Annotated in this window: 49 protein-coding genes, 1 tRNA gene, 2 rRNA genes and 5 pseudogenes (2 of these 57 only partly in view); 30 read left to right on the top strand and 27 right to left on the bottom strand. The window is 63.5% G+C overall.

What is annotated here, in order from left to right; translation table 11 throughout:
- The 9 genes and pseudogenes from ACVDG8_RS24610 to phnE (ACVDG8_RS24570) all read left to right on the top strand — a co-directional run.
- Positions 1–625: the 3' portion of an alpha-D-ribose 1-methylphosphonate 5-phosphate C-P-lyase PhnJ gene (locus ACVDG8_RS24610; protein ID WP_447257036.1), read on the top strand. Its footprint begins 344 nt before the window's first position; 625 of the gene's 969 nt are visible here — the last part of the coding sequence; the start codon falls outside the window, past its left edge; its stop codon occupies positions 623–625.
- Complete coding sequence (gene phnK, locus ACVDG8_RS24605; protein ID WP_447257035.1) at positions 622–1,398, top strand: phosphonate C-P lyase system protein PhnK; 777 nt, start codon at positions 622–624, stop codon at positions 1,396–1,398. Before ACVDG8_RS24610 ends, phnK begins: the two co-directional genes overlap by 4 nt.
- Positions 1,399–1,602: 204 nt before the next feature.
- Positions 1,603–2,310 carry a phosphonate C-P lyase system protein PhnL gene (gene phnL / locus ACVDG8_RS24600; protein ID WP_447257034.1) on the top strand — a complete coding sequence of 236 codons (708 nt, stop codon included), beginning with the start codon at positions 1,603–1,605 and terminating at the stop codon, positions 2,308–2,310.
- Positions 2,307–2,924: a DapH/DapD/GlmU-related protein gene (locus ACVDG8_RS24595; protein WP_447257033.1), complete on the top strand. Its 618-nt coding sequence runs from the start codon at positions 2,307–2,309 to the stop codon at positions 2,922–2,924. The genes phnL and ACVDG8_RS24595 overlap by 4 nt, the downstream gene beginning before the upstream one ends.
- 65 nt (positions 2,925–2,989) lie before the next feature.
- A pseudogene (locus tag ACVDG8_RS24590) lies at positions 2,990–3,699 on the top strand (DUF1868 domain-containing protein).
- A 133-nt stretch (positions 3,700–3,832) separates the two neighbouring features.
- Positions 3,833–4,689: pseudogene (gene phnC / locus ACVDG8_RS24585) on the top strand (phosphonate ABC transporter ATP-binding protein).
- Positions 4,690–4,835: 146 nt separating this feature from the next.
- Positions 4,836–5,744, top strand: a complete 909-nt coding sequence (gene phnD / locus ACVDG8_RS24580; protein ID WP_447257032.1) for a phosphonate ABC transporter substrate-binding protein — start codon at positions 4,836–4,838, stop codon at positions 5,742–5,744.
- 56 nt (positions 5,745–5,800) lie between these two features.
- A complete protein-coding gene (gene phnE / locus ACVDG8_RS24575) occupies positions 5,801–6,760 on the top strand; it encodes a phosphonate ABC transporter, permease protein PhnE (RefSeq protein WP_447257031.1) in 960 nt (319 codons plus the stop codon).
- Between the two features lie 70 nt (positions 6,761–6,830).
- Positions 6,831–8,189, top strand: a complete 1,359-nt coding sequence (gene phnE, locus ACVDG8_RS24570) for a phosphonate ABC transporter, permease protein PhnE (protein ID WP_455707249.1) — start codon at positions 6,831–6,833, stop codon at positions 8,187–8,189.
- A gap of 360 nt (positions 8,190–8,549) precedes the next feature.
- Here the strand turns inward: phnE (ACVDG8_RS24570) and ACVDG8_RS24565 are convergent.
- The 3 genes and pseudogenes from ACVDG8_RS24565 to ACVDG8_RS24555 all read right to left on the bottom strand — a co-directional run bounded on the left by ACVDG8_RS24565 (position 8,550) and on the right by ACVDG8_RS24555 (position 12,006).
- Positions 8,550–9,400: pseudogene (locus ACVDG8_RS24565) on the bottom strand (sugar phosphate isomerase/epimerase family protein).
- 216 nt (positions 9,401–9,616) lie between these two features.
- A complete protein-coding gene (locus ACVDG8_RS24560) occupies positions 9,617–10,804 on the bottom strand; it encodes a Gfo/Idh/MocA family protein (RefSeq protein ID WP_447257028.1) in 1,188 nt (395 codons plus the stop codon).
- 147 nt (positions 10,805–10,951) lie between these two features.
- Positions 10,952–12,006, bottom strand: a pseudogene (locus ACVDG8_RS24555) (sugar phosphate isomerase/epimerase family protein).
- 400 nt (positions 12,007–12,406) lie between these two features.
- Here ACVDG8_RS24555 and ACVDG8_RS24550 point away from each other — a divergent pair.
- The 5 genes from ACVDG8_RS24550 to ACVDG8_RS24530 are packed head-to-tail and all read left to right on the top strand — an operon-like array spanning position 12,407 to position 16,658.
- The gene (locus ACVDG8_RS24550) at positions 12,407–13,294 is read left to right on the top strand and encodes a sugar phosphate isomerase/epimerase family protein (protein ID WP_447257026.1); all 888 of its coding nucleotides are present in this window, start codon (positions 12,407–12,409) and stop codon (positions 13,292–13,294) included.
- 56 nt (positions 13,295–13,350) lie between these two features.
- Positions 13,351–14,520, top strand: coding sequence for a mandelate racemase/muconate lactonizing enzyme family protein (locus tag ACVDG8_RS24545; RefSeq protein ID WP_447257025.1), 1,170 nt, complete (start codon positions 13,351–13,353; stop codon positions 14,518–14,520).
- A 2-nt stretch (positions 14,521–14,522) separates the two neighbouring features.
- Positions 14,523–15,239, top strand: coding sequence for a FadR/GntR family transcriptional regulator (locus tag ACVDG8_RS24540; RefSeq protein ID WP_447257024.1), 717 nt, complete (start codon positions 14,523–14,525; stop codon positions 15,237–15,239).
- Between the two features lie 5 nt (positions 15,240–15,244).
- Entirely contained in the window at positions 15,245–16,222 is a 978-nt protein-coding gene (locus ACVDG8_RS24535; protein ID WP_447257023.1) for a hydroxyacid dehydrogenase, read from the top strand.
- A 46-nt stretch (positions 16,223–16,268) separates the two neighbouring features.
- Positions 16,269–16,658, top strand: coding sequence for a hypothetical protein (locus ACVDG8_RS24530; protein WP_447257022.1), 390 nt, complete (start codon positions 16,269–16,271; stop codon positions 16,656–16,658).
- Positions 16,659–16,690: 32 nt separating this feature from the next.
- On the opposite strand, the gene ACVDG8_RS24525 is transcribed toward ACVDG8_RS24530, so the two are convergent.
- Positions 16,691–17,986 (bottom strand): amidase, encoded by a 1,296-nt coding sequence (locus tag ACVDG8_RS24525; protein ID WP_447257021.1) that lies wholly within the window; start codon positions 17,984–17,986, stop codon positions 16,691–16,693.
- Positions 17,987–18,157: 171 nt separating this feature from the next.
- Here ACVDG8_RS24525 and ACVDG8_RS24520 point away from each other — a divergent pair, with 171 nt between their 5' ends.
- Positions 18,158–18,505, top strand: coding sequence for a GFA family protein (locus ACVDG8_RS24520; RefSeq protein WP_447257020.1), 348 nt, complete (start codon positions 18,158–18,160; stop codon positions 18,503–18,505).
- A gap of 86 nt (positions 18,506–18,591) precedes the next feature.
- On the opposite strand, the gene ACVDG8_RS24515 is transcribed toward ACVDG8_RS24520, so the two are convergent.
- A complete protein-coding gene (locus ACVDG8_RS24515; RefSeq protein ID WP_447257019.1) occupies positions 18,592–19,806 on the bottom strand; it encodes an MFS transporter in 1,215 nt (404 codons plus the stop codon).
- A 169-nt stretch (positions 19,807–19,975) separates the two neighbouring features.
- Here ACVDG8_RS24515 and ACVDG8_RS24510 point away from each other — a divergent pair, with 169 nt between their 5' ends.
- Both ACVDG8_RS24510 and ACVDG8_RS24505 read left to right on the top strand, forming a co-directional pair.
- Entirely contained in the window at positions 19,976–20,953 is a 978-nt protein-coding gene (locus ACVDG8_RS24510; RefSeq protein WP_447257018.1) for an AraC family transcriptional regulator, read from the top strand.
- Between the two features lie 101 nt (positions 20,954–21,054).
- Positions 21,055–21,486 carry a DUF4437 domain-containing protein gene (locus ACVDG8_RS24505; RefSeq protein WP_447257017.1) on the top strand — a complete coding sequence of 144 codons (432 nt, stop codon included), beginning with the start codon at positions 21,055–21,057 and terminating at the stop codon, positions 21,484–21,486.
- A gap of 67 nt (positions 21,487–21,553) precedes the next feature.
- Here ACVDG8_RS24505 and ACVDG8_RS24500 read toward each other — a convergent pair whose 3' ends face one another.
- Positions 21,554–22,522, bottom strand: a complete 969-nt coding sequence (locus ACVDG8_RS24500; RefSeq protein WP_447257016.1) for a DMT family transporter — start codon at positions 22,520–22,522, stop codon at positions 21,554–21,556.
- 141 nt (positions 22,523–22,663) lie between these two features.
- On the opposite strand from ACVDG8_RS24500, the gene ACVDG8_RS24495 reads away from it, so the two are divergent.
- Positions 22,664–23,548 carry a LysR family transcriptional regulator gene (locus ACVDG8_RS24495; RefSeq protein ID WP_447257015.1) on the top strand — a complete coding sequence of 295 codons (885 nt, stop codon included), beginning with the start codon at positions 22,664–22,666 and terminating at the stop codon, positions 23,546–23,548.
- 51 nt (positions 23,549–23,599) lie between these two features.
- Here ACVDG8_RS24495 and ACVDG8_RS24490 read toward each other — a convergent pair whose 3' ends face one another.
- The 7 genes and pseudogenes from ACVDG8_RS24490 to ACVDG8_RS24460 form a co-directional block, all read right to left on the bottom strand.
- Positions 23,600–24,703 carry an ABC transporter ATP-binding protein gene (locus ACVDG8_RS24490; protein WP_447257014.1) on the bottom strand — a complete coding sequence of 368 codons (1,104 nt, stop codon included), beginning with the start codon at positions 24,701–24,703 and terminating at the stop codon, positions 23,600–23,602.
- Positions 24,703–25,809 carry an ABC transporter ATP-binding protein gene (locus ACVDG8_RS24485; RefSeq protein ID WP_447257013.1) on the bottom strand — a complete coding sequence of 369 codons (1,107 nt, stop codon included), beginning with the start codon at positions 25,807–25,809 and terminating at the stop codon, positions 24,703–24,705. The genes ACVDG8_RS24490 and ACVDG8_RS24485 overlap by 1 nt, the downstream gene beginning before the upstream one ends.
- Positions 25,806–26,027: a hypothetical protein gene (locus ACVDG8_RS24480; protein WP_447257012.1), complete on the bottom strand. Its 222-nt coding sequence runs from the start codon at positions 26,025–26,027 to the stop codon at positions 25,806–25,808. Before ACVDG8_RS24480 ends, ACVDG8_RS24485 begins: the two co-directional genes overlap by 4 nt.
- Positions 26,024–26,980, bottom strand: a complete 957-nt coding sequence (locus ACVDG8_RS24475) for a carbohydrate ABC transporter permease (RefSeq protein WP_447257011.1) — start codon at positions 26,978–26,980, stop codon at positions 26,024–26,026. The genes ACVDG8_RS24480 and ACVDG8_RS24475 overlap by 4 nt, the downstream gene beginning before the upstream one ends.
- 1 nt (position 26,981) lies before the next feature.
- Positions 26,982–27,887: a carbohydrate ABC transporter permease gene (locus tag ACVDG8_RS24470; protein ID WP_447257010.1), complete on the bottom strand. Its 906-nt coding sequence runs from the start codon at positions 27,885–27,887 to the stop codon at positions 26,982–26,984.
- Between the two features lie 64 nt (positions 27,888–27,951).
- Positions 27,952–29,267: pseudogene (locus ACVDG8_RS24465) on the bottom strand (ABC transporter substrate-binding protein).
- Positions 29,268–29,659: 392 nt separating this feature from the next.
- On the bottom strand, positions 29,660–30,223 hold the full coding sequence (locus tag ACVDG8_RS24460; protein WP_455707248.1) for a TetR/AcrR family transcriptional regulator: 564 nt from the start codon (positions 30,221–30,223) through the stop codon (positions 29,660–29,662).
- A 201-nt stretch (positions 30,224–30,424) separates the two neighbouring features.
- Between ACVDG8_RS24460 and ACVDG8_RS24455 the strand changes: the two genes are divergently transcribed.
- Genes ACVDG8_RS24455 through ACVDG8_RS24445 form a run of 3 tightly spaced genes read left to right on the top strand, consistent with a single transcriptional unit; the run spans position 30,425 to position 32,914 of the window.
- Positions 30,425–31,621, top strand: coding sequence for a Tm-1-like ATP-binding domain-containing protein (locus ACVDG8_RS24455; RefSeq protein ID WP_447257007.1), 1,197 nt, complete (start codon positions 30,425–30,427; stop codon positions 31,619–31,621).
- A gap of 6 nt (positions 31,622–31,627) precedes the next feature.
- The gene (locus tag ACVDG8_RS24450) at positions 31,628–32,494 is read left to right on the top strand and encodes a phosphoenolpyruvate hydrolase family protein (protein WP_447257006.1); all 867 of its coding nucleotides are present in this window, start codon (positions 31,628–31,630) and stop codon (positions 32,492–32,494) included.
- Between the two features lie 3 nt (positions 32,495–32,497).
- Positions 32,498–32,914: a cupin domain-containing protein gene (locus ACVDG8_RS24445; RefSeq protein WP_447257005.1), complete on the top strand. Its 417-nt coding sequence runs from the start codon at positions 32,498–32,500 to the stop codon at positions 32,912–32,914.
- Positions 32,915–32,988: 74 nt separating this feature from the next.
- On the opposite strand, the gene ACVDG8_RS24440 is transcribed toward ACVDG8_RS24445, so the two are convergent.
- Positions 32,989–34,179 (bottom strand): M24 family metallopeptidase, encoded by a 1,191-nt coding sequence (locus ACVDG8_RS24440; protein ID WP_447257004.1) that lies wholly within the window; start codon positions 34,177–34,179, stop codon positions 32,989–32,991.
- Positions 34,180–34,523: 344 nt separating this feature from the next.
- Here ACVDG8_RS24440 and ACVDG8_RS24435 point away from each other — a divergent pair, with 344 nt between their 5' ends.
- The 6 genes from ACVDG8_RS24435 (at position 34,524) to ACVDG8_RS24410 (ending at position 40,315) form a co-directional block, all read left to right on the top strand.
- Positions 34,524–36,134 carry an ABC transporter substrate-binding protein gene (locus ACVDG8_RS24435; RefSeq protein ID WP_447257003.1) on the top strand — a complete coding sequence of 537 codons (1,611 nt, stop codon included), beginning with the start codon at positions 34,524–34,526 and terminating at the stop codon, positions 36,132–36,134.
- 255 nt (positions 36,135–36,389) lie between these two features.
- A complete protein-coding gene (locus ACVDG8_RS24430; RefSeq protein ID WP_447257002.1) occupies positions 36,390–37,376 on the top strand; it encodes an ABC transporter permease in 987 nt (328 codons plus the stop codon).
- A complete protein-coding gene (locus ACVDG8_RS24425; protein ID WP_447257001.1) occupies positions 37,373–38,203 on the top strand; it encodes an ABC transporter permease in 831 nt (276 codons plus the stop codon). Before ACVDG8_RS24430 ends, ACVDG8_RS24425 begins: the two co-directional genes overlap by 4 nt.
- Positions 38,200–39,033: an ABC transporter ATP-binding protein gene (locus tag ACVDG8_RS24420; protein ID WP_447257000.1), complete on the top strand. Its 834-nt coding sequence runs from the start codon at positions 38,200–38,202 to the stop codon at positions 39,031–39,033. Before ACVDG8_RS24425 ends, ACVDG8_RS24420 begins: the two co-directional genes overlap by 4 nt.
- Positions 39,030–39,809 (top strand): ATP-binding cassette domain-containing protein, encoded by a 780-nt coding sequence (locus tag ACVDG8_RS24415; RefSeq protein WP_447256999.1) that lies wholly within the window; start codon positions 39,030–39,032, stop codon positions 39,807–39,809. The genes ACVDG8_RS24420 and ACVDG8_RS24415 overlap by 4 nt, the downstream gene beginning before the upstream one ends.
- Entirely contained in the window at positions 39,806–40,315 is a 510-nt protein-coding gene (locus ACVDG8_RS24410) for an L-2-amino-thiazoline-4-carboxylic acid hydrolase (RefSeq protein ID WP_447256998.1), read from the top strand. Before ACVDG8_RS24415 ends, ACVDG8_RS24410 begins: the two co-directional genes overlap by 4 nt.
- Positions 40,316–40,332: 17 nt before the next feature.
- Here ACVDG8_RS24410 and ACVDG8_RS24405 read toward each other — a convergent pair whose 3' ends face one another.
- The 9 genes from ACVDG8_RS24405 to ACVDG8_RS24365 all read right to left on the bottom strand — a co-directional run bounded on the left by ACVDG8_RS24405 (position 40,333) and on the right by ACVDG8_RS24365 (position 49,160).
- A complete protein-coding gene (locus tag ACVDG8_RS24405) occupies positions 40,333–41,115 on the bottom strand; it encodes a DeoR/GlpR family DNA-binding transcription regulator (protein WP_447256997.1) in 783 nt (260 codons plus the stop codon).
- A gap of 88 nt (positions 41,116–41,203) precedes the next feature.
- Positions 41,204–42,505 (bottom strand): NAD(P)/FAD-dependent oxidoreductase, encoded by a 1,302-nt coding sequence (locus ACVDG8_RS24400; protein ID WP_447256996.1) that lies wholly within the window; start codon positions 42,503–42,505, stop codon positions 41,204–41,206.
- A 2-nt stretch (positions 42,506–42,507) separates the two neighbouring features.
- Positions 42,508–43,881: a glutamine synthetase family protein gene (locus ACVDG8_RS24395; RefSeq protein ID WP_447256995.1), complete on the bottom strand. Its 1,374-nt coding sequence runs from the start codon at positions 43,879–43,881 to the stop codon at positions 42,508–42,510.
- 225 nt (positions 43,882–44,106) lie between these two features.
- Entirely contained in the window at positions 44,107–44,259 is a 153-nt protein-coding gene (locus ACVDG8_RS24390) for a hypothetical protein (protein WP_447256994.1), read from the bottom strand.
- A gap of 94 nt (positions 44,260–44,353) precedes the next feature.
- Positions 44,354–45,115 carry an SDR family NAD(P)-dependent oxidoreductase gene (locus ACVDG8_RS24385; protein WP_447256993.1) on the bottom strand — a complete coding sequence of 254 codons (762 nt, stop codon included), beginning with the start codon at positions 45,113–45,115 and terminating at the stop codon, positions 44,354–44,356.
- An 11-nt stretch (positions 45,116–45,126) separates the two neighbouring features.
- Positions 45,127–45,939 (bottom strand): ABC transporter permease, encoded by an 813-nt coding sequence (locus ACVDG8_RS24380; protein WP_447256992.1) that lies wholly within the window; start codon positions 45,937–45,939, stop codon positions 45,127–45,129.
- The gene (locus ACVDG8_RS24375; RefSeq protein ID WP_447256991.1) at positions 45,939–46,802 is read right to left on the bottom strand and encodes an ABC transporter permease; all 864 of its coding nucleotides are present in this window, start codon (positions 46,800–46,802) and stop codon (positions 45,939–45,941) included. Before ACVDG8_RS24375 ends, ACVDG8_RS24380 begins: the two co-directional genes overlap by 1 nt.
- 77 nt (positions 46,803–46,879) lie before the next feature.
- Positions 46,880–48,043 carry an ABC transporter substrate-binding protein gene (locus tag ACVDG8_RS24370; protein ID WP_447256990.1) on the bottom strand — a complete coding sequence of 388 codons (1,164 nt, stop codon included), beginning with the start codon at positions 48,041–48,043 and terminating at the stop codon, positions 46,880–46,882.
- On the bottom strand, positions 48,024–49,160 hold the full coding sequence (locus tag ACVDG8_RS24365; RefSeq protein WP_447256989.1) for an ABC transporter ATP-binding protein: 1,137 nt from the start codon (positions 49,158–49,160) through the stop codon (positions 48,024–48,026). Before ACVDG8_RS24365 ends, ACVDG8_RS24370 begins: the two co-directional genes overlap by 20 nt.
- 119 nt (positions 49,161–49,279) lie before the next feature.
- Here ACVDG8_RS24365 and ACVDG8_RS24360 point away from each other — a divergent pair, with 119 nt between their 5' ends.
- Positions 49,280–50,092 carry a LuxR C-terminal-related transcriptional regulator gene (locus ACVDG8_RS24360; RefSeq protein ID WP_447256988.1) on the top strand — a complete coding sequence of 271 codons (813 nt, stop codon included), beginning with the start codon at positions 49,280–49,282 and terminating at the stop codon, positions 50,090–50,092.
- 6 nt (positions 50,093–50,098) lie between these two features.
- Here ACVDG8_RS24360 and uxuA read toward each other — a convergent pair whose 3' ends face one another.
- Positions 50,099–51,283, bottom strand: a complete 1,185-nt coding sequence (gene uxuA / locus ACVDG8_RS24355; protein WP_447256987.1) for a mannonate dehydratase — start codon at positions 51,281–51,283, stop codon at positions 50,099–50,101.
- A 229-nt stretch (positions 51,284–51,512) separates the two neighbouring features.
- On the opposite strand from uxuA, the gene ACVDG8_RS24350 reads away from it, so the two are divergent.
- Positions 51,513–52,211, top strand: a complete 699-nt coding sequence (locus ACVDG8_RS24350) for a GntR family transcriptional regulator (protein WP_447256986.1) — start codon at positions 51,513–51,515, stop codon at positions 52,209–52,211.
- A gap of 255 nt (positions 52,212–52,466) precedes the next feature.
- Positions 52,467–53,822, top strand: a complete 1,356-nt coding sequence (locus ACVDG8_RS24345) for a glutamine synthetase family protein (protein WP_447256985.1) — start codon at positions 52,467–52,469, stop codon at positions 53,820–53,822.
- Between the two features lie 77 nt (positions 53,823–53,899).
- Here ACVDG8_RS24345 and ACVDG8_RS24340 read toward each other — a convergent pair.
- From ACVDG8_RS24340 to ACVDG8_RS24330, 3 genes are all read right to left on the bottom strand, one after another.
- Positions 53,900–53,976 (bottom strand) — tRNA-Met (locus ACVDG8_RS24340).
- Between the two features lie 224 nt (positions 53,977–54,200).
- Positions 54,201–54,315: ribosomal RNA gene (rrf, locus tag ACVDG8_RS24335) — 5S ribosomal RNA — on the bottom strand.
- A 278-nt stretch (positions 54,316–54,593) separates the two neighbouring features.
- A 23S ribosomal RNA gene (locus ACVDG8_RS24330) occupies positions 54,594–55,937 on the bottom strand; it runs 1,512 nt beyond the window's last position.

Raw genomic sequence — 55,937 nt, 5'->3', positions numbered from 1 at the left:
GACCGCCGGCCAGGTGCTGGTCTTCCAGGTGCCGATCCCCGAGCCGCTGCGCTTCCTCGAACCGCGCGAGACGGAAACGCGCAAAATGCATGCGCTGGAGGAATACGGCCTCATGCATGTCAAGCTCTACGAAGACATCGCCAGGCACGGCCGCATCGCCACCACCTACGCCTATCCGGTCAAGGTCGAGAGCCGCTATGTCATGGACCCCTCGCCGACGCCGAAATTCGACAATCCGAAAATGCATCGTTCGCCGGCTTTGCAATTGTTCGGCGCCGGCCGCGAGAAGCGCATCTATGCCGTGCCGCCCTTCACCGACGTGGTGAGCCTGGACTTCGAGGACCACCCTTTCGAGGTGCAGACCTTCGACCAGCCCTGCGCACTGTGCGGCGCCGAGAATGTCTATCTCGACGAGGTCATTCTCGACGACCATGGCGGCCACATGTTCGTCTGCTCGGACACCGATCACTGCGAGAAGCGTCGCAGCGACCCTACCTCCCCCTCGTGGGGAGGTCGCGCCGAAGGCGCGGGTGGGGGTCTTGAACAATCAACGCCTCACTCAACCCCCACCCCGGCGCTGCGCGCCGACCCTCCCCGCAAGGGGGAGGGTAAGGAGGCAGAATGACCGACGAACCGCTGCTGCGCGTTTCCGCGCTCTCCAAATTCTACGGCTCGCGCGTCGGCTGCGAGGACATCACCTTCGATCTCTGGCCGGGTGAAGTGCTGGCCGTCGTCGGCGAATCCGGCTCCGGCAAGACGACGCTGCTCAACTGTCTGTCGACCCGGCTGCTGCCGTCGTCCGGCACCGCCAGCTACCGCATGCGCGACGGCCAGTTCCGCGAGCTTTATCGCATGAGCGAGGCCGAACGCCGCTTCCTGATGCGCACCGACTGGGGGTTTGTCCATCAGAACCCCGCCGACGGCTTGCGCATGACGGTGTCGGCGGGCGCCAATGTCGGTGAGCGGCTGATGGCGGTCGGCGACCGCCACTACGGCAAGATCCGCGCGACTGCCGTCGATTGGCTGTCGCGCGTCGAGATCGACGAGGACCGCATCGACGACGAGCCGCGCGCTTTTTCCGGCGGCATGCGCCAGCGCCTGCAGATCGCCCGCAACCTGGTCACCGGACCGCGCCTGGTGTTCATGGACGAGCCGACCGGCGGCCTCGACGTCTCGGTGCAGGCGCGCCTGCTCGACCTGTTGCGCGGACTGGTCACCGATCTCGGCCTGGCTGCGATCGTCGTCACCCACGATCTCGCCGTGGCGCGGCTGTTGTCGCAGCGCATGATGGTGATGAAGGACGGCCGTGTCGTCGAAAGCGGCCTCACCGACCGCGTCCTCGACGATCCACGTGCACCCTACACTCAGTTGCTCGTTTCTTCGATCTTGCAGGTTTGACGATGGCGCCAAGTCACCCCCTCTGGCCTGCCGGCCATCTCCCCCTCAAGGGGGAGATTGGCTGTCGCATCGGCCTTCGCCAGTCTCCGACTTTCGAGAAAGTGCGGGGCGCAGAAGCTTCAATCTCCCCCTTGAGGGGGAGATGCCCGGCAGGGCAGAGGGGGGTGCTGTCCCGCCAACGAACGACAATTGGAGACCCTTCTAATGGCCACCCCTCTCGTCGTTTCCGATGTCGCCAAAAGCTTCACCATGCATTTGCGCGACGGCGTCACGCTGCCGGTGGTGGCGGGCGTCTCCTTCTCGATCCGTGCCGGCGAGTGCGCCGTGCTTGGCGGCCCTTCGGGCGCCGGCAAAAGCTCGATCCTGAAGATGCTCTACGGCAACTACGCCGTCGACGGAGGCCAGATCATCGTCCAGCACGGTGGCGGTCTGATCGACCTTGCCACTGCCAGTCCGCGCACCGTGCTTTCCGTGCGCCGCCACACCATCGGCTATGTCAGCCAGTTCCTGCGCACCGTGCCGCGCGTCTCCGCACTCGATGTCGTCGCCGAGCCGCTGGTCGAGCGCGGCGAGGCCAGGGAAATCGCGCGGACGAAGGCTCGCACCTTGCTTGCGCAGCTCAACCTGCCGGAAAAACTCTGGGCGCTGCCGCCGGCAACCTTTTCCGGCGGCGAGCAGCAGCGCGTCAACATCGCGCGCGGCTTCATCACCGAGCATCCGATCCTGCTGCTCGATGAGCCGACTGCGTCGCTTGACGCCAGGAACCGCGATGTCGTGGTTGATCTGATCGCCGCCAAAAAGGCGGCGGGCGTCGCCTTGCTCGGCATCTTCCACGATCTCGACGTGCGCGACGCGGTCGCCGACCGTATCATCGACGTCACCAGCTTCGCCGCGGGCAGGATCGCAGCATGACGATGAAGCTTTCGGAAACGCCGCTTATCCACCCGACGGCGCAGGTCGAGAATTCGACGCTCGGCCGCTGGACCGAGATCGCCGAGCGCAGCCGCGTGGCCGAATGCGAACTCGGCGACTATTCCTACATGATGCAGGACTGCGCGGTCTGGTGCACGACCATAGGCAAGTTTTCCAACATCGCCGCCGCCGTGCGCATCAACGCCACCAACCACCCGACCTGGCGGCCGACGCTGCACCATTTCACCTATCGCGCCTCCGACTATTGGGACGATGCCGAGCATGAGAGCGAGTTCTTCGCTCAGCGCCGCGCCAAGCGCGTCACCATCGGCCACGACACCTGGCTCGGCCACGGCTCGACCATCCTGCCCGGTGTTACCGTCGGCGATGGCGCTGCGGTCGGCGCGGGTGCGGTGGTGTCGAAGGATGTCGCGCCCTACACCATCGTCGGCGGTGTGCCGGCAAAGCCGATCCGCGAGCGCTTCGACCGTCACACCGCCGAACGCTACCAGACGCTCGCCTGGTGGGACTGGGACCATGCAAGGCTGCGCGCCGCGCTCGACGATTTTCGCGAGCTGTCGGCCGAGGCTTTTCTCGAAAAACACTGCTGTTGAACCGCCACCTTTCACACCTTTGACACAAGACTCCGACAGGAGCCAATCTCCCCAAGGAGATTGCCATGCTCGACACCGTCAGACCCTCGCTCACCGGATTTTTCGAAGGCACCAACCCGGCGCAGCCGACGCATCTCGGAACCCGCTACGACGTAGCGGGCAATTTCCTGCTCGAGCCCGGCAACACGGTCGTCTCCCACCTCGTCGAGGGATCGCCTTCCGAGGCCGCAATCCTTGAAGTCCGCGAGCGCATGCGCGCCATGCCCGACGCTGATCGCCTCACCTTCACGCCGATCTCCAGCCTGCACATGACGCTCTTCCAGGGCATCATCGAATATCGCCGCCGGCTTCCTTACTGGCCCTCGGACGTGCCGCTCGACACCAGCATCGACAACATGACCAGCCTCTATCTGGAACGCCTCAAGGGCTTCGAGGGCCGCGGCGCATTCAATGTCGAAGTCATCGAAGCCTTGCCGACCGGGCTGACCGTTGCCGGTGCTTCGGAGAAAGACCGGCGCATCATGAGTGTGTGGCGCGATGCGCTGTCGGTGCCGTTCGGTTATCGCCACCCCGATCACGACAGCTACACCTTCCACATCACCTTCGCCTACCAGATCAAGCGTCTTGCCGACGACAGGGCCGCCGCATGGCAAGAGCTGTTCGATGACAGTCTGGCGAGTTTCGCCGTCAGGCGCCAGTGATCGAACTCAAGCCGCCAGCCTTCTGCAGCTTCAAGGACATGAAGCATTTCGAGGAATTGCTGGTCCTCGGCTGACCATTCCGTGCCGGCCGCCGCCCCACGCCTGTGGGCGGTAACAAAACTGACATCAATCCGACACCCCAGCTTCACGCGCCTGCGCTAGCGAAGGTTAACAGACCTGCTAACGGCGACGGACTGGAGTTTTGGTATGTCAGCATCATCGGCCACGCTCGAAATCCGCGGCGTCTCCCGACGATTTGGCAAGAACACGGCCGTCAGCGACATCAACATCTCGATCCCGCGCGGCCAGATGGTCGGCATCATCGGTCGTTCGGGCGCCGGCAAGTCGACCCTTCTGCGCATGGTCAACCGTCTCATCGATCCGAGCCAAGGGTCGATTTTTTTGACGGCGCCGAGGTATCCAGCCTGCAGGGTTCGCCGCTGCGCCGCTGGCAGCGCGACTGCGCCATGATCTTCCAGCAGTTCAACCTGGTGCCGCGCCTCGACGTGTTGACCAACGTGCTGCTTGGGCGCCTCAACCACCGTTCCACATTCTCCAACCTGCTCGGCATGTTCACGCGCACCGAATGCGCCGAGGCGGTTGCGGCACTCGAGCGCCTCGACATCGCCCGCACCGCGCTGCAACCCGCCGGCACGCTTTCCGGCGGCCAGCAGCAGCGCGTCGCGATCGCCCGCGCCATGATGCAGCAGCCGAAGGTGCTTTTAGCCGACGAACCGATTGCTTCGCTCGACCCGCTCAATGCCAGGGTGGTGATGGATTCTCTGCGCGACATCAATCTGCGCGAAGGCATCACCGTCGTCACCAATTTGCACACGCTGGACACCGCGCGCGCCTATTGCACGCGCATCATTGGCATGGCCGCCGGCAAGGTCGTCTTCGACGGTGGCCCGGAGGACCTCGACCGCGATGCGGTGCGCACCGTCTATGGCGCCGATGCCAGCGGCGCCGAGATCTCCGAGGCGATCACGTCGACCAGCGTCACCATCAAGCCGAAGATCATCGCATCCGCCGGACCGCTCGAACCAGCTTTTCCTGGCTACTGAAGTCCTGGGCTCGGACCCTTTTGATTGGTCCGGGCGCGTCATTGGGCATCGAAAACGAGCAACCCGGATCGCCCGCCAGCGTCAAAGGCGAGACTTAAAAATCAAGACGCCACCGGCGCGTGGCCGGAAAACAGGAGAGAGTCAAAATGTTCAGGAAGATGGTTTTTGGAGCCGTTTCGTTGCTCGCCATGGCGGCAAGCGCTGCTCACGCCGCCGACATCAAGGAATTCCGCGTCGGTATTCTCGGCGGCGAGAACGAGACCGACCGTCTGCGCAATTACCAGTGCCTCGCCGACCACCTGAAGACCGAATTCGGCTTCGAGAAGGTGTCGCTGTTCCCGGCCGCCGACTATGACGGTGTCATCCAGGGCCTGCTCGGCGGCACGCTCGACTTCGCCGAACTCGGCGCTTCCGGCTATGCCAGCGTCTATCTCAAGGACCCGAAGGCGGTTACCCCGATCCTCACCACCCAGCAGACCGACGGCTCCACCGGCTATTATTCGATCGGCCTGGCATTGAAGACTTCCGGCATCACCGACATCAAGGCGGCCAAGGGCAAGAAGCTCGGCTATGCCGATCCGGATTCGACCTCGGGCTATCTGATCCCGCTGACCCAGATTCCGAAGGACACCGGGGCCTCCAACGAAACCTACTTCGCCTCGACCCAGTTCAACGGCGGCCACGAGAACAACGTGCTGGCCGTGCGCGACGGCAAGGTCGACGTTGCGGTGGATGATTCTTCCGGCGTCGGCGACTTCAAGAACGGCTACACCTCCGGCACCTTCCACAAGGAAGTCGCCAAGGGCGCCGTCGACCCGAACGACTTCGTCGAGGTCTGGCGCTCGGGCCTGATCCCGAACGGCCCGCTGGTCGTGCGCAGCGCGCTCGGCGGCGACATGACCGCCAAGCTGACCGCGTTCTTCACCGCTCTGCCGGGCAAGGACAAGGCCTGCTTCGAAGGCGTCGAAGGCGGCGATTTCACCGGCTACGTCCCGGTGAAGCCGGAATTCTACAACGTCATCGTCGAAGCCCGTAAGGCAGCCATCGGCGGCTGACGGCGAAATCGGAAAGGGCGGTGTTTTAAAACGCCGCCCTTTTTGCATCTCCGATCATGACAGTCTCAGCGACAATCCATTCCGACGCGGCAAGGCAACAGGCGGATGCCTGGCGACGCCAGACGTGGCTGCGGCGTTTCTATACGGTGCTTGGCGTCGCCCTGCTGCTTGCCGCCATGCTGTCGAGCATGTGGTTCGCCGACGAAGCCAATGCCGGCCACTTCTTCGACCGGTTGCCGCACCTGCTCGATTTCCTGAGCTGGTTGGTTCCGAAGGATTGGAACGATGTCTGGCGGGCGCTGTTCGACATTGCTTCGCCCAACGACAAGGGCACGCAGGAATTCAATTTCCCGCTCGGCCGCGTCTACATCTGGGGTGGTTTCTACATTCCCGAATATTTCGAGTTGATGCTGACCACGGTGAATGTCGCGCTGGTTTCGACCTTCATCGGCTTTGTCTTTGCCGTGCCGTTTTCCTTCATCGCCGCCCGCAATCTGACGCCGCATCCGGCGTTGCGGCTCTTCGTCAAGCGCTTCATGGAATTGCTGCGCGCCTTCCCTGAGATCGTTATTGCCGGCCTCTTCGCCGCGATCGTCTCGACCGGTCCCATCGCCGCCATCATCGCCATCGGCCTGCATTCGACCGGCGCGCTCGGCAAGCTGTTCTACGAGATCAACGAGAATATCGATATGCGGTCGGAAGAGGGCCTGCGCGCGGTCGGCGCCAACTGGTTCGAGCGGGTGCGTTTCGCCGACCTGCCGCAAGTGCTGCCCAATTTCATGTCCTACACGCTGCTCCGGATCGAGATCAACGTGCGCGCCTCGACCATCATCGGCGCGGTCGGCGGCGGCGGCATCGGCGAAGAGTTGAAGCTTTCGATCTCGCGCGGCTTCGGCGCCAAGACGCTGGCGCTGGTGCTGCTCCTGTTCATCACCATCTTCATCATCGACCAGTTCTCAGCCTGGCTGCGCCGCAAGCTTGTCGGCGAACAGGCCTTTCTGATGGGCGCCGCCTGACCATGATCCCAAAAGGTGGCAGCCGGTTTTTGGAAAAGATCATGGTCAACCCAAAAGGTGGCCTATGGCCATGACCGTAGACGACATCAAGGCGATCGAGGAACGCCATCCGCACGTGTTCCGGCGCCCGACGTACAAGCGCTTTGGTCCGTTGCTGCTGTTCGTCGGCACTCTCCTCTATCTCGTCTATGCCTTGTGGTTCTTCAACCTGCCGCAGGTGCTGCGCGAGTCGCATTGGGAACGTCTGCCGCTCTTCCTATCGCAATGGATCAGCTACGATTTGCAACCGGAATTCCGCCTCGACCAGCCGGAGATCACGCCGAAATATCCGCGCTTCTCGGCACTTGGCGACAACCCTAATCCGGATTGGGTGATCAGGAATGCCGACGGCTCGTTCACCGTGCAGATCGACGGCCAGGCAAAATCGGTCACCTTCGACAAGACTTATGCGACGATCGTTGCCTATGGGCAGACGGTGCCAGTGGCGCTGACCAGCGGCAAACCGGTGGTCTCCGGGCCGGTGCCAGACTGGGTGACCGTTCATGACGACGAGGTCGTCGCCAAGATGGGCTTTGTCGGAGAGGTGCGCGTCACCGTCGACCGCGTCAAGGTGCGCAAGCGCTTTCTCGGCTGGGCGAATTTCGTCTTCGACACGCGCTCGCCCTTCTTCGGCAAATCGGCCGGCGAAGTGATCTCGCTGATCGTCTCCGGCCCGGAATTGAAGCCGGGCACCTCGAATCTCGCACTGGCGGGCGACAATATCTGGAACAATGCCCAATGGCAGCACGGCGACGTCTGGACGAAGCTGTTGCAGACCATCGTCATGGCCTTCCTCGGCACGTTGCTCGGCGGCATCGTCGCCTTCCCGCTCGCCTTCTTCGCGGCCCGCAACATCAGGCCGAGCGGACTGCTCAGCCAGGTGCTGAAACGCTTCTTCGACTTCATGCGCTCGGTCGACATGCTGATCTGGGCGCTGTTCTTCACCCGCGCCTTCGGACCGGGGCCTCTGGCCGGCAGTGCAGCCATCTTCTTCACCGAGATCGGCACACTCGGCAAAGTCTATTCCGAGGCGCTGGAGAACATCGACGACAAGCCGCGCGAAGGCGTGGCCTCGACCGGCGCCAACGGCTTGCTGGTGCAGCGCTACGGCGTGATGCCGGAAGTCATTCCCATCTTCATCAGCCAGACGCTCTACCAGTGGAGATCGAACACCCGCGGCGCCACCATCATCGGCGCCGTCGGCGCCGGCGGCATCGGCCTGAAGCTATGGGAAGCGATGCGCACCAATTCCAACTGGGCCAACGTCTTCTACATGGTGCTGTTGACGCTGCTCGTCGTCTTCATCTTCGACAACATCTCGAACTTCCTGCGCCGCAGGCTCAGCCGCACGCTGCATGATTACAATCGGCTGCAGGCTGCGCAGGGGTAGCCTGGTGACCCATAAGCGCGGGCATCGTATAGTGCCGCGCCAAAGGGTCGACCCCACTCCGTCGAGCTGCGCTCGACACCTCTCCCCGATCGACGGGGTAGAGGAAAGGCGCCAGGCAGTCCGAGCCGGCATGTCCTCTAAGGCCGAGGCATTCTTCTTCTCCCCACGCCACCAAGCTCCCTTTCCTCTCCCTCCGGAGGGGGAGAGGTGGCTCGGCGAAGCCGAGACGGAGTGGGGGAACCACCTGGCAACCGTTGCGAACGCAAATCGGAAATGGACCAGACGCAAGCATCGTCTCGACTCGCGCCTAGCGTCGCCGACGCAGATCTTCTTGTCGTCACTATCGCCCGATCAAGGCCCCTACGCCGCCTTCTTCCACCCATCCCTGATATGCCTGTACCCCTCCCGGTAAACCGCCTCCGGGCTCTCCGAAAAATCGCGCCACACCTTCGTCGCCGCCGCCAGATCCTTCAGCGAACGCCCGAACGCCTCGATGGTCAGCCAGTCGTCATAGCCACTCTTGCGGATGGCGGAAAAAGTTTCCTTCCACGGGATGTTGCCGCGCCCGGGCACGCCGCGATCGTTCTCCGAAATGTGGATGTGAACGACATTCCTGCGGTTGCGCGTATAGGCGCCGATCGGGTCGGCTTCCTCGATGTTGGCATGGAACGTGTCGTACATCGCCTTGATGTGCGGCCGGTCGATAGCGTCGACGTGCTCGGACAGGTCAGCCATCGTGTTGAGCAAATAACATTCGAAACGGTTGAGCGCCTCGAGCCCGATGGTGACGCTCCTCTTGCCGGCATAGTCGCCGATGGCGCACTGCGAAGCCACCGAGCGTTTTTCTCGGCCGCCGTCGGCCCGTTTCCTGAGAAAGCGCCGAGCGTCGAGTGCAGCGGACCGCTCAGCGTCCTTGCGCCGAGCGCGGCGCTGCAGTCGATCGCCCATTTCATGTAGTCGATGCCGGCCTTGCGCGTCCCGGCATCCGGGGCGATCAGGTTCATCGCCGGATCGCCCATGGCCGTGACCGCCGTGCGCTCCAGCCCAATGCGGTCAAGCAACTCGCCGAGCTTCCTGTAATCGTCCGGCGAGCCGACGAAGATCGGGATTTCGACCCCGTCGAAGCCGGTCGCCTTGATGTCTTTCAACAGTGCCTCGTGTTTCTTCGAGACGCTCGTCGTCCATAAGAACATGCACATGCCGATTTTCATCGACATTCCTCCCCCTTACGCGGCTAGCCGCTTGCGCTGGCGGGCCACACTCCCCCTCATCCGGCCGCTTCGCGGCCACCTTCTCCCCGTGGGAGAGAAGAGATAGGCGTCACGCCGACCGCCGCCTCTCCCCTCGGGGAGAGGTCGGATTGCCCCGAATTGCGTTTGCAATTCGGCTGGCAATCCGGGTGAGGGGCCGGCCGCCCCTGCGCGCAGTTACAGCTTCGTCCACGCCCCGTTTTTCTTCGACGACTTCACGCAAGCCTCGATGAAGGCCATGCCTTCGACGCCGTCCGCGATCGTCGGGAACACCACGTCCTTACCCGGCTTGCCGCCTTTCCGGCGCGCCGCGCGGATCGCCCGCGCCGCCTCCTGGTAGATGTTGGCGAAGCCTTCGAGATAGCCTTCCGGATGGCCGGACGGCACACGGCTGACGCGGCCGGCGACAGGCAGCGCGCCGGCGCCGTTGCGGGTCAGCAACTGCTTGGGTTGGCCGAACGGCGTGTACCAAAGATAGTTCGGATCGGCCTGCACCCATTCCAGCCCGCCCTTCGAGCCATAGATGCGTAGCTTGAGACCGTTCTCGTGGCCGGGCGCGACCTGGCTTGCCCAGATCATGCCCTTGGCCGGATGCGCCTTGTCGACCGCCTTGAAGCGCAGCATGACATTGACGTTGTCGTCGAGCTGGCGGCCCGGCACGAAGGCATCGAGATCAGCCGACAGCGAGTCCAGCTCCAGCCCCGAGACGAAACGGGCAAGGTTGTAGGCATGCGTGCCGATGTCGCCGAGCGCGCCACCAGCGCCCGCCTGCTTGGGGTCGGAGCGCCACGACGCCTGCTTCTGGCCGGTGGCGGCGAGGTCTTCCGTCAGCCAGTCCTGCGGGTATTCCGATTGCACGATGCGGATGTCGCCAAGCTGGCCCTTGGCGACCATCTCGCGCGCCTGACGGATCATCGGATAGGCGGTGTAGTTGTGCGTCAGCACAAACACCTTGCCGGTCTTCGCGACCACCGCGGCGAGTTTTTTTGCCTCGGCCAGCGAGGTCGCCAGCGGCTTGTCGCAGATGACGTGGATGCCGGCTTCGAGGAAGGCCTTGGCCGCCGGCACATGCACGTTGTTGGGCGTGACGATCGCCACCGCTTCGATGCCGTCGGGGCGCTTGGCTTCGGCCTTGGCCATCTCGGCATAGGAACCATAGCTGCGTTCAGGATCGAGCCCGAGTTCGGCTGCCGACGCCTTGGCGCGCTCGGGATTGGCCGACAGGGCACCCGCAACCAGCACGAAGTCATTGTCCATCCGCGCCGCGATCCGGTGCACGGCGCCGATGAAGGCGCCCTGCCCACCGCCGACCATGCCATAGCGGATTGGACCGCCTCCCGTTTCCGACTTCGATGCGCCGACCATTCTTCGTCTCCTCGATGTTCACCTCCCCTCGAGGGGAGGTCGATCCGCGCAGCGGATCGGGTGGGGTCGCCGGGCGTAAGGCTCGGCATGAACCGATCCCACCCGGCCCTTCGGGCCACCCTCCCTTCAAGGGGGAGGGTAAAAGTGTCAGAGTCCCATCATTGCGCGCAACAGCTTCTTGTCGCTGGTGCCGCTGGCAAAATCGTCGAAGGCTTTTTCCGTCACCCGGATGATGTGATGCTGGATGAAGGGCGCGCCCTCGGCGGCGCCATCTTCGGGATGCTTCAGGCAGCACTCCCATTCAAGCACCGCCCAGGAATCGTAATTGTACTGGGCGAGCTTGGAGAAGATGCCGCCGAAATCGACCTGGCCGTCGCCAAGCGAGCGGAAGCGGCCGGCGCGGTTCACCCAGCCCTGGTAGCCGGAATAGACGCCCTGACGTCCAGTTGGATTGAACTCGGCGTCCTTGACGTGGAAGGCCTTGATCCGCTCGTGATAGATGTCGATGAAGTCGAGATAGTCGAGCTGCTGCAACAGGAAGTGCGACGGATCGTAGTTGATGTTGCAGCGCTTGTGGCCGCCGACCGCGTCGAGAAACATCTCGAAGGTCGCGCCGTCGAACACGTCTTCCGAGGGTGAATCTCGTAGCCGACATCGACACCGTTGTCCTCGTAGACATCGAGGATCGGTTTCCAGCGTTTGCCGAGTTCGCCAAAGGCTTCCTCGATCAGTCCGGCGGGCCGCTGCGGGAAGGGATAAAGATAAGGGAAAGCCAGCGAACCGGTGAACGACACCGATGCATTCAGCCCGAGATTGCGCGACGCCTTGGCCCCGAATTTCATCTGTTCGACAGCCCATTTCTGCCGCGCCTTGGAATTGTTGTGCACCGAAGGCGGCGCGAAGCCATCCATTTGCGCATCATAGGCGGGATGCACCGCCACCAGCTGGCCCTGCAGATGGGTCGATAATTCGGTGATCTCGACGCCGGCCTCGGCGCAGATGCCTTTCACCTCGTCGCAATAGGCCTTCGATGACGCCGCTTTCTCGAGATCGAACAGCCGCGCGTCCCAGGTCGGAATCTGCACGCCCTTGTAGCCGAGGCCGGCCGCCCATTTGGTGATCGAAGCCAGCGAATTGAATGGGGCGGCATCGCCCGCGAACTGCGCCAGAAACAGACCAGGACCCTTCATCGTCGTCGGCATCGGCATCTCCCTCTCTCGTTTTTCCGCAACCAAGCATAGCGCCGATTGCAGTGACGGCCAGCCTGTTTGGTTTGTTTGATAGCTGTGCCAGCACAGCGCCATTCTGGTATTACCAAATCCAGCCATCCGGTCAAGCCAGTGAAAAGCCTAAGCAACTACACAATTCGGTTACGGCATATCCACTTTACCGTTTTAAATCATGAATATAGGCCAAAATCCAGGCTTTCATCCCGTGCTTCTTGCCGTTCGGCTGAATTTACGCTAGAGGTCACGATAGACCCAATTGGTCGAACCAGTTTCGCAAAAAATGCTGGGAACGCCTTGGGGAGGAATCGTGCGGCCGCCTCGCAGGCGGCGGCGTGGGTGAACGTGACAAGGCGAATTCTGGGAAGGATAGACCATGCATCTTTCGACGCACAACTGGATGCGGGCGGAGCCACTGGAGGTGACGCTCAAGCGCATCAAGAAATTCGGCTACGAATCGATCGAGATTTCCGGCGAACCCGAGCAGTACAAGACCAAGGAAACGCGCGCGCTGTTGAAGGAGCACGGTATCCGCTGCTGGGGTTCGGTGACGCTGATGCTGGGCGAGCGCAACCTTGCCGCCAAGGACCAGGGCCAGCGCGAGCGCTCGGTCCAATATGTCAAGGACGTGCTGACCATGGTGAGCGAGCTCGACGGCGAGATCATCACGCTTGTGCCCGCGACCGTCGGCAAGGTGGTGCCGGACGGCACCGAGGCCGAGGAATGGGGCTGGGTGGTCGATGCCACCCGCGAATGCTTCGCCCATGCCAAGAAGGTTGGCGTCAAGATCGCGGTCGAGCCGCTCAACCGCTTCGAGACCTACCTGTTCAACCGCGGCGCCCAGGCGCTGGCGCTTGCCGACGCGGTGAGCCCGGAATGCGGCGTCTGCCTCGACGCCTACCACATCCATATGGAGGAATTTAACGTCTATGACGCGATCCGCCAGGTCGGCAAGCGGCTCTATGACTTCCATGTCGCCGACAACAACCGCTTCGCCGCCGGCCTTGGCCAGATCGACTGGCCCAAGATCGTGCGCACCTTGAAGGAGGTCGGCTATGACGGCGCGTTGACCAACGAGTTCGTCGCCCCTGTCGACCGCACGCCAGCAGCACCTTATCCCGAGATGGTCGAGCGCAATCCGGTCGACATCTCGCCCGAGCAGCTCAAATTCATCCAGGATCATGGCTCCAGCGTGCTGACGGAGAAATTCTACACCGACCAGATGCGCATCACCGCCGAAACGCTGCTGCCGCTGATCAAGTAGACCTCATTGAAACTTAGCCCTTCCGTCCTGACCGGGCGGCGGGGCCGGGGACAAAGATGCGTATCAAAAGCGTCCAGGCCTGGTGGGTGCGCGTACCGATCGAAGCGGCAAAACAGCACCGCTCCGATTTCGGTCAGGTGACGACGTTCGATGCCGCCATTTTGCGCATCGAGACCGATGACGGCCTGGTCGGCTGGGGCGAAGGCAAGAACGCCGCCGGCAGCGCCGGCAGCTATGGCGCGCTCGTCCATATGCTCAACCACGAGGTCGGCCCGCAGCTCATCGGCCGCGACCCGGCCGATATCGGCGTCATCTGGGAAATGCTCTACAACGGCGTGCGGCACGAGACGGCGGCCCATAGCGGCCATGCCATGCCGCAATTGGCGCGGCGCGGCATCAGCGTGGCGGCGATCAGCGCCGTCGACATCGCGCTGTGGGACATCCTCGGCAAGTCGCTCGGGCAGCCTGTCTGGCGGCTCATCGGCGGCCGCAAGGTCGAGCGCATGCAGGCCTATGCCTCGGGCGGCTGGGCGTCCACTGAGGCCATCGGCGAGCAATTGAAGTCCTACATCGCCAAAGGCGGCTTCAAGGCATTGAAGATGCGCGTCGGCTCCATGGACGGCGCGCCGCATGTCTCGGCCGCGCGCGTGCGCGCCGCAAGGCAGGCTGTCGGCCCCGATGTCGATCTCATGGTCGATGCGCACGGCACCTATACGGTCGCCGAGGCAAAGCGCTTCATCGGTCTCACCGCCGATCTCGACCTTGCCTGGTTCGAGGAACCGGTGATCGCCGACGACAAGTCGGGCATGGCCGAGGTGCGCGCCTCGGGTTCGACGCCGATCGCGACCGGCGAAAGCGAGGCGACGCGCTATGCCTTCCGCGACCTGGCCGTGCTGAAATCGGCCGACATCTTCCAGCCCGACCCGGCTTTTTGCGGCGGCATCAGCGAGGCGATCAAGATCGGCACCATCGCCAGCGCCTTCAATCTGCGCCTGGCGCCGCATCTGTGGGCCGGCGCGCCCTGCTTCTTTGCCGGGCTGCATGTCTGCGCCGCTTCGCCCGCAAGCTTCATCGTCGAATATTCGCTCGGCGCCAACCCGATGATTCACGATCTCGTGCAAGAGACTGTCGAAGCAAAGGACGGTATGATAGCGATCCCCGAAAAACCCGGGCTGGGATTCACCATATCCGAGCGGTTTCTGGAGGCGCACGCGCAACGCATTTGACGATGAAAGAAAAGAACCTTCTCGCCGAACTCGCCGCCTATCTGTTCTCCCATTCGGACAAGGAGACCGGCCGCACGCCGTCGGAACGCGAGCTGGCGGAGCATTTCGGCGTCAGCCGCGGCCAGATCCGCGAAGCGCTGGCGATCCTCGAAGCCATGCGCATCGTCGAGCGCCGCGCCAAATCCGGCATCTATGTCGACACCAGGCAGGCGAGCGTGGAAGCGTTGGCGCTGTTCGCCCGCGCCGGCCTGCCGCTCGATCCGGTGCAGATCTACGAGACCGTCGAGCTGCGCAAGATCCATGAGATCAAGGCGGCCGAACTCGCCTGCTCGCGCGCCACGGAGGAGAATTTCGAGCGGCTGCGCGAGATCCTCAAGGCTTCCGAGCAGCGCATCGCCGCCGGCGAAGGCCTCGCCAAGGAGGATCGCGAGTTCCATCTCGAGATCGTGCGGGCAACCAAGAACGGCGTCTTCCACAACATCTGCAGCGTCTATTACCTGATGGGCGAGCAGCGCCTGCCGATCTATTTCAACGACCCGGAGCGCTCGGTGCGCTCGCATGCCGAGCACATCCAGATCTACGAGGCGCTGCTGCGCCGCGACGGCAACCTCGCCCAGGCGCTGATGAGCGCTCATCTGCAAGGCGCCGAGAGCTACTGGAAGGGGATCATCGAGGGCCGCGGCATGGAGCCGAAAAGCGCGGCGTTCGAAAAGGCCTGAGCCTGATGCGCAAGATACTTTCCACGCACCCGCTGCACCCACGCGCCACGGCCATGCTGGCAGGCGCGGCAAGGCTGGCTGTCGCCTCCGCGCTCGATGCCAGGACACTGACCGCGGAAGCGAGCGACGCCGACATCGTCATCGTGCGCGCGCCGCTGCCGCCGGAGCTGTTTTCCGGCGCGACCAATCTGCGCGCCGCGATCCGACATGGCGCCGGGCTGGACATGATCCCGCTTGAGGCAGCAACGGCGGCAGGCGTGCTGGTGGCGAATGTGCCGGCCGTCAACGCCCGCTCGGTCGCCGAACATGTGATGTTCGCCGCGCTTGCGCTGCTGCGGCAATTCCGCAAGGTCGACCGTGACCTGCGCGCCAAGGGCTGGCTCGCCGGCCGCGAGCATGCCAATTCCAACACCGAGCTTGCCGGCAAGACCATCGGCATCGTCGGCCTTGGCGCGGTTGGCCAGGCCGTCGGCCACATCGCGGCGCATGGCTTCGACCTCAAAGTGGTGGCCACCACACGCAGCATGCAGCCGGCGCCGGACAAGATCGGCTTCCTGTCGATCGACGCGCTGGTCGAGCAGAGCGACATCATCGTGCTGTGCTGCCCGCTGACGCCGGAGACGCGCGGCCTGATCAGCCGCGAACGCATCGCCCGCATGAAACCCAACGCGCTGCTGATCAACGTCTCGCGCGGGCCGGTGGTCGATGACGACGCATTGATCGAAGCCCTGCGAAAAGGCCGCATCGGCGGCGCGGCACTGGATGTCTTTGCGACGCAGCCATTGCCGCCGAGCCACCCCTATTTCAGCTTCGACAACGTCATCGTCACCCCGCATATGGCCGGCATCACCGAGGAATCGATGATGCGCATGGGCGTCGGCGCCGCAGGCGAGGCGTTGCTGGTGCTCGCCAACGAACTGCCCGTCAATTTGCGCAACCCGGACGTGATCGGCCACTACCGGCGGCGCTTTCCCGCCGGCTGAAGTCCACGCCTCAATTTTCGCCGATTTGGCGGCGACGCTGACCGCCATGGCCAAACATGTCGCAAAAATCCTTATCCTGATCGCCGGCGCTTGCATGGCGACGGCTGGCGCCCGGGCGGAAGGACAGGGCAGCTATGTGCCCTGCGACAACGGCCTGCGCTGCGTCATGGCGCCCTGCCCTTCCAACAGCGCGCTCGATCTCGCCACCGGCAAGATCGTCAAAGGCGTGTGGATCGACATCGACGGCTTGCCGCAGCAGGACAAGGTGCTCGATCTGCCGGACAAGCTCTATGCCGGCAAGGTCGTCATCACGGGCACGATCGAGAACCGGTCGCACGACTTCAATGGCAAGCACTACAGTCTGCCGACGCTGATCGCTACCGGCATCGAGCGCGCGGCGAAGGACGGTGAGCGCGGCCACTGCTCGGCGCACTGAGGGCTGGTGACCCTCAAGAACGGCCGCGCCGTCTAACGCCCGAGCAAGGCCTCCACCGCCGCCGCGATGCCGAGAAGATGCCGGTCATGCCCGTGCTTGCCCATCAGCATCAGGCCAACCGGCAGAGTCATGTCCGGCATCGGCAGTGAGATCGCGCAGAGATCGAATTGATTGCCGACCTGGGTGTTGCGCAACAAAAGGCCTTCCGTCTTGTCGCGCAGCGCCTCATCGGCAGCCATGGCGGCGATCGTCGGCGCGACCATCGGCACGGTCGGCAGCGCCACCACGTCGATCGCTTCCAGGCGTTGCGCCATCGCGGCGACCAGTTCGCCACGGCGGCGCATCGTCTTGATATAGGCTGAAGCGGGCACCGCCAGCGCGCGCGACAATGGCACGGTGACATGCGGATCGACCGGCACGGGCGCGCCGGCCGCCAGCCAGTCGGCATGCACCTCGGCGCCCTCCATCGACGCGATCGTGCCACGCTTGGTTGCCAGACGCATCTCCGCGATGAGGTCGTCGATCGGCAGGTCGACGACGCGGGCGCCTGCCTGCTCGATCCTGCCGATACAGGCCTCGAAGGCAGCAGCCACGTCCGCTTGCGTCTCGCTGAACAAGACACCACGCGCAATGCCGACGCGCAGGCCGGCAAGCGAGAGCGGCTGGAGCGGCAAAGGCTCCTCGCCCGCCATGACGGCGTCGGCCAGCGCGCATACGGCGACGTTGCGGGCAAGCGGGCCGATCGAATCCAGCGTCGCCGACAAGGGATAGGCGCCGCTCAGCGGCACGCGCCGCGCTGTCGGCTTGAAGCCGACGACACCATTGAGAGAGGCCGGGATGCGCACCGAGCCGCCGGTGTCGGAGCCGATGGAGATCTCGCTTGTGCCTTCACCCACGGCAACGCCGGCGCCGGCGGACGATCCGCCCGGAATCAGGCTGGCATCTTTGGCATTGCCCGGCGTGCCGTAATGCGGATTGTCGCCGATCGCGGTGAAGGCGAACTCGGTCATGTTGGTCTTGCCGATAATCACCACGCCCGCTTGCCTGAGCCTTGCCACGATCACCGCGTCCCGCGTCGCGGCGGGCGCCGTGGCAAGCATCAGCGAGCCGGCGGTGGTCGGCTCGCCTGCGACGTCGAATAAATCCTTGATCGACAGGATCGTGCCGTCGAGCGGTCCAAGGTTCACACCGGCCTTGCGCCGCGCATCGGACGCACCGGCGGCCGCCCGCGCGGCTTCAATGTAGAGCTTCGTAAAGACCTTTTCGTCGGCTGCGCGATTGGCAAGATTTGACAGGATGATTTCGAGACGGTCGCGGACGGATTGCATGTCTATGTCGGACTCCGCAAGGATGAGACGTCTTTAAAAGCAATTCCAGGAAAAGTGTGCAGCGGTTTTCCGCCCGGAATTGCGAGAAACAAAGGCAGCAGCGATTGCGCTGACGAAACGAATAAACCGGCAAGCGTGGCTTTGCACCCTGCCAGGAACAGGAAGATGCTGATGCTGTACAAAGGCAGCTGCCACTGCGGCAAGGTGGCGTTCGAAGTCGAGGGCGCGCTCGCCATGGCCGTGCGCTGCAACTGCTCGATCTGCAGGCGCAAGGGCGCGCTGCTGTGGGCGGTGCCGCATGACCAATTGAACCTCGTCGCCTGGGGCGACGATCTGGGCAGATACACCTTCGGCAAGGCTCAGATGGCGCATCGGTTTTGCCGGACCTGCGGCATCCACCCTTTCGCCGAGGATGTCAGCCAGGGCGCCGAACGCTCGGCCTATATCAACATCAACTGCCTCGACGATGTCGACCTCGCTGCCATCGAGGTGTTCGAGTTCGATGGCCGCTCGGCCTGAGGCGCTCGTATGGCCAGCATGACGAAATCGGCTCGGAGCCCCTGAGGGATCCAAGCCGATGTCCTTTGGCAACCAGGTCCGCTTGGCTACTGCGCCTGCCGAGGCCCCATCAGGAAAGCCACCAGCGCCGCAAGCAGCGTGGCAACCGCGCTGTAGGCAAAGGCGCTGGCAACGCCGGCATGGTCGACCAGCAAACCGCCGAACACGGCGCCAAGCGCGATCGCCGCCTGGAACGTCGCGACCATCAGGCCGCCGGCGCTCTCAGCCTGGTCGGGCGCGGCGCGCACCAGCCAGGTCTGCAGCCCGACCGGCACCGCGCCGAAGGCAAAGCCCCAGGCCGCGACGGCGGCCGCCGCCAGCGCCGGCGAAGCGCCAAGCGTGAGCATGGCAAGGGCTGCCAGCGCGATCAGCAGCGGCGCCAGTCCGACGGCGAGCTTGAGATTGCGCTCGGCCAGGAACGCGCCGGCGAAATTGCCGAAGAAGCCGCCGATACCGTAAGCAAGCAGGACCAGCGAAATGGTCTCGATCGGCATGACCGGCACCGTCTCCAGGAACGGCCGCACATAGGTGAAGCCGGCAAACTGGCCGGAAGCGACGAGCAGCACGACCAGAAGCGCGACGCGGATCGTGCGCCGCTTCAACACGTCGAGCAAGGTGCGGAAACCAGCCACGCCGGCCGGCGGCAGCCGCGGCAGCGTGGCGAGTTGCACCAGCAACGCCAGCGCGCCGACGACCGCCGCGATCATGAAGGCGGTGCGCCAGCCCCAGACATCGCCGACATAAGCGCCGACCGGCGCCGCGGTGACGGTCGCGATCGACACGCCGGTCAGGATGATCGACATGGCGCGCGGCATCAGCCGCATCGGCACCAGCCGCAGCGCCATGGCGGCAGACATTGCCCAGAAGCCGCCCAACGCGACGCCGAGCAGGACGCGGGCCAGAAGCAGCATGGTGAGCGAGGAGGCGAAGGCGGCGAGCAGGTTGGAGGCGATCAGCAGGACCGACAGGATCCACATCACCAGCCGGCGATCGAGCCGCCTGGTGACGATGGCCATGGTCGGCGCCGCGATCGCGCCGACGATCGCTGTCGCCGTCACCGCCTGGCCGGCAGCGCCTTCGCTGACGCCAAGATCCTGCGCCAGCCGCGTCAGCAGGCTGGCAGGCAGGAATTCGGCGGTGACGAGACCGAACACGCCAAGCGCCAGCGAGACCACGGCGCCCCATGCGGGTTCGGATCGTTCTTCTGTTTCGGGATTGTCGACAACGGCGGCATCGAGGACGCCCGTGGCGGGTTCGGTCATGACAAAATCTCCGATCTGATTTGCAGCGCCACTTAGCAAACGACCGGCCCCGGCCCCACCCGTTACAGGCTTTGACGGGAATATCAGTCCGGGTGGTTGCGGCGCAACATTTGGCTGCAGTGCAACATAGGGAGTGACGACCTGGAGTTTCCATGCTATAAACACCGAAATGAATTACAATTCGTCCAAATCGACACTGCCAGCATCCGGCGACCCTCTGACTGACATGCTGCGCGGGTTGCGTCTCGATGGGGTCGACTACGGCCGCTGCGTGCTCGGCGAACCGTGGGCGGTCTCCTTCCCCAAGCAGAAAGCGGCGCGCTTCCATTTCATTGGGCAGCGGGGCTGCTGGCTGTTCTCGCCGGCGAAGGAATGGATCGAACTGTCGGTGGGCGACGCGCTGCTCATCCCGCGCGGCGACGAACACATTCTGGCCAGCGCGCCGGGCGTGCCGCCTGTGCCGATCGGCCGCTACACCATCGAACCGGTCTGCGAGAATATCTACGATGTCTCCAACGGCTGCGACGGCCGCAAGACCCTGCTGTTTTGCGGCAGCATGCACTTCAATCTCGACGGCTCGCATCCGCTGCTCGACATGATGCCTGACCTGATGCAGGCGCATAAGTTGATGGCGAATGCGCCGAGCATCCAGCATCTGCTCGACGCGATGGCCGGCGAGGTGACGATGGATCGTGTCGGCTCCGGGGGCATCCTTGCCCGCCTTGCCGATGTGCTTGCCGCCACCATCATCCGCTGCTGGGTGGAGAATGGCTGCGGCGATGCCTCGGGCTGGATCGCCGCCGTCCGCAATCCCGATGTCGGCAAGGTGCTCGCCGCCATCCATCTGCAGCCCGAACGCGACTGGACGGTTGAAGCGCTGGCCGAGAAGATGGGCGCCTCGCGCTCCGCCTTTGCCCAGCGTTTCGCCACCGTGGTCGGCGAAACGCCGGCTAAATATGTGCTGCAGGTGCGCATGCACCAGGCCAGGCAGTGGCTGGCCCGCGACGGTATGCGGGTCTCGGTGGCGGCGGCAAGGCTGGGCTATGATTCCGAAGCTTCCTTCAGCCGCGCCTTCAAGCGGGTGATGGGCGAAGCGCCGAGCCATTTCCGCAACACGGCCGGCAGCGCGGACAGTACGACCGCCTGAGCCGTTCAAATCGCCGTCTGGAGAAATCGCCAAGTTTTTTGGACGAGGCGTCATTCCCTGTCCGTGGCAAGGACATAATCTGGCCTGGTGGAGGAACCCCAATGACCAGATACCTTGTAACGCTTGCGCTTGCCGCGCTCTCTTTCGTGCCACAACGCGCATTCGCGCTCGAAGACAGCTACCTGCCCGCAGACAAGATCCCCTACGTCGCCGAAGCACCGGACCAGCCGCAGCGCCTCGGCCCGCTATGGGGTGAGCGGGCGAAGGGTTCGGCCGGCACGCTGCTGAAAGTCCCCGGCAACTGGCGCGCGCCCGTCCATGCCCACACCGCCGATTATCGCGCGGTCGTCATCAAGGGGCTTTGGGCGCACTGGCAGATGGAAGGCGGCGAGGCGACCAAGGTCGAGCTGTCGCCTGGTTCCTACTGGACGCAGAAGGCCAACGAGATGCATGACGATGCCTGCCTCTCGGACACCGAATGCGTGATCCTGCTGATCAACGACACGCCCTACGAGACCTACATCCAGAAATAATCCGCCGGCAATCCGCGGACAACGCCCCGAGGCACCCAAGGGATCGCAGCCGGAGGCAGCAGCGGTTTCAAGCGCTCTGCGACAGCGGAACGTGAGCTGTCGCCGCCTGTCGGTGAAACAGGTGGATTGCATGGATCACGCCGGCGATCAGGGCAATGATGCCGCCGGCTTCCGCCAAATTGGGCCAGCGCCCGTGTGCCGCAAGGCCGAAGATCGCGCCGAAAGCGGTCTCCGAGACAATGAGTTGCGCGGCCAGCGCAATCGGCAGATTGCGCGCCGCTACATTCCAGGCCCAAACGCCGCAGACCGAGGCCAAGATCGCAAGTGCTCCTCCCCAGAGATAGAGATTGCCGGCGGTCTCCCAGCCGGCACCGAGCCTGGGGAGTTCGAACAAGCCGAACGCAGCGCCAAACGGAAAGAAGACCAGCATCTCCAGGCCGCCGCCGACGAGGATAAGCGCGGTCCAGATTCCGGCATCCATTCGCGGCCTTCTGGCAAGCGCGGCCTGGTTGGCGACGGCAAACCATGTCCACAACGCTATCGCGCTCAAGGCCAGGCCCATGCCGAGCCAAAGGCCATGATCGGTCCTCGCGTCCAGGCTTGCAAAGGCGTCCCGGTTGACGAGAAGCAGGCCGACACCCACCAACGCTGACGGAACCGACAATGACCGCCACGGCACGGACCCCTGGCGGATATTACCGACGATGGCGAGAACGATCGGCACAAGGCCCAGAAAGGCCGGAGCGATGATCGGGCCCGCGCAGATGGCGGCTCCGGTGACGGTGAGGAAATAGCCGACATAACCGATGAAGGCGAGCCAGGCTGTGATCAGCCAATCGCGGGGGCCGACCTGGCGCACGGCCTTGAGCCTCACGGCCAGAAAACCAAGCCCGGCCAGACCCGAGATTCCAAAACGCAGCAGGGCGAAGTCGAAGACCGTATAGTCGCCGATCACGAACGGTATGATGAAATTCAGGGACCAGACGAACGCTGCAAAGAGCGCGGCTGCGATGCCAGCCATCCGCGATGCATCCATGACAATCGCCCTTGTGTCCCATGGAGCGGCTGCCCGACAATCGTCTTCGACCCCTCTTTGTGCGTTCCCCCGAAAAATATGACTTCCTGTCATGCGGCGCGATGGCTATGTCTGGATGATGGCTTTCCAGAAATAGAAAAGATGAACTGGAACGATATTCGTTTCTTCCTCGCAGTTGCGCGGCATGGCGGCTTGACTGGGGCGGCGCGCGAAGTGCGAGCCAGCCCATCAACCGTTGCGCGCCGGATCGAGACTTTGGAGGCCGCTCTGCATACGCGCCTGTTCGAGCGGCGTCCGGATGGCTACGCGCTGACAAAGGCCGGTCATGACATGGTCGACAAGGCTGCGGCGCTTGAAACGGGCATGACCGAGTTGGAGAACCGCTTCAGCGAGCAGGATGGGCGCGTCTCCGGCACCGTTCGCATCGTGACCGTTGAATCCCTGGCCCATCATCTCATCATGCCGCGGCTGTCCGCCTTCCAGGACGCTTATCCCGACCTGTCCATCGGTGTTGCTATCAATGCATCCTTCGCCAGCCTTCCGCAGCGCGAGGCCGACGTCGGACTGCGCCTTTGCCGTCCGGAACATGGCAGTTTCGCCGTCAAGCGTATCGGCACGATTGCCTTCGGTCTTTATGGGTCGCCGGATTATCTGACAAAGCATCCAATCGAGCAGGATGCATTGCCAATCGTTGGTCATCGATTGATCACATGGGGTGACCCGCTGTCCTTTATGGCTTTGCCGAAAGCCTTGCGGTCCTGGGCCGAAGGAGGAAGCACGGTGCTTCAGGTCGATTCCATGCAGGCACAGATGATGGCGATCAAATCGGGGAGCGGGCTTGGCGTACTGCCCTGTATCGCTGCGACCGGTCAAACAGGTCTGGAGAGGATAAAGCCCGCTCTTTGCCGCCACGACGAACCCATTTGGCTCGTCGCGCATGAGGATATCCGTCAGACGCGGCGTGTCCGCCTCGTCTGCGATTTCCTGGAAACGACCGTCAAGGACATGCAGCCGGCACTGGCTTAAACGCATGTTTGGCACGGCTTGGTTCGTTTCCAAGGCCCGGAGCTCTGGCGCTCAGCCAGCGTGCCGTAGACTGACGCCACTGCCTTTGTCGAACATCACCACTTTGTCGGGATTCCAGGCAAAGCGCACCGGCTGCTCGATCGCGACATCGGTTCTGGCCGGCACGGTGGCGCGCAGCATCATGTCGCCGACCCTGAGCGTCAGGATCTTTTCGACGCCGTGGTTTTCGACATCGTGGACGCGCGCTTCGACCGGCGCGCCGCTCTCCAGATAGACATCCTCCGGACGGATACCGAAGACGAGCGGGCGACCTTCGGTCGCTCCGCCCGCCTTCTCCCCCAGAAAAGTCCCGGCTCCCCCATTAAGCGGCAGTTCGAAATTCATCGGCGCCATGACCGCACGGTCGTTGACCAGCCTGCCGTCGATAAGGTTCATCGGCGGCGAGCCGACGAAGCTCGCGACATAGGTGTCGCGCGGATTGTTGTAGATCTCGTGCGGCGTGCCGGTCTGCACGATACGGCCGTGGTTGAGCACCCCGACCTTGTCGCCCATCGACATCGCCTCGATCTGGTCGTGGGTGACGAACAGGAAGGTGGCGCCGAGCTGCATCTGCAGGTTCTTCAATTCCGTGCGCAGCGCCTCGCGCAATTTGGCGTCGAGGGCCGACAGCGGCTCGTCCATCAGGAACACGCGCGGCTTGCGCACGATGGCGCGGCCGATCGAGACGCGCTGCATCTCACCGCCCGACAGACGGTCGGTCTTGCGGTCGAGCAGATGCTCGATCCTGAGCGTGCGGGCGGCGCGGTCGACGCGGTCCTTGATCTCGGCGTCGGGCAGCCGGCGTATCTTCGGCTTCAGCGGGAATTCCAAATTCTGCCGCACCGTGTAGCGCGGATAGAGCGAATATTGCTGCAGCACCAGCGCCACGTCGCGCTCGGCCGCACCCCAGTCGGCAACGTCGACGCCGTCGATGAAGACCTGGCCTTCGGTCGGTTTGTCCAGGCCAGCGACCAGCCGTAACGTCGTCGTCTTGCCGGCGCCGGTCTCGCCGAGCAGCACGAAGAACTCGCCGTCCGCGATGTCGAGATTCAGACCCGTCAGCGCGGTGTGGCCGCCGAACTTCTTGGTGATGTTCTTAAGCTCGATATGGGCCATTACAACCTTACCCCAAGCGACTTGCCGCTTGCCGTGTCGAAGAAATGCGCCTGCTCCGGATCGATGCGGGCATGGACCTTCTCGCCCGGGCCCGAAACGTAACCGGCCTTGGTACGAGCGCGCAGCATTTTGGAGCCAACCTTGAGGTCGACGATGTCGAAGGAGCCGAGCGGCTCGATGATATGCGCCTCCACAGGCACAAAGCCCGGCGCAGCGTCATGCCGCACCAGCACCCCCTCCGGGCGGATGCCAAGCGTCAGGCCGCCATTGGTGGCGTGGCCGTTGAGCCTGGACAGGAGTTCGCCCGGGAACTCGAAGCCCGACGGCGCGCCACCGACGGTGACGGACGCAGCGCCGGCGCGATCGGCGACGCTGGCTTCGGCGACGTTCATCACCGGGCTGCCGACGAACTGCGCCACAAACAGGTTCGCCGGATGCGAATAGACATCGTCCGGCGTGCCGACCTGCTGGATGAAGCCCTCATGCATGATGACGGTACGGTCGGCGAGGCTCATCGCCTCGATCTGGTCATGCGTGACGTAGATCGTGGTCGACCCCTGCTTGACGTGCAGGCGCTTGATCTCGGCCCGCATCTCCTCGCGCAGCTTGGCGTCCAGCGCCCCGATCGGCTCGTCCATCAGCATCGCCTTTGGGCGCCGCACCAGTGCCCGGCCGATCGCCACGCGCTGCATGTCGCCGCCGGAGAGCGCAGACGGCTTCTTGTCGAGCATGTCGGCGATGCGCAGAACCCGGGCGATCTCGCGCACCGATTTGTCGACCTCGCCGCTGCTCATGCGCGTTGCGCGCAGCGGAAAGGCCATGTTCTCGAACACCGTCATGTGCGGGTAGAGCGAGAAGGACTGGAACACCATGGCTATGTCGCGGTCGGCGGCCCTGAGGTGCTGCACCGCCTTGCCATCGATCAGTATGTCGCCCTTGTCGATCGTCTCCAGCCCCGCTACCGCACGCAGCGTCGTGGTCTTGCCGCAGCCGGACTGTCCAAGCAGCACGATGAACTCGTTGTCGGCGATGGCGAGGTTCAGATTGTGGATGACCTGGACGGCACCGAAGAATTTTTCGATGCCGCGAAGTTCGATCTGCGTCACTGCCGCACCCCCTCATGCGTCGCGGCGCCGGTTTCTTCGCTGCGCTCCGGCGCAATCTTGGACGTGATGTTGAAACCGATCAGCCCGAACAGGATGATCGTCACGCCATAGGAATGCAGGCTGAGGCTCCATGGCTGGCAGAGCGCAACGATGCCCAGCACCATGAGCACCTGCGAGGCCGGCAGGAGGTATTTCTCATTGGCCGCGCGAAAGCTCATTTGCGGATCGCTCCGAAGGTCACACCGCGAAGCAGATGATTGCGCAGCAGGAAGGTGAAGATCGCGACCGGCAGCAGGAACAGGAAGGTGCCCGCCGCGATCGTGGTCCAGTCCGGAAGGCCAGAACCGATCTGGCTGGGGATAAAGGGTGGCGCCGTCTGCGCGCGCCGATTGGTCATGATCAATGCGAAAGCGTACTCGTTCCAGGCGGTGATGAAACAGAACACGGCGGTGGCGGCGATGCCGGTCGCCGCTTCCGGCAGCACGATCTTGAAGAAGGCCTGCATGCGCGTGTAGCCGTCGACGAGTGCTGCCTCCTCATATTCCTTCGGGATCTCGTCCATGAAGCCCTTCATCAGCCAGACCGAGAAGGACAGGTTGAACGCGACGTAGAGGATGATCAACCCGATATGCGAATCGTTGAGGCCGACCATCCGGTACATCAGGAACATCGGGATCGCCACGACCACCGGCGGAAGCATGCGCGTCGACAGGATGAAGAAGAGTAGGTCCGCCTCACCCGCGATCTTGAAGCGCGAGAAGCCGTAGGCGGTGAAAGTTCCCATGCCAACGGCAAGCACCGTGCTGATGACCGCCACGATAAGGCTGTTCATGAAGCGGTCGGGATACTGCGAAAGCTGCACATCCTTGCCGACCTTCAGCACCCGCTCGCCGCCGTCATAGATACGCTTTTCCCACCAGGGCGCGGCCTCGTAGACTTGCGGGTCGACGGGCTTCTGCATCTGCACGCGTTTGGTGAACAAACGGATGAACGGCGTGATCTCGGGCTCGAACAGGACGGTGGGCGGCACGCTGACCGCCAGTTCCTTCGGCTTGAAGGCTGTGGAAGCGATCCAGTAGATCGGCGCCAGGAAGACCAGCGTCGCAATCAGCACCGCGACGATGGCGACACGGTTGAGCGCGATCTCGGAAGAAGTGCGGACGGCGGCCATGTCAGCGCTCCTTCACCTTGTTGAGATACTTCACGTAGAGGTTGGTGATGGCCAGCACCATGATCAGCACGATGTAGGCCAGCGCGCAGGACTTGCCGGTGTCCCACTGCTGGAAGGCCTGCTTGTAGAGCCGGATCGCAATCAGCTCGGCGGTCGGCTGGGTCGTCATGGTGTAGGCGATGTCGAAGGTTTTGAAGGCCTCCATGGTGCGGAAGATCAAGGCGATCAAAAGGATTGGCGAGACCAGCGGCAAGGTGATGCGGGTAAAAGTGTACCACCAGCCGGCGCGGTCGATCGCGGCGGCCTCATAGAGATGCTGCGGCACTGCCGACAAGCCAGCGAGTGACAGCAGCATGACGAAAGGCGACCACATCCAGATGTCGGTGATGGCGACCGCGTAGAGCGCGCTGTCGGGATTGGAGAGCCAGGCGAAATCGCCCAGGCCGAAGGCATAGTTGATCGGCCCCCAGGACGGGCTGTAGAGCAGCTGCCAGAACAGGCCGACGACTGCCGCCGACATCATCATCGGCAACAGCAAGAGCGTGGTGATCAGGCCCTTCATCGGGAAGCTGCGGTTGAGCAGGAGCGCTAGGCCGAAGCCCACGATCATCTGGCCGGCCACGGAGACGATGACATATTTCGCCGTGATGACGAAGTTCGACCAGATGTGATCGTCGCTCAGCAATTCACGATAGTTCTGCAAGCCGACGAACTGCCAGGGTTCGCTTCGGTTCGCGGCGAAATTCGTGAACGAATAGCCCAGCGAGTAGATCAGCGGGAAGATGTTGAAGACGATCAGAAAGACCAGCGTCGGGATGATGAACAGGTTGCGGATGGTCAGATCGGACCATCCGCGCGCGGCGGCCCTGGACGCTGGATCAAGATTGGTGAGGGCTACCGAAGCCAACTTTGTCTCCCGAAAACAGAAATGCCGGAGGGGAAACCCTCCTCCGGCATTCTAACTGTGCTGCTTACTTGTAGCGATTGTACTTGGTGAACGTCGCCTTCCAGTCGGCGGCGGTCTTGTCGAGTGCCTCCTGGGCAGTGCCCTTGCCGCCGACCACGAACGGATAGATGTTCTGGTTCAGCTGATCGAGCACTTCGGCGTATTCAGGCGTCGCCCAGAAGTCCTTGACCATGAACATCGTGTCGTAGAACGCCTTGTTGTACGGCGTGGCCTTCTGAAAAGCTTCCGACTTCAGCACGGCTTGGCTGCAGGTGTAACCACCGAGGTCGGCCCATTTCTTCTGGGTGTCGTCCTTGATGAACCACTCAAGGAACTTCATCGCCTCGTCCTTGTTCTTCGAGTACGAGACGACGGAAATGCCTTGGCCGCCGAGAGCGGCGAAGCGCTTACCATCCGGGCCGGCCGGATTGGCGAAGAAGCCGGTGACGTCGGCATGAGGGTTGGTGGCCTTGTTCACCAGCGGCGGGAAGAAGGCGAAGAAGTTCATGCTCATCGCGGCGAGCCCGCCGGTGATCGCCTGATTGTCTTCCACGAAAAAGGTCTTCCCCAGCCAGGAGGCGCGAACTTGTACAGTTGCTTGTACATGTCGAGGCCTGCGGCAGCCTCTTTCGAATTGACGATGCCGTCGACCTTGTAACTTGCATAGTCGCCGAGATCGCCGCCGTAGCTGAAGATGGCGCTTTCAACGCCCATCGCCATCGCATCATAGGAATTGTCGGTGTAGATTGCGACGCCGTATTTCTTCTGGTCCGGACGATGGAAGAACTCGGCTATGTCGCGCAGCTGCGCATAAGTCTTCGGCACGTCGAGGTCGTAGCCGTACTTCGCCTTGAAGGCTTCCTTCTCCTTTGGATCCTCGAACCAGTCCTTGCGGTATGACCAGCCGATCGCGTCGCCTTCCAGCGGGATCGCCCAGTACTTGCCGGACCCGCCGGGGTATTCGGCATAGTACTTGATGGTCGCGGGCGCCATCACGTCAGTGAGCTTGTGCTGATTGAAGAAGTCGGTCAGGTCGACATAGTGGCCTTGTGTCGAACCGGCGCCCAGCCATTGCGAGTCGCCGACGACTAGGTCGTACGCGTCGCCATGCGCGTTGAACTCAGTGAAAGCCTTGGTCTGGAAATCCGGCCACGGCGTCGTCTGCACCGTGACCTTCACCCCGGTCTCGGCCGTGTAATCATTGACGAGTTCCTGCAGATAGTTCGCCGGATCCCATTCCGCCCAGAAGATGGTGAGTTCCTTGTCTTGCGCGCGGACTGATGTCCCGCAGGCAAGCGCCAGCCCGATACCAGCAATCACGCTGGTCACTATCTTGCGCATTGTTTTCCTCCCTGGTGCGCATTCTACCGTGTCATTCGAGCCGGCAATGTCGCCGGCCCTGGTAGTTCCTCCGTGATGGCACCTTTCCGGTTCCGGGGCCTCCTCGCCCTGCCGGAAAGTGGATCGCAGCCCTCAGTTCCAATCCGCTTTATCAGTCCTGATCTGGTATTACCAATTTCGGCTTGGCGTCAAGCGCTTTCTTATGCGATCAGCGACAGTCGAATGAACCAACCGTCGCGATATCTGCCTGATTTGCCTTATTTTTCCTACTCCTTGATATGAAGCGCCATTGTCACGCACGGCTCATCACAATTAATATTCCGAGCTGCTTGTATAATCTGGTCCAACCAGATTTGAACGATTGTCGTTTTCGGCACGACCGGTATTCGTGCTCATTTCGCCTCTGATTCCGAGATTGCGGCACGCACCAGCGCACCTGCCGCCCATTGAGCGACAGACATCATCTCAGCGCTCTCCAGCCCCCATATGTCCTTCAGGACCGTGACCACCTCGACACCGAACATCAGCGACAGGGACTGCGCCAAGCGCTTGAACTGGCGCGGCTTGAGACGCCCTTTAAGTGGCGCGATCGCATCCTTCAGCAGATCGACACGATGCCCCCGCGTGAAAGCCGGCTCGGATCCGAGCGTGCCCGCCTCCCGGCGCGCCCATTGGTCGAGCGACAATTTCAGCGCCGCCTTGAATGTCGCCTCGAAAGCCTCGATGCGCGGCATGGCGGTGGCGAAGAGATCGGCCACGCGCCGCTCCGCATCGTTGGAATTGGATGTCCAGGTGAGGATCGGTCCGAGCCCCTCGTCGACCACCGCCTGCACCAGCGCCGCCTGGCTCGGGAAATAGCGATAGGCCGTCGCCCGCGAGACCTGTGCCGCCTCGGCTACCTCGCTGACCGAAGGCGTCAGGCCCGACTGCATCAGCCTGGTCGCCGTCTCCAGCATCAGGCGCCTGGTGCGGGCGCGCGGCCCTTTTCAGCGAACGGCGCCTGATCATCGCCGTCGCGGGCAGCGGCTTGTTGACGTGAGATATCCATGTCAATACGATACGCGCGTCTCAAAAAATTGCAATGGTCCATGCCTCGACGGACGACCATGCAAAAGGTCGGTGGCCTCGCCAGGCGCGCGGGGTGATGGGGAAACGCGATGAAGCGCATCTACGTCGTGGGCACCGCCGACACCAAGGGCGAGGAACTGGCCTTCCTGGCCGATGCCGTCACTGCTGCCGGCGGCCTTGTCGCCCGTGTCGATATCGGCACGCGCGGCGCCTCCGTCCCAGTCGACGTACCGGCCAGCGAGGTCGCGGCACATCATCCTGACGGCGCAGGCGCGGTGCTTGGCATCGATGACCGCGGCACGGCGGTGGCCGGCATGGGCGCGGCTTTCACCGGCTTCATCCAGTCCCGAACCGATGTTGCCGGCGTCGTCGGCATCGGCGGTGGCGGCGGCACGTCGATCGTCACCGCCGGCATGCGTACGCTGCCGCTCGGCCTGCCCAAGATCATGATCTCGACGCTCGCCTCCGGCGACACAGCACCCTATGTCGACGTTTCCGACATCATCATGATGCCGTCGGTGACCGACATGGCCGGGCTCAACCGGTTGTCACGTGTCGTGTTGCACAACGCCGCCCAGGCAATTGCCGGCATGGCCGCAAAGCCGGCGCCGTCAGCCACCGGTAAGCCGGCGCTCGGGCTTACCATGTTCGGCGTCACCACGCCCTGCGTGACGGCAATCGTCGAACATCTGCGCGCCGACTATGACTGCATGGTCTTTCACGCCACCGGCACCGGCGGCCGCTCGATGGAGAAGCTCGCCGACTCCGGCCTGCTCGCCGGCGTCCTCGACATGACCACGACGGAAGTCTGCGACCTTCTGTTTGGCGGCGTTCTGCCGGCGGCGGAGGACCGCTTCGGCGCCATTGCCCGCACCGGCCTGCCCTATGTCGGCTCGGTCGGCGCGCTCGACATGGTCAACTTCTGGGCGCCCCCGACCATTCCCCAGCGCTATCGCGGGCGGCTGTTTTACGAGCACAATCCCAACGTCACGCTGATGCGCACCACCATCGAGGAATGCCGCCAGATCGGCGAATGGATCGGCGGCAGGCTTGCCCGATGCGACGGTGCCGTCCGCTTCCTCATTCCGGAAAAAGGCGTATCCGCCCTCGATATCGAAGGCGGCGCCTTCTTCGATCCGGAAGCCGACGCGGTACTGTTCGACGCGATCGAACGCACGCTCAGGCCGACGAAGAACCGCACCGTGACGCGCCTGCCGCTGCATATCAACGATCCCGCCTTCGCCAAGGCCGCGGCCGCGGCTTTCCTCGACATTGCCAAGAAGTGAGACCCGATGGCCGCCATCCCCCGCAAGAAGATCCTGGAAAAATTCCGCAAGATGATTGCCGACGGCGTGCCGATTGTCGGCGGCGGCGCCGGCACCGGTCTGTCGGCCAAGGCCGAGGAAGCCGGCGGTATCGATCTCATCATCATCTACAATTCGGGCCGCTACCGCATGGCCGGGCGCGGCTCGGCCGCCGGCCTGCTCGCCTATGGCAACGCCAACGAGATCGTCAAGGAAATGGCCTATGAGGTGTTGCCGGTGGTGAAGAAGACGCCGGTGCTGGCCGGCGTCAACGGCACCGATCCCTTCGTCATCATGCCGCTGCTGCTGGCCGAGCTGAAGACGATGGGCTTTTCCGGCGTGCAGAATTTTCCGACCATCGGCCTGTTCGACGGCCAGATGCGGCAAAGCTTCGAAGAGACCGGCATGGGCTTCGGCCTCGAGGTCGACATGATCGCCGAGGCGCACAGGCTCGATCTTCTGACCACACCCTATGTCTTCAGCCCGGACGAGGCCCGCGCCATGACCAAGGCCGGCGCCGACATCGTCGTCGCCCATATGGGAGTGACGACCGGCGGCTCGATCGGCGCGACGTCGGCCAAGTCGCTCGACGACTGCGTGGTCGAGATCGACGCCATCGCCGATGCCGCGCGCTCGGTGCGCAACGATGTCATCCTGCTTTGCCACGGCGGCCCGATCTCGATGCCCGACGATGCCCGCTACATCCTTGACCGCTGCAAAGGCCTGCATGGCTTTTATGGCGCAAGCTCGATGGAGCGGCTGCCGGCGGAAGCGGCCATCGCCAGGCAGACAGCGGATTTCAAGGCCGTCACGCTGCACGACGGCAAGACAACGTCAAAGAAAAAGAAGGGATGAGCAATGGCCGACAGGAGCAAGGTTTTCGTCTACCCGAAGGATGTCAGCGCCTTCGGCTTCGACTGGGGCAAGCTGTCGCTGACCGTCGCGCCTGAGGTGAACGGGGCGACCCGCTTTTCGGGAGGCGTCGTCGACCTTCCCTCGGGCAAGGGCCACACGCGTCACAACCATCCGGGCGCCGAGGAAATCATCTTCGTGATTTCAGGCAACGGCGAACAGATGGTCGAGGACGAGCAAGGCAACCCGGTGGTCGCCAAAGTCGGCCCCGGCTGCACCATCTATGTGCCGGAAAGCCGTTTCCATTCGACGCTGAATACGGGCGATGCGCCGATGCAGCTCTTCGTCGTTTACTCGCCAGCCGGCCCGGAGCTGGTGCTGCGCGAGCTGCCGGATTTCAGGCTGCTGCCGGCGGGGCACTGACAGCCTTTCCTTCTCCCCGTTCCACGGGGAGAAGGTGCCCGAAGGGCGGATGAGGGGCAGCGACGGCTTCGGCTTTACGAAGCCCCGCCCCTGTTCCAGCCCCTTCCCCGATCGCCGAACATCACATAGCCGCTGTCGGTCACGGCGACCGTATCTTCCAGCTTGATGAAGCCCCGCGTCGGGTGAAGCATGGTGGTCTCCACCGAAAGCACCATGTTCGTCTCCAGCGGCTTTGCCGCATAGGTGCCTTCATAGGCGACCGGATGGTTGGTCATCAGGAACGGCGCCTCATGCGTGATCAGGCCCATGCCGTGGGCGAAGAAATCCGTATAGGGCGCAACTTTCGAGGCCTTCAGCACGCCCTCCGCATACGAAATCATGTCGCCGCCCAGTGTGCCCGCCGTGACCTTGGAGAACGCCGCCTGCTGCACCGTCTCGATTTCAGCCAGCAGATCCTCCAGCTCGGCGTCCGGCTCGCCCAGCACGCCCATGCGGCAGAGGTCGCCGATATAGCCATGGTAGTTGCCGCCGGAATCGATCGACAGCACCTCGCCCTTTTTCCACGCCTGGTTTGACGAAGCGCGGTTGTGGCTGGAGCCCAACGTCAGCAGGCAATATTCGAAATGCGCGCCGCGATTGGTCTCCTCGCGCCGCAAATGCTCGATGATGTCGGCCTTGGTCGTGCCTTCGCGCGCCCAGGCGATCGTCGCCAGCATGGAATCGGTGATCAGCTCCGAGGCGATGCGCAGCTGTTCAAGTTCGGCGCCGGTCTTGATGGCGCGCATGCTCTCCAGCATATCGGTGGCGTCGATCAGCTTGGCGTCGGGCAGCGCCTTGCGGATCAGCGTGTAGGCGTCCGACGGCAGGAAGCCTGGCTCAATGCCGATACGCGCGGCGCCCTTGCCGATCTTGCGCAGATGCTCGACCGCCAGATTGGCGGCATCGAGTGTGCCCCAGCAGGCAGCATGCAATGTCGGCGTCCAGAACGGATGGTTCTGGTGCTCGCCGCCCTCCATCTTGTTGCCGATATAGGCCGCATGCTCCGGCCCGCCCTTCTCGTAAAGGACGATCGGCAGATAGCGGCTGTGCCCGATCGCATCCATCGCGGCAAAAAAGATGAATTTGTAGCCGCCGAGCAGATATTGCGTGTTGTGCTTGGACGTGGCGAACAGCACGTCGATGCCCGCCGCATCCATCAGCCGGTCCACCCGCGCCTGGTCGAATGGGACGCTGCTGACCTCGGTTTTGCCCGGAGCGATGTTCATCTGCCTCTCCCTTGGAAATTTATCGGCCTGCTCAAGCGGCCAATCGTCTTTGAATCCCGATATCGGCTAAATCTGCCTTATTTTGGTCTCTCTGGTCCAGCCAGAATTGATATATAACCATCAATTCCGAGCCCAAAACTATTCTCCACGCATCAGGCTACGGCAATCTGGTCTGACCAGGCTGCCGTTTCGGTCTTCTAGCTATAACTGGTCCAGCGGACGAAAATTTCAAAGCCAAGCCAGCATGCGCCAAATCCGTCTCTGGCGAAACCTTTGCCAAGGCCATAATCCTCAACTGTTCGAGATTGCCGCGCCTGCTCGGGCGCGAAGAGGGGAGTTGAACGATGTCAGAATTCACGATTTCACGCCGCGGCCTGCTGGCCGGCTCGGCGCTGCTTTTGGCCTCGACCGCGCTGCCGACCATCGGCCTGGCGCAGACGCCGAAGAAAGGCGGACGCCTCGTCCTTGCCGCCGATTCCGAACCGCGCAATCTCAACCCGGCAATCGTCGCTTCCAATGGCGTCTTCTTCATCTCCAGCAAGATCGTCGAGACGCTGGCCGAGGCCTCCTTCGACGGCAAGGACGGGCTTCAGCCGCGGCTGGCGCTTTCGTGGGAAGGGGCGGCCGACGGATTGTCTGCGACCTTCAAATTGCGCGACGGCGTGAAGTGGCATGACGGCAATCCCTTCACCTCGGCCGACGTCGCCTTCTCGGCGCTGCAGATCTGGAAGCCGCTACAGAATCTCGGCCGGACAGTGTTCAAGGACCTCGAGGCCGTCGACACGCCCGACGACCTGACCGCAATCTTCAAATTCGCCAAGCCGACGCCATTCCAGCTCATCCGCAACGCGCTGCCGGCGCTGTCGAGCGTCGTGCCGAAGCACGTTTATGAGGTGGGCAAGATCGAGGACAATCCGGCCAACAACGCGCCGATCGGTACCGGTCCGTTCAAATTCGCCGAATACAAGGCCGGCCAGTATTACCGCCTGACGAAGAACGATGCCTATTGGGGTAAGGACGAGCCCTATCTCGACGAGATCGTCTACCAGGTGCTGCCCGACCGCACGTCGGCCGCTGCCGCACTGGAGGCCGAGGAAATCCAGCTCGCCGCCTTTTCCGCCGTGCCGCTCGCCGACCTCGACCGCATCTCCAAAGTGCCCGGCCTCAAGGTCATCTCCAAGGGCTATGAGGGGCTGACCTATCAGCTCGTCGTCGAGATCAACCATCGCCGCAAGGAACTGGCCGACCTCAAAGTGCGGCAGGCGATTGCGCATGCCATCGACAAGGACTTCGTCGTCAAGACGATCTTCCTCGGTTATGCCGCAACCGCGACCGGCCCGGTTCCGAAGAACGACCCGCAATTCTATACCGCCGACGTACCGACCTATCCCTTCGACGTCGCCAAGGCCAACACGCTGCTCGACGAGGCCGGCTACAAGCGCACCGACGACGGCAAGCGTTTTGCGCTGAAACTCCTGCCGGCGCCCTATTTCAACGAAACAAAGCAGTTCGGCGATTATCTGCGCCAGGCGCTGGCCGCCATCGGCATCGACGCCGAGATCGTCAACAACGACTCGGCCGCGCACATCAAGGCCGTCTACACCGACCACGCCTTCGACCTCGCCGTCGGTCCGCCGGTGTTCCGCGGCGACCCGGCGATCTCGACCACCATCCTGGTGCAGAGCGGCATTCCGGACGGCGTGCCCTTCTCCAACCAGGGCGGCTACAAGAACGCCGACCTGGACGCGCTGATCGCCAAGGCATCGGAAACGCTCGACACGTCGGCGCGCACCGAGCTGTACAAGGAGTTCCAGAAAGATGTGGCCGCCGACCTTCCGCTGATCAATGTCGCCGAATGGAGTTTCATTTCGGTCGCCCGCGATACGGTCGGCAACATCGCCAACAATCCGCGCTGGGCGGTTTCGAACTGGGCGGACACGTATCTGGCGGGCTGATCTGCTTGCGGATTGCCAGTCGGGGTGCTCAGTTTCGAGAATGAGAGTTCCTTCGCGCCCCCCTCTGTCCTGCCGGACATCTCCCCACAAGGGGGAGATTGGCGGCTTCCGCGCCTCGCTCAATCCTGCAATATTGGAGATCGGCGAAAGGCGATGTGACAGCCAATCTCCCCACCTGTGGGGGAGATGTCCGGCAGGACAGAGGGGGCGCCGTAGGGCTCGACGCCCACGGCCTAGCCCCAACCAGGCTTCGCCATGAACCGCGCCCTCACCCTCATCCGCCGCCGTCTCGTCGGCAGCATCTTCGTGCTCCTCATCGTCATCATCGGCAGCTTCCTCCTCCTCGAAGCAGCCCCTGGCGACGCCGTCGATGCCTACATCGTCTCGACCGGCGGCGATGCCGGCATGATCGAGTTGCTGCGCCACCGCTGGGGCCTCGACCAATCCGAGTTGACCCGCCTCGCCAACTATCTCTGGGCGCTGCTGCATCTCGACCTTGGCCAGTCCGTCACTTTCTCCCGGCCGATCCGCGAAATCATCCTTGAACGCCTACCCACCACGCTGATCCTGATGGGCAGCGCCACTGCGCTGTCCTTCGGCCTCGGCTCGGCGCTCGGCATTTATGCCGGCGCAAGGCCCGGCAGCTTCCGCGACCGCTTCCTGTCGATCGGCTCGCTGGCGCTCTATGCTGTGCCCGGCTTCTGGCTCGGCCTGGTGCTGATCGTCGTCTTTGCCGTCGATCTGCGCTGGCTGCCGATCGGCGGCATCGAGACCATCGCGTCGGCCAAGACCGGGCTTGCCCGAGCGATCGACATCGCCATCCATCTCGTGTTGCCGGTCTCGGCGCTCGGCTTCATCTATCTGGCACTCTATTTGCGCATGATGCGCGCCGGCATGACTGAGGCCTGGCGGCAGGATTTCGTGCTTGCCGCCCGCGCCAGGGGCCTGACGCGCCGTCGCATCGTGCTTGCCCATGTCGCGCGCAACGCGCTGTTGCCACTGGTCACCATGCTCGGCCTGCAATCGGCGCAGATGCTTGGCGGCAGCGTCGTCATCGAAAGCGTCTTTGCCGTGCCCGGGCTTGGACGGCTGGCGCAGGAGGCGGTCGCCGGACGTGATACGCCGCTGCTGCTCGGCATCATCCTGGTCAGCGCCGTCCTGGTCATCGTCATCAACCTCCTGGTCGACCTCGCCTACGCCTTTCTCGACCCGCGCGTCGGCGCCAGCGAGGCCGGCGCATGAACCGGCTGCGTCACTTCTTTCGCACACCCGAGGCGATCGCCGGTACGCTCATCCTCGCTTTGCTGGTCGCCATGTCCCTCGCCGCGCCGCTGCTCTTCGCAGGCGACCCGCAATCGATCGCTGGCCCGGCGCTGCTGCCGCCGTTCCAGGACTGGTCGCTGCCGCTCGGCACCGATCGCCTCGGCCGCGACGTGCTGGCCGAGCTGTTCCACGGCGCGCGCACCTCGCTGGCGGTGGGGCTGGCGGCGGCGGCCGCGGCTCTTCTGATCGGCGCCGTGATCGGCACATTGGCCGGCTTTGCCGGAGGCCTGATCGACGAAGTGCTGATGCGCATCACCGACGCTTTCCAGACCGTGCCGAGCTTCCTGCTCGCGCTGGCCTTTGTCAGCATCGTCGGGCCATCGCTCGGCGTTGTCGTCGCGGCAATCGCGCTCGGCGCCTGGACCGGACCCGCGCGGGTGGCGCGCGCGGAAGTCCTCTCCGTCCGCGAGCGCGACTACATCGCCGGCGCTCGTGTCCTCGGCATGCATCCGCTCGAAATTGCTTTTCGCGAGGTACTGCCCAACGCATTGCCGCCGGTACTGGCGCTGTCTTCGGTTATCGTGGCGGCGGCGATCCTCACCGAGGCGGCGCTGTCCTTCCTTGGCCTGGGCGACCCCAACCGCGTCACCTGGGGCGGCATGATCGCCGAGGGTCGCACGGTGCTACGCACCGCTCCGTTCCTGTCGATCGTTCCAGGCGTGGCGCTGGTGCTGACCGTGCTCGGCGTCTACCTCGCCGGCGAAGGTGTGGTGGAAGGCACTGCCGTGCGCAGGAGCCTGTCGTGACGGCGCTGCTCTCGATCCGTGACCTGAAGGCCGCCTATCGCCGCGACGGCGTCGAGGTGGCGGCGTTGAAAGGCATCAGCCTGGAGGTTGAGGCCGGCGAGCGCCTGGCGATCATCGGTGAAAGCGGTTCGGGCAAGAGCACGCTGGCGCTGGCGGTTGCGGGGTTGTTGCCGGGGAGTGCCAGGATTAACGGACGTATTGAATGGTTCTTGCCGGCAGACGCTGGCGCCGTAGAGCGCCGACCTTCTTATCCTCGTCACCCCATCCTCGGCCGCGATATCGGCTTCGTCTTCCAAGATCCTTCCTCCAGCCTCGACCCGGTCATGCCGGTCGGCAAGCAGATCGCCGAGGTCGCCCGCACACATCTCGGCCTCAGCTGGCGCGACGCCTACGCCAAGGCCAGGACCCTGCTCGAACGCGTCCACCTGCCCGACGCGAATGCCGCCTTGCACGCCTATCCGCACCAGCTCTCCGGGGGCCAAAAACAGCGCGTGGCGATTGCCGCCGCCATTGCCGCCGGCCCAAGACTATTGATCGCCGACGAGGCGACCAGCGCGCTCGACACCATCGTGCAGGCCGAGATCGTCGCGCTGATCCGGCGACTGGTCGCCGAGGACGGCATGACGCTGCTCTTTATCAGCCACGACATCGCGCTTGCCGCCACGCTTGCCAACCGCATCGCGGTGCTGCGCCACGGCGAACTGGTCGAGTTCGGCGAAACCCGCTTGATTATCGAGGGCCCACGCCACGCCTATACGCGTGCCCTGCTCGACGCCCATCTCGGCCTCGACGCCGCGCCGCTGCTTGACCGCCAAGGCGCCCGGGCATGAACGTGCTCACAATCTCTGGTCTCACCAAGCACTATCGCCGCGGCGGTACGCGTTTTGCCGCCGTCGACGATGTCTCGTTCGAGATCGCGCCTGCCGAAACGCTGGCGCTCGCCGGTCCGTCCGGCAGCGGCAAGTCGACCATCGCCAGGCTGGTGCTGCGCCTGATCGAACCGGACAGCGGTGGCGTCGCGTTCGAAGGCGAGGATTTCCTTGCCCCCTCGGGCGCCGCTCTGCGCGCCAGGCGGGCAAAGCTGCAGATGGTGTTCCAGGATCCGCTTGCAGCCTTCAACCCGCGCGCCACCGTGGCGCGCGTGCTGGACGATCCGCTGCGCATCCACGATATCGCCTCGCGCGCCGAACGACCGCACCGCATCGCGACCCTGCTGGAGCGCGTCGGCCTCGACACGGGTCTTGCCACGCGCGCCATCCACGAGATTTCCGGCGGCCAGCGCCAACGCGTGGCGATCGCGCGCGCCATCGCCACCCGGCCGTCGCTGATCGTGCTCGACGAGGCGGTATCGGCGCTCGATGTTTCGGTGCGCGGGCAGATCCTGGAACTGCTGCTCGACCTGCAGCGGGAGGAACGGATTTCCTATCTTTTCATTTCACATGACCTCGGCGTCATCCGCGCCATCGCCCACCGCGTCGCGATCCTCGATGCCGGCCGTATCGTCGAAAGCGGCGATGCCCGCACCATCATCGCCAAACCGCAATCGGCGATCGGCAAGGCGCTGGTGGCGGCAATGCCAAGACTGAGCAGGGAAACAACATTATGACCACGAATGCCGAAGCGGCCAGGGCCGAGAAACTATCGCGCGAGCTGGATTCCGCTTTCCGCAGCCGCGCCGATCTTTATCGCCTCTTCCTCGACGAGCTGACCGCCGAGCTTGGCGCCACGCAGGCCGAAGCCGTGATGGCCCGCACCATCGAAAAGCGCGGCCAGGAAGTGGCGGCGGCGGCCTTCACCGGCTTCGGCCCGAATGACGCCCCGGCCATCGGCGAAGCCTTTCTCGCCGTCAGCCCGGACGGCGGCCGCATGTATCCGACCGATGTCGAGCGCGGACCCGACCACATCGCCTTCAAGGTGAAGCGTTGCCCGCTGAAAGACGCCTGGGTCGAGGCCGGCGTTGGGGACGAAAAGCTCGCCACGCTCTGCCGCATCGCCGGCGCCTTCGATCGCGGCCTGTTTGAAGCGACCGGCGTGCGCTTTGCAAATGTCACCTGGACGCCGGGCCACGGCTCCGGCTGCTGCCATATCGCGCTGACCAACCGGGATGCTTAGCCAGCTACGAGACGGGCTTAGGCGAAGACGTGCAGCTCGCCGCCTGCTTCGTCTATGGCGGCGCGCAGCTCCGCTTCCGGCTCGCTGTCGGTGACGACGTCGGAAAGCTCGCCCAGCGCGCACACGCGCTCCAGGCTGCTGCGGCCGAACTTGTCATTGGTGACGACCAGCATCGCCGACAGCGCCCGCGCCATCATAGCCCGCTTCACCGCCGCGGCGCCGGAAATCGTGTCGCTCGGCCCGTCGCCGTTGACGGCGGACGCGCCGATGATGGCGACATCGGCATTGTAGCGGCGAACGAATTCGACGGTATCCTCGCCGAGCACGCTGGCTTCGCGGCTGTCATAGGTGCCGGGGCAAAGGATGACGCGAAAACTCGGGTTGGCGCCGGTGACGGAGGCGATACCGACCGAATTGGTGATGACGGTCAGATCCCGCCGTAACTGCGAGAGACTGCGCGCCACCTCGTAAGTCGTCGAGCCGCCATCGATCATCACGATGCGCCCGTTCTCGACCAGGCCGGCGGCGCCGCGTCCAATGCGGGCGCGCTCCTCGACCAAAGTGAGGCCGCGCTCGGAAATCACCGGCTCGGACGTCATCAGCGAGATGGTCGCGCCGCCATAGGTGCGGTTGATCAGCCCGGCATCGCCGAGCTCGATAAGGTCGCGCCGGATTGTCTCGCCGGCGACGCCGATGCGCCGCGCAAGCTTCGAGATGCGGATCGAGGCCGAGCGGCGCACCTCCGACAAGATCAGCTCATGGCGTTCTTTCTTGGTCAGCCGGCCCGGCTCGATATTCATCGCTTCCCCTTTTTTGCCGAGATTTCGTCCCGGCGTCGGGACATTAGCCACGCCGGCGGCCGGAAGCCAGTCTGGGGTCTGTCGAGTCTCAATGCCTGAGGCGATCGCGCATGGCGTACCAAAGCATGCCGAGCACATAGAGCGGCCCGCGCAGCGCCGTGCCGCCCGGGAAGGGCAGCGGCGTCAGCGTCGAGAACAGGTCGAGCCGTGAGGCATCGCCGGTGATCGCTTCCGCCAGGAGCTTGCCCGACAACGTCGACAGGATGACGCCCTTTCCGGAATAGCCATGCGCGAAATAGACCTCGCCATAATGCCCGACATGCGGCAACCGCGACGTCGTCACCGAAACCAAGCCGCCCCATGCATGGTCGATCCGGCAGCCGCGCAATTGCGGAAAGGTCTTTTCCATATGCGGCCGCACGAAGCCGGCAATGTCGGCTGGCGGCGACGGAGTATAGCGCTCGCCGCCGCCGAACAGCAGCCGGCCGTCGGCCGACTTGCGGTAATAGTTGACCACGAACAGCGTGTCGGAAACCGCGACATTGGCCGGGATCACATCGGCCTTGCCGTCCAGCGGCTCGGTGGCGACGATGTAGTTGCCGACCGGCATGATGCGGCTGTTGACGCGCGGCTCCAGCCCGTGCAGCAGCGCATCACCGGCCAACACGACATGCCGAGCCCGGACCGAACCCTTGTCGCTATGGACCCGGATCCACGGTTCGCGTTCCAACCGCACCGCGACCGAGTTCTCATGGATGACGACACCGGCCGCGGAGGCGGCGCGCGCCAGGCCCAGCGTGTAGTTCAGCGGATGCATGTGGCCGCCGAGCTCTTCGAAGACCGCGCCCTGATAGGGCGTATCAACCTTCTGGCGTGCTTGCGCCGCCGACAGGATCTCGACATGCCGGAAGTTCATCACATCGGCGAGGCATTCGGCTTCCGCCTCGAAGTCGCGGATATCCGAGCTGTTGACCGCGCCGACCAGGTGGCCGGTCAAGCGCAGGTCGCAGTCGATGGCGTGGCGCTCGATGATGTCGAGCACCAACCCGCGCGCTTCGAAGGCAAGGTCGAACAGCGCCTTCGCCCGCTCCGGCCCGAACGTCTTGACCAGTCCCATGGCGCCTTTGCGCAGGCCGGGGATCATCTGGCCGCCATTGCGGCCCGAGGCGCCCCAGCCGATCTTGCCGCCTTCAAGCAGTACCACCTTCAGCCCGCGCTCGGCGGCATGAAGTGCTGCCGACAGACCGGTGCAGCCGCCGCCGACAACCACCAGATCGGCTTCGATATCACCTGCAAGCGCCGGATGGTCCGGCGCCGGATCGGCGGTGGCGACATAGTAGGACTTGCCGATATCGAGACCGGAATTGAAACCTGTTGAACGGGTTGCCATGGTCACACCTTAAGCAACAGATGGTCGCGCTCCCAGGACGTCACCACGCTCTGGAACAGGTCGAGCTCGACGCTCTTGACGCGCAGATAGGTCTGGAAGAAATCCTCGCCAAGCAGCGCCCGCACCGGCTCGCAGGCGGCCAAACGGTCGAGTGCTTCCTCCATTGTCTTGGGCAGGTTGCTCCGGCTGCGATAGGCATTGCCGAAGGCTTCGGGTGAGCGGGCAAGCTTCTCCTCGATGCCGAGATAGCCGGCGACCAGCGAGCCGGCCATCGCCAGATACGGGTTGGCGTCGGCGCCGGGCAGCCGGTTCTCTATCCGCCGGGCGGCGCGTCCACCCATCGGCACGCGCAGGCCGCACGAGCGGTTGTCGTGCGACCACTCGATGTTGGCCGGCGCGCTGTGGTTGGGCCGGATGCGGCGATACGAATTCACATGCGGTGCAAACAGCGGCATGATTTCGGGGATATATTTCTGCAGCCCACCGATGAACTGCGAAAACATCCCGGTGTCGTCGCCGTCCTTGTCGGCAAACAAGGGCTCGCCTTTCTCGTCGACGATCGACATGTGCAGATGCATCGAGCTGCCGGCCTGCGCCGCGATCGGCTTGGCCATGAAGGTGGCGTGCATCCCATTCGCCTGGGCAATCTGCCGCGCCAGCCGCTTGAACAGCAGCACCTTGTCGGCAAGCGCCAGCGGATCGCCATGCAGGAGGTTGATCTCCAACTGTGCCGTGCCGGATTCATGGATCAGCGTGTCGAGCGGCAGACCGGCGGCCGCGGCATGCTCGTAGAGGCGTCGCGTCACCTCTTCGAACTCTTCAAGCGCCTGCATGTCGTAAGGATGCTGCACGCTTTCCGGCCGACCGTTGCGCCCGACCGGCGCGGTCAGCGGCCGGTCCGGATCAGGGTTGGGCGCGGTCAGGTAGAATTCGACTTCCGGCGCCATCACCGCGCGCCAGCCGCGCCGGCGGTAAAGGTCGAGCACTGCCCGTAGCACATGGCGCGGCGAGGCCATCCATGCCCGGTCGTCCATGTGGAAGGCGTCGGCAAACACATAGGCCTTGCCGGGGTTGCCGGGCGCGGCGCACAGCGTGGAAATATCCGGCACCATGCGCATGTCCGGGTCTGAATAGGCAAAGCCCTCATCGACGGAGCCGGAATAGCGGCCATCGATGGCGACCAGGAAGGCGCTGCTTGGCAGATAGAGCGCCCTGTCCTCGAGCGACTTCAGGAACTTGGCCGCCGGCAGCGCCTTGCCGCGCAGCACGCCGTTGACGTCCGGCACGAGGCATTCGACCTCGCTTATCGCATGCGTCTTCAACCAGTCTTGCGCGTCGGCGCCGCCGGAAAGGGAAGTGTCTTGTTTGTCAGGCATTTGGTGATGTCCGTACGAAGAGGAATCGCTTCGGCGGGCATGTCCGTTCCGGTGGGGTGTTATTGAGGCCGCATTATCCGAGGAACGGACACCCGCCCGATGACCGGCCAAGCGGCCGGGTCGAGCGGCCGTGGACCCCTTCGGTCCACCCGTCGCGGACGACGTGCGAGCCGACTTTCGTCTCCTCGGCGCGTTGCAGATTCTCGTGCCGGCAGCAGCGCATGATCAGCGGTCACCCGCCAACGCAATTCCAGGAAAAGTGTGAAGCGGTTTTCCATCCGGAATTGCGTCAAGACAAGGAGAGAAGGCGCAGGTCTTCAGGGCCGTGTTTGAGAACGGTCGGCCAATCAAAACAGAAATGCCGGCGATGAAATCCATGTCACGTCTCGTCGATGGGTATGGTTTGACCGATCATCCCGCCAGAAGCAAGTGCGCATGTTGCGAGCTTCTATCACGGACCGACGGCCTCGGCTCAGCCGATGCTCTCGCCGCCATCGACCACCAGCGCCTGCCCCGTCATGAAGGACGAGCGGTCGGAGACGAGAAACAGGATCGCCTCGGCGATCTCTTGCGCGCTCGCCCAGCGCCCCATCGGGATTTTAGTGCGCACATAGGTCTCGATCGCGGCGCGCCCACCCATCTGGGCGATGAACGGCTCGTTGAACGGCGTGTCGACCCAGCCCGGGCAGAGCGCATTGACGCGCACATTGTGCCTGGCATAGTCGAGCGACATCTGCCTGGTCATCGCCACCGCCGCATGCTTGGACGTGGCATAGGCGATCATCTCGCGATCGTAGAAGACGCCGGAATTGGATGCGGTGTTGAGGATGACGCCGCCGCCTTGCGCGATCATCGCCGGCATGGCGGCCTTGGCCGCGAGGAACTGCGCCCGCACATTGATCCGCCAGGAGGCATCCATGCCGTCGGCGCCGACTTCGGTCAGCGTGCCGCCGACCTGGATGCCGGCATGGTTGTGCAGGATATCGATCCGGCCGTATTTGCTGAGCGTCCCGGCAATGAGTTCTTCGATCGCCTTGTCGTCATTGACATCGGTAGCGACCGCCTCGCCCAGGCCGCCGGTTTCGCGGATGTCTGACGCAGCCGCCTCGCCAGCCATCGGATCCCGGTCGGCGATGATCACGGTTGCCCCTTCGCTCGCCATGATCATGGCGCCGGCGCGGCCGATACCCGAACCGGCGCCCGTCACCACGGCGATGCGATCTTTCAAAATCATGGATTTGTCTTTCAAGGCGATGGTTTTCGCCGACCGAGCTGCCATTGAGCGAGCAGCACGAGCAGGACCGAGGCGGCGAGCACGATCGTCGCGATGGTGTTGATTTCCGGCGTCACGCCGCGACGGATCGAGGCAAAGACGTAGATCGGCAGCGTCGTCTGCGCGCCGGCGACGAAGAAGGCGATGATGAAGTCGTCGAAGGAGAAGGTGAAGGCGAGCAGGAAGCCGGCGATCACCGCCGGCATGATCTGCGGCAGCACGATCGAACGGAAGGTGGTCAGCGGCCTGGCATAGAGATCGCTCGACGCCTCGACCAGGTTGCGATCGAGACTGCTGAGCCGCGTGCCGACGATCATTGTCACCAGCGCCATCGAGAACAGGCCATGCGCGGCGATGATCGACCCATAGCCGAGCGAAAGCCGTGGCGGCTGGTCGCCAAGCCACAGCGAAGCGATGAACGGATTGACCACGCCGAACAGCTGCACCAGCGCCACCAGCGTCGAAATGCCGATGACGACGCCCGGCACCACGATCGCCGCACCCAGCAGACCATCGAAGACAGCCCGCGTCCGCGTGCCGACCCGCTGCAGCCCAAGCGCGGCAGCCGTGCCGCAGAAGGCGGCAAGCAGAGCGCTGGTGGTGGCGATGAACAGGCTGTTCTTCAGCGCTTCGACCAGGAACGGGTTCGACAGCGCCTTGCCGTACCACTGCACGGAGAAACCGGTGAACTCGCTGGCATGCTGGCCGGCATTGAAGGAAAACAGCACCACCAGCGCGATCGGCAGGTAAAGGAAGGCAAAGACGGCAATGACGAAAGCGCGCATCAGATCAGGTCCACCCGACGAGCGCCCGACAGCCGGGTCGAGATGCGGTTGGCGACGACCAGCACCACCACCGATACCGCCACCAGCGTGATGGCGATGGCCGATCCGAACGGCCAGTTGCGCGACTGCAGGAAGAGGTCGACCAGCGCGTTGCCGATGAAGAACACCTTGCCGCCGCCGAGCAGCGTCGGGATCAGATATTCGCCGAGCAGAAGGATCATCACCAGCGAGAAGCCGGTCATCACGCCGGGCAGCGACAATCTGAGCGTCACGCCGAGGAAGGTCGACACAGGCGTGGCGCCGAGATCGGCCGAGGCTTCCAGGAGCCGCCGGTCGAGCCGCTCGAGGCTGACATAGATCGGCAGGATCATCAGCGGCAAATAGCCATAGACGATGCCGAGCAGCACAGCGCCCGGCGTGTTGATCAGCCTGAGGTCCTCGATGCCGACATAGGCAAGCAGCGCCGGAATGCCGCGCCCGCCGAGGATGTACATCCAGGCATAGGTGCGCATCAGAAGACTGGTCCAGAACGGAATGACGACCAGCGCAAGCAGGATCAGCCGCCAGCGCTCCGGCGCGCGCAGCGCCAGATAGTAGGCGACGGGATAGGCGACGAGCAGGCAGGCCAACGCGCCGACCGGCGCCAGCACCATGGTGTTCCAGAAGGCGGTCGCCCGCGCCGGCAGATTGGCATATTGCGCCAGCGTGAAGCCCGCCTGGTAGCCGCCTTCCGGCGCACGTTCGCCGACACTGAAGATGGCGATGGCAATGAACGGCAACACCAGAAAGACGACCAGCCATAGCGTCGCCGGGGCGAGCAGCAGCGCCGTCACGAGATTCTTGCGAAAGACACTGCCGCGCATCGGGAAAGCCGCTCCGGGACCGGCGGGCATTCGTCCGCCGGTCGCATTGTCTGGTTCGGGTTTGTGGCCGGCGCCGCTCAAGCCGATTTGAAGCGCGCCATCAATTCGGCGCGGCCCGGATCGGTGAGCGTCGCGGCGGCGCCGAATTCGAGCGGCTTCAACAGGTCCGCGGCCGGATAGAGGATCGGGTTGTCCAGCACCTCCTTCGGCAGCAGCGCATTGACGCGGGCGTCGGTCGAGGGCGCGCCATTGGCGAGATGCTCCTTCACCGCGACCTTAGGGTTCATCAGGTAATTGAGCAGCGCATAGCCGGCCGGCTTGTTCGGCGCATCCTTGGGGATGGCGTAGAAGTCGGTCCAGATCTCACCGCCTTCCTTACCGAGCATATAGGCAATCTCGGGAATGTCGCGATGGAGCTGCGCGCCATCGTTGGTCCAGCACATCGTCATCCAGGCATCGCCGGCGCGCATGCCCGGCTGATAGTCGCTCGACACCGCGAACAGATGCGGCTTGACCTTGATCAACAATTCTTCCGCCTTGGCCAGTTCGTCCTGCTTCAGCGAGTTGAACGAATAGCCGTAATATTTCAGCGCATTGCCGATCGTCGTCAGCTGGTAGTCATGCACCATGGTGCGGCCGTCGCCTTCGGCCATCGCCGTGTCCCAGAACTCCTTCCAGCTCGTCATCGGCTTGGCGAGCTTCTTGGTGTTGACGGCAAAGCCGGTCGTGCCCCAGTTCTTCGGCACCGCATAGATTGTCCCGTCGATCGTGCCTTCGGCGGTAAAGCGCGTGTCTTCCGACTTGCCGTCGAAATTCGGCAGCTTGGCCATGTCCAGCGGCTCGATGATGCTGAGCTTCTTGTAGGTCGAGATCGTGTAGTTGGTCGGCACGAACAGGCTCCAGCCCGAGGCGCCGGCCTGCAGCTTGGCCAGCATCTCCTCGTTGGAGCCGAACACGTTGACCTCTACGGCGACGCCGGTGTCCTTCTTGAAGTTCTCGAAGGTCTGCGGGTCGTGATAGTTCGGCCAGGTGGCGATCGACATGCGGTCGCCAAGGTTCTCGGCGGCAAAGGCCGGCGTCGGCATGATGCCAAGCTCGCGCGCCATGACCGCGGTGGCGACACCAAGGCCGGTGAGACCAAGGAAGTCGCGGCGGCTGATCGAGCCGCGCTTCAGGCGCATCAGTTGATCGACGAATTTTTCGGGGCTTATCGGCAGTCCGTCACGATAGGATTTCGGCATGTTGGTCTTCCCTCTGGTTGGTCCCGTTATTGTTGGCTTCCGGAAACGCCAGCGGCGCTCCGGCGGCAAAGCCGATGGCGACGGGTTCGCCCGGCTTGAAGAGGTTGCCCTGGCCGATGATGTGATCGGCCTTGGCAAGCAGTGATCCGATACCTTCAACCTCGATCGCGTATTCCGCGGTCGAGCCGAGGAAAATCCGGTTGCGGACGGTGCCTTTGAACGCACCGCCTCCGGGCGCGGAGAGGCTGAGCGATTCCGGCCGCAGGCTGACCGATACGGCCTCACCCCGGCTGAGCGGCACCCGCTTGCGCGCCGCAATCACCGTGCCATCGGCAAGTGCGACATCGACGAGGTCGCCGGAAAGCCCGGCCACCTTGCCGCTCAACAGATTGGTCTTGCCGACGAAATCGGCGACGAACAGATCGGCCGGCTCGTCATAGATTTCGCTCGGCTGTCCGAGCTGGACGATACGGCCGCCATTCATGACGCAGACGAAGTCGCTCATCGACAGCGCCTCTTCCTGGTCGTGGGTGACCAGAACGAAGGTGATGCCGATTTCGCGCTGCAGGTTCTGCAATTCGATCTGCATATCGGTGCGCAGCTTCTTGTCGAGCGCCGCCAGCGGCTCGTCGAGCAACAGCACGGCAGGCTTATTGACCAGGGCGCGGGCCAGCGCGACGCGCTGCTGCTGGCCGCCGGACAATTCATGGATCTTGCGGCGGCCGTAGCCGGCGAGTTGCACCATGGCGAGCGCTTCGCCCGCCCTTGAGGAGATCTCGCGCGACGACAGCCTGGGTCTCGCCTGGCGCAGGCCGTAGGAGATGTTCTCCTCGACATCGAGATGCGGGAACAGCGCATATTGCTGGAACACCATGTTGACCGGACGCCGGTACGGAGGCGTTCCAGCCATGTCGCGGCCGCGGATCAGCACCTGGCCTTCGCTCGGCTGCTCGAAGCCACCGATCATGCGCAGGCATGTCGTCTTGCCGCAGCCGGACGGCCCAAGCAGCGCCACGAAGGCGGACGGCGGGATGGCAAGGTCGATGCCGCTGACCGCGGTGACGGCGCCGTAGCGCTTGGTGACCGCGCGAAACTCGATATCGGGCACTGCAGTCAAACCACGGGCTCCAGCAATGGCGTGAGGCAATTTCCTTGACGCTATCAGAGCCAACAGCGGCTAGTATATACCTCGCAGGTGGTATATTCAGCCGATTTTATCGTTTAGAGGGGTATGGTTTGGCGACATCCCGCAGTGACGACTACAATGCGCTCGCTGGTGTCATTGCCGCGACGCGCGAGGCTGCCGGCGACCATTTCGGCAAGGCGATCGTCGGTTGGCTGCGCGGCCATGTCCGTTTCGACCACTGCGTGATCTTCGGCTATCGCGGCGCAACACGCCCGCCGCTTCTGTTCGAGACCTTCTCGCCGGCCGAGAGCCACATCTTCGTCGCGCTCTATCAGGAAGGGCCCTATCTGCTCGACCCGTTCCATCACGCAGCGATCGAGCGCAAGGAGGGGTTCTGGCGCATGCGCGAGCTGGCGCCGGACCGCTTCTATGCCAGCGAATATTACCGCTCCTATTACAGCCAGACGCGGCTGGCCGAAGAGGTCGGCTTCTTCGTTCCGCTGGCCGGCAAGGATGCACTGGTGCTGTCGCTGATGCGGTTGCGCGCTTCGGGACCGTTCGGGACCGCTGACGCCAGGCTGCTGCGCGACATGGCGCCGGCCGTGATCGGTTTTTGCAAGCTGCGCTGGCCGGCCCTGGCCGACGACGAGATTGCAATCCCGCCTTCCGGTGAAACCATCGCGATGGCCAACGAGATGGATCGCGCGCATATCTGGAAGAGCCTGTCGCTGACGTCGCGCGAAAAGCAGGTCGTCGACCTCGTGCTCCAGGGCCATTCGACGGAATCGATCGCCAGGGCGCTCAGGATCGTGCCGGGAACCGTCAAGGTTCACCGCCGCAACATCTACCGCAAGCTCAAGATCAAGTCGCAGGCCGGCCTGTTCGCGCGCTTTGTCGAAATCATCGACGCGCGTATCGGATGACCAGCCTCAAGCCAGTTCGAACCGCTCCACCGCCCGCATGATGCCACGCAATTCCGCCAGGCCCTTCAGCCTGCCGATCAGCGGATAGCCGGGATTGATCTTCGTCTTGCCGATGTCGTCGGCAAGCAGGTGGCCGTGGTCCGGGCGCATCGGGATGCGCCAGTCGGGCCGGCCCTCTTTGCGCCGGCGCGCTTCTTCCTTCATCAGCGCCAGGATCACTTCAGCCATGTCGGTCGAGCCTTCCAGATGCTCGGCCTCGTAGAAGGAGCCATCCGCCTCGCGCGTCACGTTGCGCAGATGCGCGAAATGGATTCTTGGGCCGAATTCCCCGATCATCGCGACCAGGTCATTGTCGGCGCGCACGCCGTAGGAGCCGGTGCAGAAGGTCAGGCCATTCGACGGGCTGTCGACCGTCTCCAGGATGAAGCGCGCATCGTCGGCGGTGGAGACGACGCGTGGCAGGCCGTAGAGCGAGAACGGCGGATCGTCGGGGTGGATGCACATGCGCGCCCCGACTTCCTCGGCGGCCGGGATGATCTCCTTGAGGAACCAGGCAAGGTTGGCTCGCAGCTCCGCCGGGCCGATCGCCGCGTAATCGGCAAGCGCGTCGCGCATCGTGTCGCGGTTGTAGGTGCGTTCCGTGGCCGGCAGGCCGGCGATCAGATTGCGCTCGATCTTGTCGATGTCCTCCGCGCTCAACTGCTTCAGCCGCGCCTCCGCTTGCGTGAGACGCGCCGGGCTGTAACTCGCCTCGGCATTCGGCCGCTTCAGCACGAACACATCGTAGGCTGCGAAGTCTAGCGCATCGAAGCGCAAGGCGTAGCCGGTGGTCGGCAGCCGGTACGTCAGATCGGTGCGGGTCCAGTCGACCACCGGCATGAAGTTGTAGCAGATGGTGGAGACGCCGGCCTTGGCCAGCGACCGGATCGTATCTCTGTACCAGCCGGCGTAACGCTCACGCTCCGGCGTGCCGGTCTTGATCGAATTGTGGACCGGAATGCTCTCCACCACCGACCAGGTCAGGCCCGCCGCCTCGATGATGCGCTTGCGCTCGAGGATCGCGTCCAGCGGCCAGGCGCTGCCGTCATAGAAATTGTGCAGCGCCGAGACGATCCCCGTCGCACCCGCCTGCCTGACATGGTCGAGCGTGACCGGATCGTTCGGACCGTACCAGCGCCAGCATTGTTCCATGATTGTCCCTTCCGTGATTGCCAGCGACCATATTGTCGGACGGCAATGGCCGTCAAATCCACCGGGCTCGGCAAGATAGCGGACCGGCTGGGGACACCTGCCCTGCCCTCCCTTGCAGCCGCGCGCGTTAACCGTCTATCGTGCGGCTCCAAGAACTGCCGCCCAAGTATCGCGGTGGCGGATAAAACGGCGCAACAGTTTTCAGGACGAATGAAGTAACGCTTAGCCAATGATCGACAAATCGCAATTCGGACTGACCGCTGTCGATAGCGCTCCACTGCATGAGAAAGTCTATCTGGAACTCGTGCGGGCGCTGATGTCGGGTCAGTTGCAGCCTGGTCAGAAGCTGACGTCCCGCAAGCTCGCCAAGGAGCTCGGAACCAGCGATATGCCGGTGCGCAGCGCCTTTACGCGGCTGCAGGCGCTGCGGGCGCTGAGCCCGATGCCGAACGGCAGCGTCGAGGTGCCGCTGATCTCCGCCGAGCGCTTTCAGCAACTGACGGCCGTGCGCACGATCCTGGAAGGTACGGCGACCGAGCTCGCCACCAAGCGCATCAACGGCAACAATTTGCGCGCCATCCGCCGTCATTGCACCGAGCTGACCCAGGCCGCCCGCAGCGGGGATATCGACGACTATCTGCGCAGGAACCACGATTTCAAATTCTCGATCTACCGCCATTGCGGCAACGAGCAGATGATCTTTCTGATCGAGACGGTGTGGATGCAGGTCGGTCCGTTCCTTAGAAACCTGCGCGTCGGCTTCGAGGATGATCTCGCCGGCATTCTCGGCATCGACTATCACGAGGAGGTCGTCGCGGCGATCGAGGCGGGCGATGGCGAGCGCGCCCGTACGGCCATCGTGCGCGACATCGACGAGGGCGCGACGCATATCCTCGACCAGGTGAAGTTCCCGCAATTGCGCAATTAGATGGACTTTGCGTTCCACCGGGCAAAAGAGGGGTTGCCGAATCCGGCTTGGCTTTCACAGGTACTATGGCTATGTTGCGATCGCAGATCGCAGATGACGGACCCGAAATGCCGCCCGATATCCCAGCTAGTGACTTGAAAAAATGAAGAAAAGCCAGCCGGCATCAGCCGAGATGGCCTTCATGAACTCATAAGCTGTAAATTGGATATCGTAGCCGACAGGCTACAGCACCTCGAGAAAAACAGGGGCTGGAAATTGAGCGATGCAATCACGGACGTTTTGAACTGGCTTGAAAGCAGGAGCGACATTCAGAGCCTGCGGGCCGCGGTGTGCGACCTCAACGGCATCATGCGCGGCAAGCGAATTCCAGTCGAGCAGGCGCGCAAGGCGCTCGAAGGCAAGCTGCGCATGCCCTATTCCGCGATCGGTCTCGACATATGGGGCGAGGACATCGAAGGCAATGCCCAGGTCTTCTCGACCGGCGATGCCGACGGCCTTTGCCACTGGACCGGACGCGGCATCCTGCCGGTCGACTGGACAGCGCATCCGACAGCACTTTTGCCGATGTGGCTGGCGGACGATACAGGCGCGCCCTATCTCGGCGACCCGCGACGGGCGCTGGCGCGCATCCTCGATCGCTACGCCGCGCTCGGGCTGACGCCGGTGACCGCCACCGAGCTCGAATTCTATCTCGTCGACCCGACAGCGCATCGGCCGGTCGGGCCCGTCTCGCCGATCACCGGCCGGCGGCTTGATTCCGACGCTGCGCTTTCGATCGACGAAATCGATGATTTCGAGGCCTTTATCCACGACGTCTACGAGGCCTGCCGCATGCAGGGCATCCCGGTCGACACCGCGATCGCCGAGAACGGCGTCGGCCAGTTCGAGATCAACCTCAACCACGTGCCCGACGCCTTGCGCGCCGCGGACGATGCCGTGCTGTTCAAGCGTACGGTCAAGGGCATAGCGCGCAAGCACGGCTTTGCCGCCTGCTTCATGGCCAAGCCCTATGGCGAACGCGCCGGCAACGGTTTTCACGTCCATTTCAGCGTCCTCGACAAGGACGGCCGCAACATCTTCGACGACGGCTCAGACCAGGGCTCAGACACCATGCGCCACGCGGTCGGCGGTGTGCTCGCCGCCATGGCCGAGAGCACATTGGTGTTCGCGCCGCATTTCAATTCCTATCGTCGGCTGCGGCCGCGCTCCTACGCACCGACAGCGGTTGCCTGGGGCTACGAGAACCGCATGGTGGCGATCCGCATTCCAGGCGGCCCTTCGGCGGCGCGGCGCATCGAACACCGCGTCTCCGGCGCCGATGCCAATCCCTATCTGGCGCTGGCGGCAATCCTGGGCGCGGCATTGATCGGCATCGAACGCAGGCTGTCTCCCGGCGAGCCGACCGGCGGCGAGGGACAGGGGCTGCCGCTGGCCAAGCTGCCGCCGGACTGGGCCTCGGCCATCGCCGCCTTCGAAACCGGGCCGCGCGTCGCCGAGATTTTCCCAGCCGTGCTGCGCGATGCCTTTATCGCCTGCAAGCGACAGGAGCTGAACACCTTCGCGCTAAACGTCAGCGACTTCGAGATCGAGACTTATCTGGAGAGCGTCTAGCTAGCCCAGACACCAACCGGCGCGGAGGACACGCCGCAACGCGAACGGCCCGCTTGGATGCGGGCCGTTTTTGAATTTGGTTGCGGGGACAGGATTTGAACCTGTGACCTTCAGGTTATGAGCCTGACGAGCTACCGGGCTGCTCCACCCCGCGTCAACCTTTGGCGTAAGCGCGAGCCTATGAGAGGCTGGCCTACAGATAGATAGGTGGCTCACCAAATGAAAGGGCCGCTTGCGCGGCCCGTGGTCCCTTGGCGGGCCTTATGCATGTCGCCCAAAAGTGCTTAGCGGTTTTGGGACAACGACATGCATCAAAAAACAGCAGAGAAGATTTGTCTCTCATCCGATTTGGATGTGAGTTTAACGTGCATTTAGCAGACCTGGCAGCGACCTACTCTCCCGCGTCTTGAGACGAAGTACCATCAGCGCTGGAGCGTTTCACGGCCGAGTTCGGAATGGGATCGGGTGCAGCCGCTCCGCCATAACCACCAGGTCGGCAAAACGCACGTTATATCGAGAAGCTTTTTGAGCGAATAGCGATGAGCGAGTAGCGAATAGGGAGATCCTATCCTCGTGCTCTCTCTAAGCTGTTCGCTGGTCTTTTTTGTGCCAAGGCGACGTCTTCTGCAGGTTGCTTCGGGCGTAAGCCCGCAAGCGCGACTGCGCGTCGCCGGTTTTCCGGCGCCCTCGCGGAGCATAGGCCCGTAAGGGCCGCTCATGCGTGAGCGCTGGTCAAACCATCGTATTTCACGATGGATATTAGGAATGAGAACGATCAAGCCGATCGAACTATTAGTACCGGTAAGCTTCAAGCGTTGCCGCTCTTCCACACCCGGCCTATCAACGTGGTCGTCTTCCACGGTTCTCAGGGAATACTCGTTTTAAGGTGGGTTTCCCGCTTAGATGCCTTCAGCGGTTATCCCGTCCGGATATAGCTACCCTGCAATGCGGCTGGCGCCACAACAGGTCCACCAGAGATCCGTCCATCCCGGTCCTCTCGTACTAGGGACAGATCCTTTCAATATTCCTACACCCACGGCAGATAGGGACCGAACTGTCTCACGACGTTCTGAACCCAACTCACGTACCGCTTTAAATGGCGAACAGCCATACCCTTGGGACCTGCTCCAGCCCCAGGATGCGATGAGTCGACATCGAGGTGCCAAACAACCCCGTCGATATGGACTCTTGGGGGTCATCAGCCTGTTATCCCCGGCGTACCTTTTATCCGTTGAGCGATGGCCCTTCCACGCGGGACCACCGGATCACTATGACCGACTTTCGTCTCTGCTCGACTTGTCAGTCTCGCAGTCAGGCAGGCTTATGCCATTGCACTCAGCGAACGATTTCCGACCGTTCTGAGCCCACCATCGCGCGCCTCCGTTACTCTTTAGGAGGCGACCGCCCCAGTCAAACTACCCACCATACATTGTCCCGGACCCGGATAACGGGCCGCGGTTAGACATCCATAGTAATAAGGGTGGTATTTCAAGGGTGGCTCCACCTGAGCTAGCGCCCAGGCTTCAAAGCCTACCACCTATCCTACACATGCCACTACGAATGCCAATGTAAAGCTATAGTAAAGGTGCACGGGGTCTTTCCGTCTAACCGCAGGAACCCCGCATCTTCACGGGGAATTCAATTTCACTGAGTCTATGCTGGAGACAGCGGGGAAGTCGTTACGCCATTCGTGCAGGTCGGAACTTACCCGACAAGGAATTTCGCTACCTTAGGACCGTTATAGTTACGGCCGCCGTTTACTGGGGCTTCGATTCAGAGCTTGCACCCCTCCTCTTAACCTTCCAGCACCGGGCAGGCGTCAGACCCTATACGTCGCCTTGCGGCTTCGCAGAGCCCTGTGTTTTTGATAAACAGTCGCTACCCCCTGGTCTGTGCCACCCTCCCCTGCTTGCGCAGAAAAGGGTCACGCTTCTTCCGAAGTTACGCGTGCAATTTGCCGAGTTCCTTCAGCATAGTTCTCTCAAGCGCCTTGGTATACTCTACCTGACCACCAGTGTCGGTTTCGGGTACGGTCTATAAGGAGGAGCTATTTCCTGGAACCGCTCCGCTGCCCGTTCAATCCGATAAGATTGGACAACTTGTGCGATCCGTCAC

Source organism: Mesorhizobium sp. ORM8.1, assembly GCF_053005525.2.
Note: the sequence above shows the minus strand (reverse complement) of the source record. Positions and strands in the feature narration are given on the sequence as shown.

What these genes read in the sequence shown, in the direction of transcription:
- phnK (WP_447257035.1), top strand. Translation starts at nt 622, where the DNA reads ATGACCGACGAACCGCTGCTGCGCGTTTCCGCGCTCTCCAAATTCTAC.
- phnL (WP_447257034.1), top strand. Translation starts at nt 1,603, where the DNA reads ATGGCCACCCCTCTCGTCGTTTCCGATGTCGCCAAAAGCTTCACCATG.
- ACVDG8_RS24595 (WP_447257033.1), top strand. Translation starts at nt 2,307, where the DNA reads ATGACGATGAAGCTTTCGGAAACGCCGCTTATCCACCCGACGGCGCAG.
- phnD (WP_447257032.1), top strand. Translation starts at nt 4,836, where the DNA reads ATGTTCAGGAAGATGGTTTTTGGAGCCGTTTCGTTGCTCGCCATGGCG.
- phnE (WP_447257031.1), top strand. Translation starts at nt 5,801, where the DNA reads ATGACAGTCTCAGCGACAATCCATTCCGACGCGGCAAGGCAACAGGCG.
- phnE (WP_455707249.1), top strand. Translation starts at nt 6,831, where the DNA reads ATGACCGTAGACGACATCAAGGCGATCGAGGAACGCCATCCGCACGTG.
- ACVDG8_RS24560 (WP_447257028.1), bottom strand. Translation starts at nt 10,804, where the DNA reads ATGGTCGGCGCATCGAAGTCGGAAACGGGAGGCGGTCCAATCCGCTAT.
- ACVDG8_RS24550 (WP_447257026.1), top strand. Translation starts at nt 12,407, where the DNA reads ATGCATCTTTCGACGCACAACTGGATGCGGGCGGAGCCACTGGAGGTG.
- ACVDG8_RS24545 (WP_447257025.1), top strand. Translation starts at nt 13,351, where the DNA reads ATGCGTATCAAAAGCGTCCAGGCCTGGTGGGTGCGCGTACCGATCGAA.
- ACVDG8_RS24540 (WP_447257024.1), top strand. Translation starts at nt 14,523, where the DNA reads ATGAAAGAAAAGAACCTTCTCGCCGAACTCGCCGCCTATCTGTTCTCC.
- ACVDG8_RS24535 (WP_447257023.1), top strand. Translation starts at nt 15,245, where the DNA reads ATGCGCAAGATACTTTCCACGCACCCGCTGCACCCACGCGCCACGGCC.
- ACVDG8_RS24530 (WP_447257022.1), top strand. Translation starts at nt 16,269, where the DNA reads ATGGCCAAACATGTCGCAAAAATCCTTATCCTGATCGCCGGCGCTTGC.
- ACVDG8_RS24525 (WP_447257021.1), bottom strand. Translation starts at nt 17,986, where the DNA reads ATGCAATCCGTCCGCGACCGTCTCGAAATCATCCTGTCAAATCTTGCC.
- ACVDG8_RS24520 (WP_447257020.1), top strand. Translation starts at nt 18,158, where the DNA reads ATGCTGTACAAAGGCAGCTGCCACTGCGGCAAGGTGGCGTTCGAAGTC.
- ACVDG8_RS24515 (WP_447257019.1), bottom strand. Translation starts at nt 19,806, where the DNA reads ATGACCGAACCCGCCACGGGCGTCCTCGATGCCGCCGTTGTCGACAAT.
- ACVDG8_RS24510 (WP_447257018.1), top strand. Translation starts at nt 19,976, where the DNA reads ATGAATTACAATTCGTCCAAATCGACACTGCCAGCATCCGGCGACCCT.
- ACVDG8_RS24505 (WP_447257017.1), top strand. Translation starts at nt 21,055, where the DNA reads ATGACCAGATACCTTGTAACGCTTGCGCTTGCCGCGCTCTCTTTCGTG.
- ACVDG8_RS24500 (WP_447257016.1), bottom strand. Translation starts at nt 22,522, where the DNA reads ATGGATGCATCGCGGATGGCTGGCATCGCAGCCGCGCTCTTTGCAGCG.
- ACVDG8_RS24495 (WP_447257015.1), top strand. Translation starts at nt 22,664, where the DNA reads ATGAACTGGAACGATATTCGTTTCTTCCTCGCAGTTGCGCGGCATGGC.
- ACVDG8_RS24490 (WP_447257014.1), bottom strand. Translation starts at nt 24,703, where the DNA reads ATGGCCCATATCGAGCTTAAGAACATCACCAAGAAGTTCGGCGGCCAC.
- ACVDG8_RS24480 (WP_447257012.1), bottom strand. Translation starts at nt 26,027, where the DNA reads ATGAGCTTTCGCGCGGCCAATGAGAAATACCTCCTGCCGGCCTCGCAG.
- ACVDG8_RS24475 (WP_447257011.1), bottom strand. Translation starts at nt 26,980, where the DNA reads ATGGCCGCCGTCCGCACTTCTTCCGAGATCGCGCTCAACCGTGTCGCC.
- ACVDG8_RS24460 (WP_455707248.1), bottom strand. Translation starts at nt 30,223, where the DNA reads ATGCTGGAGACGGCGACCAGGCTGATGCAGTCGGGCCTGACGCCTTCG.
- ACVDG8_RS24455 (WP_447257007.1), top strand. Translation starts at nt 30,425, where the DNA reads ATGAAGCGCATCTACGTCGTGGGCACCGCCGACACCAAGGGCGAGGAA.
- ACVDG8_RS24450 (WP_447257006.1), top strand. Translation starts at nt 31,628, where the DNA reads ATGGCCGCCATCCCCCGCAAGAAGATCCTGGAAAAATTCCGCAAGATG.
- ACVDG8_RS24445 (WP_447257005.1), top strand. Translation starts at nt 32,498, where the DNA reads ATGGCCGACAGGAGCAAGGTTTTCGTCTACCCGAAGGATGTCAGCGCC.
- ACVDG8_RS24440 (WP_447257004.1), bottom strand. Translation starts at nt 34,179, where the DNA reads ATGAACATCGCTCCGGGCAAAACCGAGGTCAGCAGCGTCCCATTCGAC.
- ACVDG8_RS24435 (WP_447257003.1), top strand. Translation starts at nt 34,524, where the DNA reads ATGTCAGAATTCACGATTTCACGCCGCGGCCTGCTGGCCGGCTCGGCG.
- ACVDG8_RS24430 (WP_447257002.1), top strand. Translation starts at nt 36,390, where the DNA reads ATGAACCGCGCCCTCACCCTCATCCGCCGCCGTCTCGTCGGCAGCATC.
- ACVDG8_RS24425 (WP_447257001.1), top strand. Translation starts at nt 37,373, where the DNA reads ATGAACCGGCTGCGTCACTTCTTTCGCACACCCGAGGCGATCGCCGGT.
- ACVDG8_RS24415 (WP_447256999.1), top strand. Translation starts at nt 39,030, where the DNA reads ATGAACGTGCTCACAATCTCTGGTCTCACCAAGCACTATCGCCGCGGC.
- ACVDG8_RS24410 (WP_447256998.1), top strand. Translation starts at nt 39,806, where the DNA reads ATGACCACGAATGCCGAAGCGGCCAGGGCCGAGAAACTATCGCGCGAG.
- ACVDG8_RS24405 (WP_447256997.1), bottom strand. Translation starts at nt 41,115, where the DNA reads ATGAATATCGAGCCGGGCCGGCTGACCAAGAAAGAACGCCATGAGCTG.
- ACVDG8_RS24400 (WP_447256996.1), bottom strand. Translation starts at nt 42,505, where the DNA reads ATGGCAACCCGTTCAACAGGTTTCAATTCCGGTCTCGATATCGGCAAG.
- ACVDG8_RS24395 (WP_447256995.1), bottom strand. Translation starts at nt 43,881, where the DNA reads ATGCCTGACAAACAAGACACTTCCCTTTCCGGCGGCGCCGACGCGCAA.
- ACVDG8_RS24390 (WP_447256994.1), bottom strand. Translation starts at nt 44,259, where the DNA reads ATGGATTTCATCGCCGGCATTTCTGTTTTGATTGGCCGACCGTTCTCA.
- ACVDG8_RS24385 (WP_447256993.1), bottom strand. Translation starts at nt 45,115, where the DNA reads ATGATTTTGAAAGATCGCATCGCCGTGGTGACGGGCGCCGGTTCGGGT.
- ACVDG8_RS24380 (WP_447256992.1), bottom strand. Translation starts at nt 45,939, where the DNA reads ATGCGCGCTTTCGTCATTGCCGTCTTTGCCTTCCTTTACCTGCCGATC.
- ACVDG8_RS24375 (WP_447256991.1), bottom strand. Translation starts at nt 46,802, where the DNA reads ATGCGCGGCAGTGTCTTTCGCAAGAATCTCGTGACGGCGCTGCTGCTC.
- ACVDG8_RS24370 (WP_447256990.1), bottom strand. Translation starts at nt 48,043, where the DNA reads ATGCCGAAATCCTATCGTGACGGACTGCCGATAAGCCCCGAAAAATTC.
- uxuA (WP_447256987.1), bottom strand. Translation starts at nt 51,283, where the DNA reads ATGGAACAATGCTGGCGCTGGTACGGTCCGAACGATCCGGTCACGCTC.
- ACVDG8_RS24350 (WP_447256986.1), top strand. Translation starts at nt 51,513, where the DNA reads ATGATCGACAAATCGCAATTCGGACTGACCGCTGTCGATAGCGCTCCA.